The sequence below is a fragment of the Paracoccus shanxieyensis genome (assembly GCF_009711265.1).
Classification (GTDB): Bacteria; Pseudomonadota; Alphaproteobacteria; order Rhodobacterales; family Rhodobacteraceae; genus Paracoccus; species Paracoccus shanxieyensis.
Genome location: NZ_WMII01000003.1, coordinates 1 through 56,410 on the forward strand (window position 1 = coordinate 1; position 56,410 = coordinate 56,410).

Consider the following 56,410-nt stretch of genomic DNA (forward strand, 5'->3'; position numbering starts at 1 on the left):
GCCCGCTGGTCAGCGCGATACGCACCGCATCCCTGCGAAATTCATCCGTCCTGCCTGTGCCCATGGTTCATCTCCTTTGCTGCACATTACGTGATCAAAGGAGCGGCACCAAACCGCGACAGGTCCAACGGTGATGGAGGGTCCAATATATGTGTCGTAAACGGCCCCGCCTTGGGCGATCAGGAACTGTTCGATTTCTGCCACTTTGGCTTCGCGCCGGGGCCGACTGCCGAATTCCCAGAGTTCGATGTCGAGGACGTAGCGAACATCGTCTTGAAGATCCTCGGCTTCAGTGAAGCCCTCGGCCTTGATCTTCGGCCCGATCCGATCCCGCGGCGCGAGCCCGCCGATCCCATCGATCCGACCCACGAGGCCGGCGTAGTTCGGGTTCTTCTGACCAGGATTGGCGGGTGGAGCATCATACTTGCCGAGGCGGTCCACAAACTCGGTCAAATCACCCGTCGAGGAGAAGAGCAGGACAGTGCGATCCGCATCGCTGGAGACGACCGAGAGGCCGAGCCTCTCCCACTCGCTCTCGGCGATATGCCCATCCACTTGGACGCGAAGGAGTAGAGAGGGGTCAACGAAGGCGGCTGGCTTTGCGGCTTGCTGCTCCGCCACCGCAGCCTGGGTCTCCGCTTGGAGGGCGCCGCCGTGACCGCCGCCTCGTCCGGGTGGGGCGCCGCCACCTCCGGTCTTGCGCCGCGCGATCGGCACTCGAGCACGGATCAGTTGCAGGTGGTCGAGCTGGGCCATCCCGTCTTCCTATACTGAAGTGGCTCCCGCGCTACCTTTGTATGTCCTCGCACGCCGGCGCTCTGAATTGCGCAGAGCTGAGCGCAGATGGCCGTCGGTCACACCCGTGTTGCCATCAAGGATCGACAGCTTGATCGCGTGTTGGGTGATCCGGGCCAGTTCCGCATAGGAACTTCCTGTCAGACGCTCGACATAGGGCGTCGGATCGATGGATGCTTCCACGTTGCGGAAGGCGTGGCGCAGATAGGCTTTGATCATCCGCGCGTCGGGTAGGTCGAACCAGACCACCTCGTCAAATCTCCGCCAAATTGCTGGATCGAGCTGATCCGCGAGGTTCGTCGCCGCGATCAGAAACCCGCCAGGCTCGATCTGCTCGATGAACATCAGGAGACTGTTAACCACACGGCGTAACTCACCGGTTTCGGTCGCCTCCTCCCGCGAGCGCGCCAGCGCGTCGAACTCGTCAAAGAAGAGGACGCAAGGCTGACGACGGGCGAACTCGAAAGTTTTGCGAATGTTGGTCGCCGTCTCACCAAGATAGGACGACACGAGGCTATCGAGGCGCACGACGAAGAATGGCAGTCCCAACTCGCCGGCGAACACCTCGGCGCACATGGTTTTCCCCGTCCCTGGCGGGCCACAGAAGAGCAGCTTAGAGCGCACGTCGAGACCATGGCGGCGTAGGCGGTCTCCCTGTCGGAACTCGCGGATGATGCCGGCGAAGAGTTCGGTGTTCTCCTGCGAGAGGTGAAGCTCGGCCGGCGTGCGCTGCGGCTCCACCCGCTGGATGAAATCGCGGGCCTCATCTGGGAAGGGCAGGAGCTTAGCTGCGGGAGCCGTTTGAATCGCACCTTCACCGAGGCGATCAAGAGACTTGCGAAGGGAGCCTGCGAGCACACGATTGCCCTTGCGCTCTTCCTCGCCGATGATCTGCTCGAATACGGTGCGGAACTTATCATCCCGACCGTAGCTCGTTATGAGCTTCTTCATCAGTTCGCCGCGCGCCATCTCGCCTCCGTTGTCCCATCTATCCTACGCGTTCGATTAGGGCCGTGCCAACAATAATTGAAGTATTCAAGTCCCTGCGGCGAGATCGTGTGATCGAAACACACGCCGGCGCAGTACTTGCAGCATTCGGCAAGCTCGGCTGGGAGCTGTTACGCGGCGCCTTACGGGCCCTCGCGGCGACCGTCCGCTTTCCGCCCTCGACTGCCTGCGGGGCCTTGCGCCCCGACCGACCGCTCTCCGCCCAAACTGTCGGTCTCCTGAGGAAATCGCGCGGCCCCCCAATGTAAATCATCCTTTGCTTTCTGACGCTCAGAATGCAAACGATCCTTGACATGGACACTCTTCTGGCAGCCCGCCGCGCGCGGGGCATGACGCAGGGCAACGTCGCGCGGGCGACGGGGATCAGCGTGCCGACGTTGCGGGCGCTGGAACGGGGCGAGGGTGGGCTTGGCCCATTGGTTGCGATCATGGGGGTGCTGGGCCTGCGCTGGGGATGGGTTCCACATGGCGAGGATGCGGCGGCTGCCCTGGCGGGGCGGCGCAAGGTGCGGGGAATCAGCCAGGCGGAACTGGCACGGCGGATCGGCTGCAGTCGACCGACGCTGATCGCGCTGGAGCGCAGGCTCGCAGGCAGCGTCGCGACCCTGGCTCGGGCGCTGCAGATCCTGGGGCTGCGGCCGATGCTGCGCGGCGTGGCACCGGTCGGGCGCGGCCTGGTGCCGGCACGCAACGCGCCGGCTCGGGACCTGGTGATGACGCCGCCGGAGCTGGCAGCCGCGGTGATCGGGCATTTCGCCCCGGGCCTGAGCGGCAGCGTGCTCGATCCGGCGCGGGGGCAGGGGGCGTTCCACGATGGCTTATGCATGGCTCTGGCGGTGAAAGCGTCGGAGCGGCGCATGAGGAAATGAACATGCCTTCAAATCTTCAATCGAACATGCCGCACCAGGGGTGCGTGAGAAGGGCAGGACTGGACTGAGGTTCGCCTGCGGGGTCATGGCAATCGGCGCCCCCCTTCGCACGTCATGAAAGTTCCGCGCCGGGCGATGGCCGATGCCGCGATGGCGGGGCGTGCCGCGAGGGCCGAGGAGGATGGATATATGAAGACCTATTTAAACCTTCATATGTTCAGATATCAAAATGAGGGGGTTGCCGTTACGACCGGAGAAGCCCCTCGCCGAGATCTGCGGGCAGCAGGGCCTGGACCAGAGGTCTGTGCGATAGGCGGGCATCGGCTGGTCCGAGATCGGTTGTCGTTGAGGAAATGGACACCCCTTCAATGAAGACCGTTGCATTCTGCTGATGCGATGAGGGCAATGCCGGAGACGGGAATGCACCCGGGCCTGCAAAGGGGGAGCCGCGCAAAGGCCGGGCAGCACCTCGCGGGTCAGCGCCGCCCAGGGGTGGTCCGGCAGATTCTCCGATGCGGTGCCGAGGGCTGAATGGTCTTCCTCGGCGGTGTCCGTCTCGAATTCTGCGACGGCAGGACCCCATTTGGCCTCCGCCGCGGCACTGACGCTGGAATGGGATCCTCTCGTCCACGCGTCCGGATGCTGCGGGTACCGGCGGTGATGCGGGGGCGGACATTGGCAGTCGCCGCCTGTTTCTGCTCGCCGCTACCGGCGGATACCACTTCAAGGCCGGTCCAAGTCCCACTCGTCGTGATCGCCGTCATCCTCCGCAACCTGTCCATGTCGATCGAGCAACACCGTCAGACCCTTGGACTCCATGCGAAGCCACCCTTGATCCCCGTTCCGCATGAACGACAGGCGCAGCACCTCTATTTCGTTTTCTCGGGCGATCTGCCATGCCAGACAGATGAGCTGCGCGCGCGTCAGTGGCTCTGGCCGTCCAGGGGTTCGTCCAGCAGCAGGAGAATTCGCGACAGGTCGTGCTGTATCGTGGTGATGTCGCGTCGTTGCCCCATCAACTCCTGAGCTATCCACCTGGTCAGATCGCGTGTCTGTTTTTCGGCCTCCATCGCCAGGGCCGCCCGGTCCACCTGGTCCCCCACCCGGGTGATTTCGGCCACAAATCGGTCGATCCGTTCCGAGAGACCCGGCGTCTCCTCTTGCGCCAGCAATGCCCGAAGCGGTGCGATCAGCGCGGTCAGCTTGCGCAGTTCGATCAGCAGTTCGGGCCATTCCGAAGGGGGCGACGATTGGTTCATTCAGGGTCTCCAGCCTATTGCCAAGTTCATGCCATTGCCTTGTCGCCTGGGCGGCCAACCTCGTTGCAAGCAACAGACTGGCTTGTCGGCGACGCCAGGCGGAAAGGATCTGGGAAAGGTGCCGCCTTATCCCTGCGAAAAGGCCTGCGGCTTTTGCAGCATGGCCCAGCAGTCGAGCATGGTCGTCAGCGCCGCCCGTTCTGTTTCGAGCAGCCGGACGCGGGCTTCCAGCTCCTCGATCCGCGTTTCCTGACGCGCGAGGCTCTGTTCGAACTGCTGCGTGAGCCGCAGCTCCAGTGGGCTGAGCATATCTGACAAGGCGATCTCCTGTAGTAGCGGGGTGGCAGGGGGGCAACTCGAGGCCGGGTTGCGCCAGGGTTTCGAGGGGCTCCGGAACGGGGCACGTCTGAAAGCCGAAGCGTTCGGAGTTGCCCCGCGCACGTCGCCGCAGCGCCTCGAGGAGACGGGCCGGGGCAGTCTCCAGATCACGCCGCCGCAATCGCGCGAGTTCCTCGGCCGACATTGTCATTGCCGGGTTTGCCAACGAGAACTCGTTTGAGAAGAGCAAGCCGCCGAGTCTGAAATGTTCACCGGTCTTGATCGACTCAAAGCTGACCGACTTGTCATTGACCTTATGAACCCTGACTCCAAGCTCACCCAGTCCAAGTGCCATGAAGTTGATCAAAGCCTCGCGGTCGGGCACATTGCCCTTCGCCCAAAGCTCCTTCGCCAAGGCAGCAACCTGTTCCGGCCCGGTCGCCGGCAGCAAAAGTCCCTGCCGTTCGGCCTCGCGTCGCATCTTGGTCAGCCAGTCCGGCAGCTTGATGAGCTGGCGCCTGTCATGCGCCATCGGATCCGCCCAACCGAACCGGCCATTGATCGTATCCAGATAATGATGCCAGAGCTTTTGCTGGATCTGCATCGGTGGATGCGGGTTGTGCGACGCGATGGAGGCCGTTGCGCGCCAGACTGCCCGGGGCATCAGGATATTGACCTCCAGCCTACCGGTATGCGTGTGCGTGCCGACCAGCGGATGCAGCCGTGCGGCGGGTGGGATGCCGCAATAAGCGCTCTCGAAGAACAGGTTGAGGGTTTGGCCGATCTGGCGACGTGACACGGGATCGCCCGCATTGAACGCCTGGGCGTCGATATCGCCTGCGTCGAACGACAGGGTGGCGACCGAGTAGCGATGCTTCGTGCGCAGGGCGTTTAAAACCATCAGTGTCAGGGTGGGGTTGCCGATCAGCAGTTCGGGGGGCGGATCCCGCCGAAGTGTCTCGGGAGCACTGCCGATCCGCTTCTGCACCGCGGCGCCCAGCAGGTAGTCGACTGCGGCCTTGGGCGGCCCTTCGCCGGCGCCGGAATATGGCGACCACCCGAGGATCATCGTGACGCCTGTTTCATCACAGCTGCCAAGCGACGCTCGATGGCGACCAGGATCACGGACGAGGCGATCTGCTCGCCGTCCTCAGATTTGGCCAGGCCGTCCGCCACACGCGCGAGTTCCCGGGTTACGTCTTGCATCACCTCGGCCATCCAGATCAGATGGACAGGATTTGCAGGCTGCCGCGCGTTCTTTACGCTGCTGATCAGGAACTGTGAGATCGTGAGCCCCGCCTGCTTTGCAGCCCTTTTGATGGGCGCCCAGTCCTCGTCGTAGACGGAAATCTGGCGCGTTTTGGTTTGGTCTTCGGTCAGCTTTCTCAGGCGGGCCATCGGATTTATTCTCCGTTCCCGCACGCGTCGCAGATAGGATTTCTATGGGTTTGCGGAGTCTTGATATCAGTGTGAGGCAAAAGTGATTCCCGTGTATTTTGACGGTTCAAACGACCAGCTGAAGCGGTGCAGGATTTGACGCGTTGGTGCCGCAAAAGGGCAGCTGCCTGGCGCCCGGACCGTGCCCTGCCAGCAGCGAACAACGGCATGATCGAAGGAGGCCATCCTCGCATGAAAGAAGCCGCCGACGGTCCCATAGCGGGGTCAGAACAGCTTCCCGCTGACACCGTGGCCGCTGGATTGTGGATGCCGATCATCACCGCGTCTCTTTTATGGTGTCGAGGGGGCCGCGCGCCCCGCAAGAGCCGCAGCCACAGCGGTGGCTGTGCGGCCGCAGCGGACTCAAGGGCGATGTCAGCGACTGGGCAAACCTGGCGGTGACGCTGCCGGCTGAATGGCCCAGCAGGCCCGTAATGGTGAGTTCGCAATAGCCGAGCGTTGCAGCCGTCGCGGCAAAGGTATGGCCCAGGGTGTGGGGCCGAGACGCCGGTGATCCGCGCCTCGGCAGTGATCCGTGCGAGGCACTTTGGTAGGGCGCTCTCAAAGGCGCCGACGTTCTGCTCGTCCATTTTGATGCCTCTACGCTCGTTTCGTTAGGTATTGTGGTTCGGGTGGCCTGCTGCGGCAGTGGATCGAAAGCAGAGCGCACCTTGCATGGTTGGCGCTATCTCACTGTTATCTCATGCGTCTAGCTTGAAGTGATGGCGCGGCTGACGGTGAATTGCTCGGCGCGACACGGGTTTTTCATCTGAGGCAACAAAAATCGTGCCTGACGGCCTCTCGGCGCCGGCTGGAAAGATCACGTCCTTTTGATCACAATGGTGGACGTCTTTTGCTGTGATCCCACAACTTGCTGACACAGCGACCATGATCGGGTGAGCGTGCTGGCGCTGGGGTGCTTCAGCGGACGCCGTCGTCCGGCTTCAATTCAAGGATCCGCCGGGCACGGGGGCGGCAGCAGAGCGGGCAGAGCATGGCGCAGCAGGGGGACTTGGGCCGGGATCCCGTTCAGCAGGGTCAGCACGCCGCGACGCAGCGCGGCGATGACGATGGCCTGCTCGCCGAGGCTCGCGGCCAGGCGCAGCTATCAGCAGGGTGCGCGACGTCAGCGCCGAGGGGTCGCTGGGCAGGCTAGCATTACAGTTGCATTCTTTTCTCCGCTCTGAATCAATGCGCTACCATGACTAAGTTAGGGATCATGGATGGCGGGGTTGTCGGTCGAAGAGACGCTGGAGCTTTGGGCTTCCTCACTCCGTGAAGTAAAGGCTCGAATTCGGCCGCTGTTTACGCAGGAACGGGTTGCGGCATCGGCCGGTCAGTTTCTCGACGGCTTGTTGGGTGAGGAACGGCGCAAGACGGGTTGGATGCGGGCCGAAGCGGCTGGAGATCCGGGCCCCTGGCGTCAGCAGGCGATATTGGGTCGTGGCCATTGGGATGCCGACGCGCTGCGCTATATTGTGCGGGACTACGCCGTGGAAACGCTGGCTGATCCCGAGGCGGTGCGGGTGATCGATGAAACCGGTTTTTTGAAGCAGGGCCACGCCTCCTGTGGGGTCGCGCGCCAATATACGGGGTCGGCAGGAAAGATCACCAATTGCCAGATCGGCGTCTTCGCCAGCTACGTCTCGCAGCACGGACATGCTTTTATCGATCGGGCCCTCTATCTGCCGAAAGCATGGGCTGAAGCCCCGGTCAGACGAAGCCGGGCCCATGTGCCCGAGGCGGTGGAGTTCGCCACTAAACCTGCCATCGCCCGCAGCATGATCGAGCGCGTGCTCTCGACCAAGGTTCCATTTTCCTGGGTGGCCGCCGACAGCGTCTATGGCGTTGGCGATATCGAAATAGCACTGCGCCGCGCTGGAAAAGGCTATGTCCTGGGTGTCAGTTCCAAGCACGCCTTCAATTCCTGGGGGAAAGCCTATGCCGTCAGCGGGACGGCCGGGAGCATCGCGGAAGACTTGCCGCCCGAGGCTTGGCAGCGTCTTTCGGCCGGCGCGGGCACCAAGGGCGAGCGGCTTCACGACTGGGCCTACCTTGATCTCGCCGATCTCGATGCTGGCGAATTCAATGCTGATCTCAGCGGCGTATGGACCCGGGGCCTGCTGATCCGACGCAATATCTCCGATGGCGAGTTGGCGTTCTTCACCACATGGTGTCCGGAGGGCACGGGCATGGAAACACTGGTGCGTGTCGAAGGACATCGCTGGGCAATCGAGGACAGCTTCGAGACCGCAAAGAATGAACTCGGCCTCGATCACAACGAGACCCGTTCCTGGCACGGGTGGCACCGCCATGTATCGCTGGTCATGCTGGCCTTCGCCATGATGGCTACCATTCGCCATCACGCAAATGTCGAACCGCCCAAAAAAACGATGCGCAGGCTGCCAAGGAACCCAAGCTGATCCGCTGGTCAATTCAGGAGATCCGACGCATCGCCAATCGGCTGGCCCAACGTCAGATTGAACCGGCTTATATTATCGCTTGGTCGATGTGGCGAAGGGCTCATCAAGCCGCAGCAAGGCAGGCACACCTTCGAAGAAACGTGCAACTGTAATGCTAGGCGGAGAATGCTGTGATCATCATCAGGGTGATGGCGCAGAGAATGCGCATCATCGTCACGGTATAGGCTTGATTTGGCCATCGCGCGGTGCAATGCGGAAAAAGGCCATCGGTCTCGCGGCGGCGAGTTCTTTGCTGAGAATTCTACGGACCGCTTCCGATAGGCCTGGCTCCAGCTCGGTGCTGCGAGGAGCAACGAACAGCCGGGGATGCACTGTAGAGGCGACAGGTCCTCAACTCCGTCTGCTATTAGATTCACCAGGGGGCCGTCGCGCTGGATCCAAGGCCTGGTTGCGTGCGGACTGCGGATCCGAGGTGATCCGGCTCGATGGGTCCGGGCAGGTGATCCATGACTTGGACGAACCGGATGACCTCTCAGCCGCACCGCGCTGATGAGGCGAGGGCTGGCCGGCTTCAATACCTGGCCTTGATCTCGAAGCGGTTCGCAGTCAGTTCGGCCACCACCGCTTCGCAGTCAGGATAGGAATCCTGCATGGGGGGCAGCAGCAGCGCCAGCGGGGTGCCGGGGGTAATACGCTCGCCACCGACGATGCGGTCCCTCTGAGCATCAGGACATATTCACCCTCGCGCATCGAGCCGCTGCCGATTCGATACCGGACCTCTTCCACCTCGTCCGGGGTCAATTCGATGATCATGGCATCTCCATCACAAGGGCAGGCGCGGCAGGCGCTCCAGGGCGGCCAGCTTTGCGGCAAGAGGCGATGTTTCCGTATAGCGCTCCTCGGTGATCGAACTGCCGGCGTGGCCAAGGATGTCCTTGCGCACCTGGTCGGGCACATCGGTCAGACGGCCCAGTTGGGTGGCGACATAATGACGGAACGAGTGAAAGGTCTTCTTGGCCCGATTCGCCGTAACTTGCCGATCGACGAGCTTGTTGAAGCGGTAATTGATCTTGTCCCCGAACTTGCCGCCTTCGTCGTCATCCGCAGCGTCCTCCACCGACGGCAGCGTTTTGGGACGCATGTCGGGGAACAGGTCGGCGTCTCGCCCGCCCTTGGCCAGACGGCTTTCGGCATGGTCCACCAAGCCCAGCTCGAGCAGCTCTGGGTGCAGCGGCAGGACCCGCGCCGAGGTCAGGTTCTTGAGGCCGCGGTTGCGGTTGATATGAAGCGTCATGCAGGGGATGCCTTCGACCGTTCCGATCTCCGCGGCCTTCAGCCCGGCGATCTCGCCGCGGCGCGCACCGCTCAGCGCGGCGATCAGGGGCAGCCAATAAAACCCGTCCTTGGTCAGCATATTGCCCGGCTGTTGCCATCTTCCCGTGCTCTGAAAGCCGTGCCAGACGGGATGACGAAAGATCGCCTGCACATCCTCAGCGGTGAAGGGCGGACGGTCGTCCCGGTCGCGCTTGGTCTTGCGCTGCCTCAGGCTGTTCGGGTCAAGATCACCCAGGCCCCGGAAACCCTCGCTGCGTCCCTTGATCAGGAGCTGGCCGATGTAGTCGAGGTTGCGATTGATGGTGGTAGCCGACAGCCCGACTGGCTGGCCGCGCGCGTTTTCCAGGATGACGCGCAGGGGTTTGCCGCGATCCTTCGGCGATTTTCCGTAATGCACAGGAAGCAGCTGCAGTGTGTCGACGAATTTCGCGATATGCTCCTGGCGCAAGGCCCGCACGTCCTCGACCCCCGTCGCTTCGACGAACAGGGCAAAGACACGAGTCATTTGCAGGATCATGCCGCCGGACATGCCTTGCCGGCGTTTCTGGTCCATCAGCCGCGCGACCAGTGCGGTCAACTGCGGATCATAGGCGGGCTGCTCGCATGGCACAGCATGGGCCGCCCCTGTATTGAGCGAAGCCCGTGCAACGGGTGCCGTTGCGACGGAAGGAGCCGAGGGTGTCGCCTCGGCACGGGCCGCAGCCTCGATAGCGACAGGAGGATCGCTGCAAACCTGCGCTCGGGCAAGCTCCGCCGCCAGATCGCTGGCTTGCTCTGTCACGGCCTGCTCGGCGCTCATGTCGAGCAGCGCCGCCCCACGGCCCCGATAATAGATCTGGCGCCCGTGCAGCAGTTCCAGAGGCGAGAACTCCTGCCTCTTCAGCTCTTCGCGCATCAGCCGCAGCGAGCGCGTGTTGAGCCCCTGGCGCGGATCCTCGGCATAGGTCCGGGCTTCCTGCTCCAGCACCGTCTGCACGGCGGCAATCTCGGCCTCGGTGCGACCCTCGTCTCGCATCGAGTCGCGGTCCTGGTCGGTCAGCGGGCAGGCCGAGGCGCCACGCTCTGCAAGCAAGGTCAGGGCCTTGCCAACTGCCCAGTCATAAGACTTCGCCTGCTGCCAGCTTCGCTCATGCCCGGCTTCGGCCGCAGCCAGGCGACGGTTCTGGATCTTCTGGTGTTCGCGGGCGATGACCGCCCCCAGCAGCCGGCGGGCGTCTTCCTTGCTCAGCCCCTGATGGACCATGGCGTCAATCACCCCGCAGCTTTCTCCACCCAAGATTGCGGCAATCCGCCGGCCAATCAAGGGGTCCGAAGTGCGCAGGCTCAATTGCAGGACGCCGCCGCCCAGTTTTGCCGGCAGCCGTTTGCGCCAAGTATAAATGGCACCGCGCCGGAACGTGTGGATCTGAATCGTCATCGTCTTCCCCCGTTGGAGGAGCCGATTTCGCCAGCGTCAGGCATCACAAGTTTGGGTCAGATGTATGACCCACACATGCAACGCAGCACGCAGGGTGCTTTTATCCAAACAAAACCAATATGCTAGCTGAGTTTGGCTCCGGCGGTAGGGGCCGGAGAAAATGACCAAAGACAGCGAGAAATAGGCTTTTTAACGGGCAGCCGGTCGGTGAAAAACACGGTTGTCAGCGTTGTATGACACCCGAATCGGCTTGTAGCAAGCCGGACGATACGCACACGACAGAGCCCACATTCATAAGTTGCTCGTGGGATCTTTGACATCTCTGCCATCTCGTCATCGATAACGAGATCAAAGCCTTTTTACAGATTTCTTGTCCTCAAGTCCGCTGGTCCCAGCAACGGTCCGTCCCACCGAGTCCTGTTCGCATAGCGAAGCAAAAGGCCGGGCAAAGCCGGACCATGAGCGAGATTCAAAAATGCAGAGTGGTCACTCCGCAGCGATCGGCGCGGCGGTTCTCTCCTCGATTAGCTCGCGGATGGTGCGTCCGATGGCACGCCCCAGAAGCGGAGGCACCGCGTTCCCGACCTGCACATATTGGTCTGTCTTGGAGCCTTGAAATTCGAACCAGTCTGGGAAGGCCTGAAGGCGCGCAGCTTCACGCACCGAAACGGCCCGGTCTTGCTCAGGGTGGATATAGGCACCCCAATGGATGTCGCACTTGGTCAGCACCGTGCAGGACAGCCCATCCCAAGTCATCCGGCCATACCGTTTGGTATGATCGGACCGCTTCGCGCGCTTCATGCCTGCAGGAAGCAGGTCATGGGGGATGTCCCGCCAGCTGCCGCCCGGCGGGATATGCTGCAGGCGCTCGACATTGACCTTGCCCAGCCGGGGCGCGCCATGGTTCTCGACCGTCTTCTGGCCGCCACGGACAAACTCTTGGAACGCGCCTTTCGCGGCCTTGGTATATTTCGCGGTCCCGCCGTCCTCGCCGTTCTCCAGCGCAGGCAGGTCACCGATCGCCTCTTTGATCGTCGTGAAAGGTTGAAGGCCTGCGCCGTGGGTAGGTGCTGGATGGCGGATGGGGGAACCGATCCGATTGCCTATGAAGACCACCCGACGACGCTCTTGAGGCACGCCATACTCTTCGGCTTTGAGGACCTGTTCCTTGACCTCGTATCCGAGCGCGGCTAGCTCAGCCTTGATCGCCTTGACGGCTTCTCCACCGCCAATGGAGTAGATACCCATGACGTTTTCCATCACGATCCAATCGGGCTCCAAGCCCTTAACGATCCGGAGGTATTCCTTGAACAGTGTTGCACGTTTGTCATGCATGCCCCGCTGGTGGTTGTAGACCGAGTAGGCTTGGCACGGTGGTCCGCCAGCCAGAACGGTAAGCTCACCCCTCTTCAGACCGGTGTCCTTCATCAGACGTTCGATGGTCACGTCTTCGATAGGTTCTCCGATGAATTTCGCATGTTTGTGCGTCTTTTCGAAGGTTTTTCCAGCCGCCTCGAAGAGATCGACCCCGGCCAGAACCTTGAAGCCAGCCATCTCAAGTCCGGCAGACAGGCCGCCTGCGCCGCAGAAGAGATCTATCGCTGTCAAGGTCATCTTATCCGCCTATCCGCCATTTGTTCTTGTTTTGTTTTTAGTGAGGCTCTATCACCAAACCATGAATCATGCAACGATTTATGGCAAGATTTTTCCGCGTATCCGGGCCTCGAACTCTTCCAACGAGACCGCTTCCCCCCCGGTGAGACCCTCAATGGCGCTCTCTAGGGTGGTGCCAAATTCGTCCACGATCTCTAAACGATACAGGTCGTCGCCGGGTTGCCGGCGGAAGTCGGCAAGGAACCAAACGACATCGCAGTTTGACAGGTGTTCGACCCGCTTCATCTGGCCCATCGACATAAAAAACGCCATATCGACCAAGATTGCCATCTTTTTTCCCCAGCGCCGGAGCGTAGGGACCTTGATCTGCAGCTGAGGCATCAGCCGCTTCGGTCCACTGCTTCTATAGTCTGGGCGCCGACCTTCGACAGGCATAGCCGCGACTCCTTGATGTTCCTGGATGTCACGGAACTCAATTGCCATTTCACGGCCTGAAAAATAGACGGCTTGGATTTCGACGGCACACCATTTCATGTCGCCGCCCGGAGGGAGGTTATCGGCGACAAGAATCATGTCGATGCGACCGACATCCTCCCCAGCGACGCTGTCTAGGTTGCCTGTCGATTCCAAGAAGCCAACCTCGCCAGCCTGAGTCGGGGCGGGGTCACCCAGCAGGCGCTCACCGATATGCCTGAAGGCGGCGTTATCTTGATGAAATCGGTATGGGCACAGGGCGCGGATCATCCCGCGAGCGCCCTCTAAAGGTCGGAATGGCCCGTCATCGTCGGTATATAGCCGAAGGGAACAGACGCCACCAGGCTTCGTGCATGTCGGATGCATGACGTCCGTTCGGAACGGGCATGGCTGTTCGCCATCCTGTTGCCGGTCCATCAGGGCTGTCAGGATGTCGAGGCGGCTCATTTCTCGCTCAGACAGGACCCCGAGTGCGGCCTTCTCTTGGAGTGCGATGAGACGGTTCACATCGACCTTCTTCATCGTGTGAGACCCGACCTTGTGCTGGGCCAGGCGAACGCGATCCAGCGGCAAAATGTCCATAAAGGGCTTACCATACCACTCTGCAATATGAAATCGTTCCGCCATAGCCGCCCCGAGAATCTATTCCCTTTCAACTGAGACGCTAAGGTCGCTCAGGTCAATCGCATAGAACCTATTTCATCTTTTGCTCTTCGCGGCATTTCAGCTGCTCTGCATGACCCGCCCGCCGCGGATTTCCCTTTCTGTGATGTAGAGGTCTGGCAAGGCATTCATATCGCTCCCGCGGCAGGACCGGCTATCGTCGACATCGTGGCTAAGTTCCCGATAAGCCTGTTTAACTATGGCTTCCGAAACGCTACACGTGACGTCCACGCCACGCGAAGCCTTTACGGGCGTGCGTCGATGCTGCAGCTGTAAGTCGCCCGTCCAGTTCGGGTAGCGGCTTTGGGGCTTATCGCTTAAATGCCTTGAGTTGGAACGCGTCTAGTGAGCCTTCGCTTTACCCGAACGCGTTAACGGTAACCCGCATAAGATCATCGAGCACCTTCCTCTGGAACTCTTCTCTGATCTGGCCGTCGACGGAGAGGATTGTGATCTTGATCTGCAGCTCGGCGCAGCTGTTTGCCGGGGTCTCGGCGATTTGGGCTTCGATGGCGGCGATGCGGGTGGCGAGGTTGGTCATGGCGGCGAGGTGGGCTTGGCCGGTTGCCGTGGCGTAGCCTGCGGTGGCGGCGTGGCGGTCGTGACGGGCGTGGGTGGTCCAGGCGCGCTGCCAGTCGGCGAGGGCGGTGTTGAAGATCTGGCGCGGGGTTTGGGGCCGCGGTTTGGGCATGGGGCACCTCGCCGTTGCTGGAAGGGATGATGTGGAAGAAGAGAAGTGCTTTGGTGCTTTGATCGGTCCGGACTGGTTGTCGCGTGGCGCTTCTCAGCCTGTTTGGCAGGCCGGAGGCTGAGAAGCCGCGACTGGCGACGGCCCGCTCTCCGGCGCGTGCGTTGCGACCACTTCCTCACCCGTCCTGACCTTCTCGAGCCACTCTTCTGCCTCTTGTCCGGAGAGTTCGCGGCGGGTGGCGAGGGTTTGGGCCATGTCCTCGAGCAGGGTGCGGTGCGGGGTCAGGATCGCCAGCGCCTGCGCCTCGGCGGCCTCGATGCGGGCGCGCAGGCGGTGGCGTATGGCCTTGTCGTGCAGCCAGTCGGTGGTCTCGCCGAGCCAGAGCGGGCCCTCGGCGCCGAGGCCGAAGCGGGTCTCGATGGCCAGCGCGACACGGGTCGCCAGAGCCAGATCGGAGTCGTCGGGGCCGCCAGCGCCCGAGGTGACCGTGCCATAGACCAGCCGCTCGGCGGCGCGGCCGGCCATGAGTTCGGCCAGCAGATCGCTGTGATCGGCGATCAGGCCGGCGCGCGGGGCGCGGCGGATGCGGGTCTGGCCGCCGGTGCGCTTCAGCGCAATGTGCTGGATCTGGCCATGGCCGAGGGCGGCCGTCACCAGCGCGTGGCCGCATTCATGGATGGCGATGCGCCGCGTCATCGCGGGATCGTCGTCGGCGCCGAAAGCCGCGCGCAGGTCATCGGACGTCAGCGGGCGCCCGGCGCGGCGGGCCTCTCCACGCAGGCCCCGCAGCGCGGCGTCCAGATCGGCCATGCTGTGGCCGACGGCGCGCTGCGCCAGATCGCGGATCTCGGGCTCGGGCAGGTTCAGATGGCGGCGCAGCACGCCCGCCAGCGTGGCGGCATCGGGCAGCGGCACGGTCAGGCGCAGGTCAAAGCGGCCCGGGCGCAGCACCGCCGGATCGATCAGATCGGGGTGGTTGCAGGTCGCGACCACGACCACGCCCTCGTCGCGCGCGATGTCGTCCATCAGCGCCAGGAAGGCGTTCACCACCATGACGCGGTAATTCTGGTGCGGGCCGCGATCCGCGCGGGTGCCGACAGCGTCGAGCTCGTCGAGGATCAGCATGGCGGGGGCGCGGCGGCGGGCCTCGGCAAAGCTGGCGCGCATGGCCTTCAGCATATCGCCGAGATGACCTGCGGCCTGCCATTCGCCGAAACTGGCCGGGATGGCGGCAAAGCCCGCAGATCGCGCCATGGCCTGCGCCAGCCAGCTTTTGCCGGTGCCGGGCGGGCCGTGAAAGAGCACCGTCCGGGTCAGATCATGCCAGCCAAGCGTGCCCGCGCGCCAGAGCTGCAGATCGGCGACCATGGCGCGGGCGGCACTCAGCGCCGGGCTGTCGCCGCCAATGTCGTCAAGATGCGGCGGGTCATCGGGAGCCCGCTCGCGCGTCGCGCGCAGGGCGGCGAGATTGTGCGCGACCTCGGCCACCGTGGCGCCGCGCAGGGCGATCAGCAGATCGGCCATGCCGGGGTGAAAGCCGTTCATCGCCATCTGCAGCGCGGCGCTGTCGCCGGGCCTGGCCGGCGGATGGGTGCGGGCCAGCAGCGCCTGCAGGATCTGCGCGTCGACGGGGGCGAAGTCGATCACCTGCATGCGGTCCTGCAGCCGCGGCTCGGGCAGCGCGCCGCCGGCCAGCACGATCAGCAAAGGCGCGGCGCTGTCAAAGCCCACCATCAGCAGGCGCGCCAGATCGGTGGGGCGATCGCCGCTGCCGATGGGGATCAGGCGCAGGCAGCGCGGCGGCAGGCGCCGGATCGGAAAGCTGTCCAGGGGCTTTTGTTCGCGGATCTGCCAGATAGCGGGCAAGAGGCAGGGCAGGATGTAGTGCAGCGCGGGCCAGTCTTCAGCGGTGACCCCGCGCAGGAGCGTGATGGCGTTTGGCGTGATCGCGGCATTGACGGCGGCCTGGCTGCCGAAGCTGGCCGCAAGGCGCAGGCCCGTCAGCAAGGTGTGGCTGGTCAGCGCCGGTGGCCTCGGGTCTGACATGCGGGCGGGGTCATCGTCGGTGGCACCCGCGTCAGGGTCCGGCAGATCCTCGTGATCCTGCAGACGCTGCAGGAGTTTATGGGCGAGATAGCTCCAGCCGGGTTGGCCGGATTTGGCGGGTTTCTTCGGGGCGGGTTGATGCTGGGTCATGGGTGGTGCCTCGGCATGGAAGGATGGGCCGCGCCGCAAACGGGCGGTGCGGAGGATGGTTGGGGCACAATCGCAGGCGGGGAATTTGACGCGATCGACAGCTTGCGGGCTGTTGCGATGAAGACCGTGGCTACATGCAGCCTGACTTTGCGTCCAACTCTGCCGCAATGCGGTCGAGTTCGGCCTCGAGCACCGGAAGCAGGCCCGGGCGATAGATCTCGCGCACCACATTCATCGCGCCTGCGAGTTCGGCGGCGGGCACCACGGCCTCGGGATGGGCGCGGATCAGGCGGCGATGCGCGGCCTGTTCCGCCCTGCAGGCAAGATGGCCCGACGCCATGGCCAGCACGCGCAGCACCTCGACCTGCGCGTCACGCGGCAGGCCCAGCTGATGGCGGTGGCGCTTGACCGGATGCGCGCTGTAGCCGAGCTTGAGATATTGTCGGGCGGGACAATCCGTCGTCGCGGGCAGGAAGATGCGGAAGAGATAAAGGAAGCTCGGCTTCGCATTCCAGCCCCGCCCGCAGCCGGCGCAATCGCATTGGCCCCAGAGCATATTGGCCTGCGCAATCCGCTGCACATGTCCGCAATGATGGCGATAGAGCCGGTAGTTCGGCTGCCCTGAGGGGCAATGCCCGAGCCGTTCCCAGCCAAAGCGCCGCGCCTCGCTGGCCTCACGCTCTGCGTGGCAGGTCTCGCAGCGCAGCCCGGTCTGGCCCTTGGCGACGCGGTCGATCAGCTCGAACTGGCGCGTCAGGACATGCCCGCAGGGCGCGCGGAACCGGCCATAGCCGCGCCGGTCCGGATCCGGGCCGAGGAAGCTGACGCCCGCCGCTACGGCGACCGCACTGCGCCGCGCCGCCAAGCAATGCGGGCACAGCGGCTGGTGCCGCATCAGCGTGAACAGTTTGGTGGTGAAGGCGCCGCTGCAGTGTCGGCAGCGCAGCTGCAGATGAAAGCGGTCGTGGATGCGGGCGATGAGGTCAAAGCCCTTGGCCGCCGCCACGGCGCGCCAATGCGCATGGACCGGGCCGGGGAAAGCGGGTGTGTGGTTGAGCGTGGGCATGAAGGATCCTCCCGTGCAGCGGGATGCGTGGGCGCGCGGGGCTGCGGCGAGGCGCAGCCCGGGGCGGGAAACCTGGGAAGGGTTTGCGTGCTGAAGGGCTTGCGACGGTGCGACATGGCTGGGGTGGGAAAGCCCGTGCCGTCGTCCGCTGACCATAACCAGATGGACTGAGCCTTGGTTCGGACCGCGCGGATTCAGGCTGCCGAAGGTCGGACGCTACGCGCCGGGCGCAGCCTGCATCGCTTGCGGATACGTGTCGGAAGCCTCAGTGAAACCGGTCTCGGCGACCGGAACATCCCCAGGCATCATCTCGACGCACTCGCCCTCGATCACCACCGCGTGGTCGGGCAAGGCGGCCAGCTCTGCCAGCGCGCGCCGCGCCTCGGCCAGCATCAGGTTCACCCGCCGCGCCAGCGGATGCCGTCCCGGGCAGCGCAGCAGCGCCCCGGGCGCCGCCACGCGCGCGTAAAGCTGCGCGAATTCCGCGCCATCCTCGCTGAGGCTCAGCGCCCGGGTGATGCGCGCAATCCGCAACAGCGGCCGGTCCTCCAGCCGCTCGGCCGGCGTGTCGCAGAGCGCATCCAGCGCCGCCCCGACCGCCGCCCGCGCGGCCTCGGCATCGCGCAGCCAGTGATCGCAGGCCGGATCCCAGCTGCCGGAATGCTCCAGATCCCGCTCGGCCTCGATCCACGCCCCGAGCGCCCGCTGCATCACGCCAAAGCGCCGCGTCACCGATGTATGCGTGAAACCGGGAGCAAAGGCTTCCAGAACGCCAGCAGAATGAATAGATTGGTAAACAGTCATGGTCGATCTCCAACAAGGTTGACCTGATTAGGGCCGAGGAGAGGGCTGCAACCCTTGTCTCGGCTCGTCTAATATGGAATATTGCCATTACAATGTCAACATCATAATGGCAATATTGCTATGGCTCCGCCAAAAAAAGACACAGAAGCGCTTACACTTCGCCTCCCCCGCGAGCTGATCGAAGCCATCGACGATCGCCGCCGCATTGAGCCCGATCTGCCCACCCGGCCCGAGATGATCCGTCGCGCCCTCGTGCAATGGCTGGACCTGACCGCAGCCACGTAGTCCGCCCGCCCGCGCCAACCGCCCCGTCATCACTCCACCTCGATCAGCTCGTCATCCTCCAGCGGGCGCTGCAGGTGGCGGGCTTCGGACCAGTCGGCGCTCAGCCAGGTGTCGATCTCGGTCGCCGAGGTCAGGATCACCGGCATGGCCTTGGGATGGATCCGCCCGACCACGCTGTTCGGCGCACATGTCAGGAAGGCGAAGAGCTGGTGATCGCCGGTCCGGGGCGTCCTCGCTGAGCCCCGGGTGCCGTGCCAACCCGTCCAGATCCCGGCAAAGAAGAACAGCGGCCGCGTCCGGTCCAGCGCGAACCAGTGCAAGGGCTTGCGCCCGGTCACCGGGTCGGGCCGCTGGCCGTATTCCGAGAAGGCCGTCGCCGGCACCACGCAACGATGCGCGACCCCCAGCCAGCGCCGCCAATGCGGGCTGGCGGTGTTGCGGATGTTCGTCACGCCACTGTCCGGCGCATCCGGCGTCTTCAGAAATTGCGGCGGCGTCGGCATGCCCCAGGTGAGCCGCGCCAGCTCGCGACCGCGGCCGGTGTTGCGCAGAACCGGCGCCGGGCGGTCGGGATAGACATCGAGCGAGGGCTCAAGATTGCCGACACTGTCGGACATGGCCCCGGCAATGTCGCGGATCGCCTGCTGGTTCGTGGTCAGATTATACAGGTTGCACATCGGCTTGCCTCCTCCGGCCACGGCATTCCTGCCGATATGGGCCCGGATGGCACGGATCACAAATCCCCGGCGGCGATTGACTCACGGCTTAAACCGGAACAAATGGGGAACATACTGCCTTGAGTCCCATCCCGACAGGAGCCCGACACTGCCATGTCCGCGCCTCGTTCCGATCCGGCTCTCGTGGCGCTGCGGCAGCGGATCGCGGCGATCGAGGGCGATCACGGCCCGCCTTTGGCGGAGCTGCCCTTCGGCCTCTCTGAGCTTGACCGCCGCCTGCCCAAAGGCGGGCTGGCGCTTGGCTGCCTGCATGAGGTCGCGGGCGGCGGCAACGGCGCCACCGATGGCGCGGCGGCGGCCTGTTTTGCCGCCGGGATCGCCGCGCGCCTGCCGGGGCAGGTGCTCTGGTGCGTGACGCAGGCCGATCTGTTCGCGCCGGGGCTGGAACAGGCCGGCCTGCCCTCGGGCCGGGTGATCCATGTCGAGGCGGGCGACGACACCTCGGTGCTGGCCTGTATGGAGGAAGGGCTGCGCCATGGCAGTCTGGCCGCCGTGGTGGCGGATGTGGCGCGGCTGTCGATGACCGCCTCGCGCCGGCTGCATCTGGCGGCCAAGACCTCGGGCACCACCGGCATCGCCTTGCGCCGCTGGCGCAGGCAGGCGGACGCCAGCGATTTTGGCCAGCCGACCGCGGCAATGACGCGCTGGCGGGTCTCGGTGCTGCCGTCCTCGCCCTTGCCGGTGCCGGGGCTGGGCCGGGCGCGCTGGCTGGTGGAGCTGCTCCGCGCGCGCGCCGGAGAGTCGTTCGATCTGGAACTGGAGGCATGCGATGGCACGGGTCATCTCGGTCTTCCTGCCGATGTGGCCGGTGGACCGGCTGCGGCGGCAGGACGGCACGCCGTCGGATAGGCCGCCAGAAAGACCATTGGTGCTGGCGGGCCGCATCGGCAATCGCCGGCTGCTGACGGCGGTGGATGCGCTGGCGGCAGGGCTTGGCCTGCGGCCCGGCATGCCGGTCAGCAAGGCGCAGGCGCTGGTGCCCGATCTGCGGATCGCGCCCGCGAATGTGGCCGAGGATCTGGCGAGCCTCGAGCGGCTGGCCTTCTGGATCCTGCAGCGCATCGCGCCCATCGTCGCGGTCGATCCGCCGGACGGCATCGTCATCGACGTGGCCGGCGCCGCGCATCTGCATGGCGGCGAGGACGCGCTGTTGGAGGCGCTGACCGGGCGGCTTGCGCTCTCGGGCGTGACGGCGCGGGCGGCGGTGGCGGACACATGGGGCGCGGCGCATGCCATGGCGCGCTTTGGCGGCGATCTGGCCGAGATGCCGCCCGAGGCGCTGCGGCTGCCCGCGGCCACCGTGGCTGGTCTGCGCGACATGGGCTTTGGCCGCATCGGCGATCTGATGGCGCAGCCGCGCGCGCCGCTGACCCGCCGCTTTGGCCCCGAGCTGATGCGCCGCATCGACCAGATGTTCGGCGATGCGCCGGAACCGATCGACGCCCTGCGGCCCGCAGACCTGATCGAGACCCGCCGCGCTTTTGCCGAACCCATTGCCGCGCCCGAGACCATCGCGCGCTATGTCGGCAAGCTGGTGGCGGCACTTTGCGCGCAGCTGGAAACGCAGGGCCTTGGCGCTCGCCGCCTGGACCTGATCTGCCACCGCACCGATCGCGAGATGCAGACCGTGCGCGTGGGCCTGGCCGTGCCGCAACGCGATCCGGCCCGGCTGACCCGGCTGCTTTGCGACAAGATCCCCAGCATCGCCCCGGGCTTCGGCATCGAGATCATGACGCTGGCCGCGACCATCACCGAGCTACTGGCGGCGCGCCAGACCAGCACGCTTGCGCCCGAGGCGCCGGAACTGTCCGGTCTGATCGACATTCTGGCCAATCGCGTTGGCGCGCAGGCGATCTACCGCATTGCGCCCGTCGACAGCGATGTGCCGGAACGCTCCATCCGGCGCATTCCGGCACTGGCCGAGGATAGCGGTGCAGGTTGGCCGCATCACTGGCCGCGCCCGTCGCGCCTGCTGCCGCGCCCCGAACCCATCGACACCATGGCGCTGCTGCCCGACCAGCCGCCGGTCTGGATCGCCTGGCGCGGCGTGCGCCGCCGCATCGCCCGCGCCGATGGCCCGGAACGCATCTTCGGCGAATGGTGGACCCGCGAGGCCGAGCGCATCGCGGTGCGCGATTACTTCCGCGTCGAGGATGATGCGGGCGAACGGCTGTGGATCTTTCGCGCGGGCGACGGCGAGGATGCCGCCACCGGATCGCATCGCTGGTTCCTGCACGGGGTCTTCGGATGAGATATGCCGAGCTACAGGTCACCTCGGATTTTTCCTTCCTGCGCGGCGCATCGGACGCCGAGCACCTGTTTGCCACGGCGGCGGCCCTGGGCATCGAAGCGCTTGGCGTCGTGGACCGCAACTCCGTCGCGGGGATCGTCCGGGCATGGCTGGCAGCCAAGGCGACGGGGGTGCGGCTGGTCGCGGGCTGCCGGCTGGATCTGGCCTGCGGCATGTCGGTGCTGGTCTATCCGACCGGCAAACCGGCCTGGTCGCGCCTCTGCCGCCTGCTGACGCTTGGCAAATCGCGGGCGGGCAAGGCGGCCTGCCATCTGCACTGGTCGGATCTGGCCGAGCATGCCGAGGGGCTGATCGCCATCCTGATCCCCGATCAGGCCGATGACGCTTGCGCCTTGCGCCTGCGCCGGCTGCGCGAGGTGTTTGGCGACCGTGCCTATCTGGCGCTGACGCTGCGCCGCCGCCCGAACGACCAGCTGCGCCTGCACGATCTGGCGACGCTGGCCGCCCGCGCCCGCGTGCCCACGGTTGTCACCAATGACGTCCTGTTCCACATCCCCGCGCGCCGCATCCTGCAGGATGTGGTGACCGCCATCCGCCACAATTGCACCGTCGAGGCGCTTGGCCATCGCCGCGAACGTCACGCTGACCGCTACCTGAAGCCGCCCGCGGAAATGGCCCGCCTGTTTGCGCGCTATCCCGAAGCGCTGGCCCGCAGCATCGAGATCATGGACCGCTGCCGCTTCGATCTTGGCCAGCTGAGATACCAATATCCCGAGGAACGCGACGATCCCGCGCTCACGGCGCAGGACACGCTGGCGCGGCTGACCTGGGCCGGCGCGGCCACGCGTTACCCCGAAGGTATCCCGCCCGAGGTGACAAAGGCGCTGCACCATGAGCTGACCCTGATCGGTCGGCTGCACTATGCGCCCTATTTCCTGACCGTGCACAGCATCGTTCGCTATGCCCGGTCGCAGAACATCCTGTGCCAGGGGCGCGGCTCGGCGGCCAACTCGGCGGTCTGCTATGTTCTGGGCATCACCGCCATCGATCCGGGCCGTAACGACCTGCTGTTCGAACGCTTCGTCAGTGAGGAGCGCCGCGAGCCGCCCGATATCGACGTCGATTTTGAACACGAGCGCCGCGAAGAGGTGATCCAGTGGATTTACCAGACCTATGGCCGCGACCATGCCGCGCTGACCGCGACCGTCATTCGCTACCGCGCCAAGGGGGCGTTGCGCGATGTCGGCAAGGCCATGGGCCTGGCCGAGGATCTGATCTCGGCGCTTTCCTCGCTGATCTGGGCCTGGTCCGACGAGGGCGTCACCGATGCACAACTGGCCGAGCTGAACCTGAACCCCGCCGACCGTCGTCTGCGCCTGACGCTTGATCTGGCCCGGCAGCTGATGGGCGCGCCGCGGCATCTGTCGCAACATCCGGGCGGCTTTGTGCTGACCCATGACCGGCTGGATGATCTGGTGCCGATCGAGCCCGCCGCGATGCAGGATCGCCAGATCATCGAGTGGGACAAGGATGACATCGACGCGCTGAAGTTCATGAAGGTCGACATTCTGGCGCTTGGCATGCTGACCTGCATGGCCAAGGGGCTGGCGCTGGTGGCGGCGCACAAGGGCGCGCAATATGATCTCGCCAGCATCCCGGCCGAGGATCCGCGCACCTATGCGATGATCCGCCGGGCCGATACGCTGGGCACCTTCCAGATCGAGAGCCGGGCGCAGATGGCGATGCTGCCGCGCCTGAAGCCCCGGACCTATTACGATCTGGTCATTCAGGTCGCCATCGTGCGCCCCGGCCCGATCCAGGGTGACATGGTGCATCCCTATCTGCGTCGCCGCGCCGGGCTGGAGCCCGTGGAATATCCAAGGCCAGAGCTGCAAAAGGTGCTGGGCAAGACGCTGGGCGTGCCGCTGTTCCAGGAGCAGGCCATGCGTGTCGCCATCGAATGCGCGGGCTTCACCCCGGGCGAGGCGGACATGCTCAGGAAATCCATGGCCACCTTCAAGTTCACCGGCGGCGTCAGCGCCTTTCGCGACAAGCTGATCGACGGCATGGAAGCGCGCGGATATCCGCGCGACTTCGCCGAGCGGACGTTCCGGCAGCTCGAAGGCTTTGGCTCATATGGCTTCCCCGAAAGCCATGCCGCCAGCTTTGCGCTGGTCGCCTATGCCTCGGCCTGGCTCAAGTGCTGGCACCCGGATGCGTTTTGCGCGGCGCTGTTGAACAGCCAACCGATGGGCTTTTACGCCCCGGCCCAGATCGTGCGCGATGCCCAGGCGCATGGCGTCGAGGTGCGCGCGGTCTGCGTGAACGCCTCGGAGTGGGACTGCACGCTGGAGCCGACGGACGGGCGTTTCGCCGTGCGGCTGGGCCTGCGCAGGATCAAGGGGCTGGCCGAGGTCCATGCCCAAGCCATCGCCCGCGCCGCGCCCTTTGCCTCGGTCGAGGATCTCTGGCGCCGCGCCGAGGTGCCAAAACCCGCCCTGATCCGCATCGCCGAGGCGGACGGGTTCCACGCCTTCGGCCTGTCACGGCGGCAGGCGGTCTGGGCGGTCAAGGGCCTGCCCGACAGCGACCTGCCGCTCTTCGCGGCGATTGAGGGCAACGAGCCCGCCGTTCCGCTGCGCCCGATGAGTGCAGGCCGCGAGGTGGTCGAGGATTACAGCCGCACCGGCCTCTCGCTGCGCCGCCATCCGGTGGCCTTCCTGCGCGAGGATCTGACGCGGCGCCGCATCCTGACCTGCGCTGACGCCATGGCGCTGCCGAACCGCCGCTGGGCCGAACTCGCGGGCCTGGTGCTGGTGCGCCAGCGCCCGGGCTCGGCCAAGGGCACCATGTTCATCACGCTCGAGGACGAAACCGGCATCGCCAATCTCGTCGTCTGGCCCAGGGTCTTCGAGGCCAATCGCCGCATCATCCTCGCGGCCAGCATGATCGCTGCGCGCGGCATGATCCAGCGCGAGGGCGAGGTGGTGCATTTTGTCGTCCACCGCCTGACCGATCTCTCGGACGCCCTCGCCAGCGTCGGCCACCGCGGCGCCTTCCCCCTGCCGCATGGCCGCGGCGACGAGTTCCACAATGCCAGTCCAACCCCGGATGCTCGCCACCCGAAGCCCCGCGACATGTTCATCCCAGATCTGCATCTCGATACGATCCGGGTCAGGACAAGGGATTTCAGGTGAGGGGAAAGGGGCAGGTCAAACCCACCTGCACTCGGCCCACTGCCGCCGTTCACGAGAGCGCCGTGCTGCTATGCGGCATTCACCAGACCTGCCGTTCGATACTCATTGCAGCATTTCCACCACCTCAATAGCGGCAGAGCGGGGACGAAGCAGGTGTTCGCTGCGAGCGCTGAATGTTCGCCGCATCAGCGAGGAAAGGCGGATCAGCGAAGAAGGCTCATCTTCATCGCCTATGCGCCATAAAAGCGGGGGTGAACCGAAGCGTTTAGCGAGATTTGGACGACATTTCGGAAGGCTGAGGGACAGAAAGGCGAGTTGCTGACAGTACATGAAGCCGAACAGCAATGGGCGCGAAGCTGGACGCCAACGACCGTGCGGCACGTGATGTGAGCCTTCGACGCGCCGTCGGGAGCCAGTGTCGTTCCACTGATGTCCGTGTTGACGGGGGCGTGCGAGAGCGTTCAAGGCCAGACGGAGACAGAGGCGGAACTTGGCGAACTGGCTGCCCGTTATCACGCGAGGCTCGCGGCCCGTCCCCTGTATGAAAGCGCAGATCAGAAATGGATGATCCGGTTGTTCCCTTTGATCTGGTCAGGATGTTTCTGGGTTCCGATCCGGCGCTGTTCTACTTGGAGATCGTCTTTCGGACCTTCTTAATCTATGCCTATGCCTTGCTGCTGATCCGATGGGTTGGTGGGCGTGGCATCGCCCAGATCTCGGTGGTGGAGTTTCTACTGGTCATCGCGCTTGGATCGGCCGTTGGCGATGGCATGTTCTATGCCGATGTTCCCATCTTTTACTCGATGCTGGTCATCACTCTGGTCGTGGTCATCAACAGGTTGCTGGATGTCTTGATCTTCAGATTCCGACCAATCGAGAAGGCGTTGGATGGCACAACGGCTGAAGTCATTCGTGACGGGGTGATTGATACCCGCATTCTTCGCCGCCGCAAACTGGGCCAGAGCGAGTTGTTCGAAGAGTTGCGGGAAAACGGCTACAGAAACCTCGGCGAGGTCCGTATGGCCTATTTTGAGTCATCGGGCCGGTTCAGCACGTTCAGTCAGCCGCAGCCTCGGCTAGGCCTTCCGATTGAGCCGCCATGGGATATCAAGCCCCCGGTCACTGTCGGGCCGGGCGACAAGATCAGGGACAACCAACGCCTTGCATGCTGTATCTGCGGCTTCGTGCTGGCCGGCAATCTTGCCATGACCCCAGATCAATGTCCCCATTGTCAAGGGAAGTCATGGACTGCGGCCGGCGTTGCAGAAGCAGAATCCCCCTCTCCCTAATCATTGAGAAACTGAGATTTCTTGATCTCTTGGCCGGTAAGGTCAAGGAACGGGCCCTTAGCGCGTGTCATTGGCCGAACTGCGCAACAACACCGAGGGCTGGCGAAAAGCGCGAAGCTATTCGAGGTGCCGACGATCCTGACCACGGCGGCCGCCGACAGCTTTTCGGGGGCGATCTTCCCGGAAATCCACGCCGTCTTCCCCGACCAGCAAGATCGCACCACGATGAGCACCTGGGAAGATGACAGCGTCGTTGTCGGCGGCTACGGCCTGGGCGTGATCTATGCCGAGCAGATTTTCAACGCCAAGGAAGGCTGGTGAAGAAGCGCAGCATCTCGGCCGAGGCATCAGGCCCAAGCGGATCGGCATAGGAGCCTGACGGATCGCCGCCGAACCAGGCATGGCCGGCCCGCTCGACACGCCAAAGCTCCGAGCCATCGCTGCCCACCAGTCGCGACCAAGTACGACCGTTGCCCTCGTGCCGCGTCTCGATGCCGGAGCCGCTGATCAGCCGGTCGCCGTTGATCGGTGCGACAGTTGCGTCCGACATGCCGTGGAAGACGATCACCGGCGTCTTTCGCGACCGGGGCCGGGCATCGCCCTCGCCCCGCATGGCGGCAAAGGCCGAGACGACATCGCTGGCCGCACCGCTGGGAAGGCCGGAATGCACGCCGGCCGCTGCGAAGAGGTCGGGATAGGCATCGACCATGATTGCCGCCATCGCGCCGCCCGCCGACAGCCCGGCCACGAAGGCCCGACCATCGGCCAGGCCGAACTCCTCCAGCAGGTCTCGGGCAAGTCCGGCGAGAATCCCCGGCTCGCCCCGGTCCCGTGCCTGATCCTCCGGGCGGAACCAGTTCCAGCAGGACTGCATGTTGTGGGCGCGCGACTGCTCGGGATAGGCGATGAGGAAGCCGGCCTGCTCGGCCGCCTCGTTCATCCGAGTCCCCCGCGCGAAATCATCGGGGGACTGGGTGCAGCCATGCAGCATCAACACGACGCCCTGAAGCCCCTCGGGACGGTCCGTCGGAATGTAGAGCGTATAGTTGCGCGATCCGGCGGGGCCGGAATGCTGACGCCGCTCATAGCGGGCGCCTTCGGGCACTTCGATCGTAACGCCAGCGGGCAGGCCGGAGAGGCCGGGCAGGTTCAGCCCCTGCATCAAGCCGCCGCCGGCGCAGGGCTGGCAACCGTCGCGCAACAGGCTGGAGAAAGGGTTTTCAAGCGGTGCCCGGGTCGGCTGCCTGTCGAGGCCGCCGGGAAGCGCGATCCCGTTGGCGCCCAGAACCTCCTGGACCAGCGAGGTCGCAGCCGCGGGATCGAGGGCACGAGACCTCACAAGCGCCCGGCGCATGGCCGTCGTGAAATCATTGGTCATTGGTGTCTTCCTTGTGATGAGGCGGTCAGCCTCAGGTGGTGCGGTCCTTGAGCGCGGCCTTCACGGCCTTCGACGCCTGAAGCGACCCCAAGACGTTCAGCGAGCCGATCGTCGCTTCGGCCAGTTCCGGCGTGACATCCGCCGCAATTCTGGCCAGCCCGACGACCTTGAGGTGAAGTTTCTCACCAGCCGTCGCCATGGCCTCGAGATCGGCGCGCGTAATGTCGAACAATCCCAGTTCGAGCTGATAACGGTCGATAGATTGCGCGACCGAACGGCCCTCGCTGGTCAGCTGGTTGCGGATCGCGGTGCGGATGAAATCCGTCCGGTTGGCATAGAAGCCCTCGCGCACCAGCAGGTCGATCCGGCCCAGATCGACATGGCCGAGGTTGATGGTGATCTTTTCAGGTTCGGCCTGTCTTTCCGGCAGGCGGGTGATGTTCTCCATGGTATTCTCCATCTGTATGGATGGTATATGGAATGCTTGTGGCGTCCCTGCAAGCGCGTTTGGACCGGGACTTGCAAAAATCAACTCGTCCGCCCTAGCCGCTGTGGCGTCTTTCCGGGGATTGCGCGGAACGTTTCGTTTCACAGTGCATTGGCAGATGCCAATCGCCCCGTTCGGAGAGAGAGAGATGCCAGATCGCGACGCCGAGACCCGCAAGGATGACCTCAGGACAGGCACCCCGTTCTGGGTCAAGACTCCACATTCGACCGTGACGGCCGAGCGCGAGGCGGATGCCGGTCATGTGGATGTCATCGTCGTCGGTGCGGGGATCAGCGGCGCCCTGATGGCCGAGTCGCTGAGCAGGGCGGGGCGTTCGGTGCTGATTCTCGACCGCCGCCTGCCGGTGCGCGGCTCGACGCCGGCCTCGACGGCGATGATCCAGCACGAGATCGATGTGTCGCTGACACGGTTGCAAAAGCAGATCGGCCCGAAGAAGGCCGATGCGGCCTGGCTCCGCTCGGTCAAGGCGACGAATGATCTGGTGGATCTGGTCAACGAGCTGCGGATCGACTGCTCGATGGAACGCAAGCCGGCGCTGTATCTGGCGGGCAACCAGATGGGCAAGCGCGCCCTGCAGGCCGAGGCCGAGGCGCGGGCCAAGATCGGCATTGCCGCCGCATATCTCACCCGTGCCGATCTGATGGAGCGGTTCGGCATCGATCGCCAGGCGGCGATCCTGTCGCCGGATTCGGCCTCGGCCAATCCGGCGCAATTGACGGCGGGGCTGTTGGCCTGTGCGATGGGCCGCGGGGCGCGGGTGATCTCGCCGGTCGAGATCACCGATCTGGCCGAACTGCCCGGGGGGATCGCGCTGGCGACGCGGCAGGGCGAGGTGCTGACCGCGGATCACGCGGTCTTCTGCACCGGCTATGAACATCTGGCGCAGATGCGAAGCCCGTCCCACCGCGTCACCTCGACCTGGGCGCTGGCGTCGCGGCCGATGAAGACCCTTCCGGACTGGATGCGGGCCACCATCGTCTGGGAGGCTGCCGAGCCTTATCTCTACTTCAGGACCGATGCGTCGGGCCGGATCATCGCGGGCGGCGAGGACGAGGATGCGGCAAGCACCAACTCGGACCCCGCGAAGCTGGCGCGGAAGGCAAAGGTCATCGCCGAGAAACTGCGCGACGTGACGGGGGTGGACATCGGCAAGCCGGTCTACACCTGGTCGGCCCCGTTCAGCGTGACAAAGGACGGGCTGCCAATCATCGACACGGTGCCCGGATACAGCCGCATCCACACGATCATGGGCTTTGGTGGTAATGGCATCACCTTCTCGGTGATCGGCACCCAGATCATCGCCGCGAAGATCGCAGGGCGCACCGACCCAGACGAGGCGGTTTTCGGCTTCAGATAGGATAATCGGTGGAACCGCTTGTGACCTCGGCAGTTTTGCTGGCACGGTCCGCCATGGGCGCGCCGGCAAAGCTTAATCCACCTCTGAAAGGTAGGGTCGATGGCCGAGGACAAGGACTTTACAACCGACACCGGAAACGCGGGCGAGACGCATCAGATCGCAAGCGGCGATACGCCCGCAATGACGACGAATTTCGGCGTTCCGATCTCGGATAACGAGAACAGCCTCAAGGCCGGATCGCGCGGGCCGACCCTGCTGGAAGATTTCGTGCTGCGCGAGAAGATCTTCCACTTCGACCACGAGCGCATCCCCGAGCGGATCGTGCACGCGCGCGGCTCGGCCGCGCATGGCTATTTCGAATGCACCGATCCGATCCCGGAGCTCAGCCGCGCCAGCCTCTTCTCGAAGAAGGGCAAGAAAACGCAGGTCTTTACCCGCTTCTCGACGGTGGCGGGTGGCGCGGGTTCGGTCGACACGCCGCGCGACGTGCGCGGATTTGCGGTGAAATTCTATACCGATGAAGGAAACTGGGATCTGGTCGGCAACAATATCCCGGTCTTCTTCATTCAGGACGCGATCAAGTTTCCCGACCTCATCCATTCGGTCAAGATGGAGGCCGACCGCGCCTATCCGCAGGCGGCCTCGGCCCATGACACCTTCTGGGATTTCATCTCGCTGATGCCCGAAACCTTCCACACCCTGATGTGGGCGATGTCGGACCGCGGCATTCCCCGCAGCCTGCGGATGATGGAGGGCTTTGGCGTCCACACCTTCAAGCTGGTGAACGAGGCGGGTCAGGAGAGCTTCTGCAAGTTCCACTGGCGGCCCAAGCTGGGCACGCAATCGGTCATCTGGGATGAATCGGCCAAGACACAGGGGGCGGATAACGACTTCCACCGTCGCGACCTGTGGGAAGCGATCGACCGAGGCGACTACCCGGAATGGGAGTTCGCGGTGCAGGTCTTTGATCGGGAGCTGGCCGAATCGCTGCCTTATGACGTGCTGGATGCCACCAAGCTCATCCCTGAGGAGGTCGTTCCGCTGCGCGTGATCGGCCGCATGGTGCTGGACCGCAATCCCGACAATTTCTTTGCCGAGACCGAACAGGCCGCTTTCCTGCCCTCGAATGTGGTGCCGGGAATCGACTTCACCGATGATCCGCTGCTTCAGGGCCGGCTGTTTTCCTATCTCGACACGCAGAAATCGCGGCTGGGGACGACGAATTTCCACCAGATCCCGATCAACGCGCCGAAATGCCCCTTCGCCAATATGCAGCGCGACGGGCTGATGCAGACCCATGTGCCGAAAGGCCGCGCGAATTACGAACCGAACAGCCTGAACGAGGCGGGCGAGGATCCCGGTCCGCGCCCCGTGAGCACCGGTTTCAGCACCGCCGAGCAGCGGGTCGAGGGCGAGAAGCTGAGGATCCGCGCGGAAAGCTTCGGTGATTTCTACAGCCAGCCGCGGATGTACTGGAACTCGCTGACCGAGAACGAACAGGCGCATGTTGCCTCGGCCATCGTGTTCGAGCTGTCCAAGGTCTCTCTGGACCATATCCGCGAACGTATGCTGAGCCATCTTCAGGTGGTTCATCCCGATCTCGGCAAGCGTGTCGCCAAGGGTTTGGGGATGGATCTGCCGAAGCCGGTCAAGCCGTTCAAGGAACCGGTCGATCTTGACCCGTCCGACGCGCTGTCGATCCAGAAGAACTGGAACAGGTCGCTGGAAGGCCGTCAGGTCGCGATACTTTTCGACGAGGGGTCGAGCAAGTCCGACATCGAGGCGCTGAAAAAGGCGGTCGAGTCCGCCAAGGGCACCGTCTTCACCGTTGCGCCCAAGGTCGGCGGCCTGCCGCTGGATGGCGGCACGATGAAGGCGGACGGTCAATTGGCCGGCTCGCCCTCGGTGCTGTTCGACGCGGTGGCGCTGGTGCTGACGAACGAGGCGGCGGCCAAGCTGGCCAAGGATAGTGCGGCTGTGGCGTTCGTGTCGGATGCGTTCGCGCATCTAAAGGCCATCGGCGCGACCGAAGGGGCCAAGGCGCTGATGGACCGCGCCGGTGTCGAGCCGGATGAGGGCGTCACCGATCTGGCCGGCCTGCCTGAGGCGGCCAAGCTGCGCTACTGGGATCGCGAGCCGAAGGTCCGTGATCTGGCCTGATCGCGGAGGTGCCGTGAAAGTCCGGAAGGCGCCTGGATAACGTTCCAGGCGCCGGTTCAACAACGTCTACACAACCAAGGAGAATATCTGATGAAGACGCTGAACGACGCATTCGAACATACGCTGGAGGATATCTATTGGGCCGAGAACGCGCTGTCCAAGGCGCTGCCCAAGGTTTCCAAGGCGGTCAGCAGCGCCGAGCTGAAAAAGGCGATGGACGATCATCTCAAGGAGACGAAGGGGCACATCAAGACGCTCGAAGCCGTTTTCAAGTCGATCGGCAAGGAAGCCAAGGGCGAGAAATGTGATGCCATGGATGGCCTTCTGAAAGAGGCTGACGGCCTGATCGAGGACGCCAGCGGACACGCGCTGGATGTCGCGCTGATCGGTGCCGCGCAGGCGGTGGAGCATTACGAGATCGCCCGCTATGGCACGCTGCGCGAATGGGCCAAGGTTCTGGGGAATGAGGAAGCGCATACGCTTTTAACCTCGATCCTCGACGAGGAGAAGGCCGCCAACAACAAGCTCACTGCGCTTGCGGTGACGGCCATCAACGCCTCCGGCAAGGCTTCGAAGAAGTAACCGGTTGTCGGAAGCCACTTCCACAAGCCCGCCCCTGCAGGCGGGCTTCTTTTCATGTCGGGTGACCGAACTCGCCATATCGCCGCCCCCCTGACCAACACGACGAGAATGGTGATTGCGGGCCGTCGATCAGCATGCCGAAGAGCGGCATAAGCTTACTTCCGCAGACTCCGCTCTATCGTATGAAATTCGGCGGCAGCCGACCATATCAGCTTCCTCGCGCTAATCGTGGATCCTCGCTGGGCCAGGCACGAACGTCCGCTAACCCAGATTGCCGCGACTGCCCTGCCGCGCCGCCGCATGTCGGCTTCCCGCCCTTCTTGACGTTTTCCGTCTGGCGCCGATCCAATGATTTTGTGCAGATTGTGTCATAGATCTTTTCCTTTTTGGTTAATGAAAAGAAAGCAATTCTTGACATGGACGCCTTGCGCACAACGCGTCGCCAACTCGGCCTGACGCAGGCTTCAGTCGCGGCCTCGGCCGGGATCAGCCTGCCGACGCTGCGGGCGCTTGAGCGGGGCAGTGGCGGTGTGCGGGCGCTGGTTGCTTTGATGGCAGTGCTGGATCTGCGCTGGGGATGGGCGCCGGATCGCGTGCAGGCAGCGCGGGCTCTGGCGGACCGGCGGGTGGCGCGGGGGCTGAGCCAGGCCCAACTGGCCGCTCGGATCGGGGTCAGCCGACCGGTGATCATTGCGCTCGAGCGGGATCTGGGCGCGACGGTGGCGACAGTGGTCCGCGCAGCGGCGGCGCTTGGCATCAAGCGGGTGTTGCGGGCGAACCCTGCAGGACGTCGCGGTCTGGTTCCGGCGACCAATGCCCCGGCACAGGATCTGGTGATGACGCCGCTGGATCTTGCGGCAGCGGTGATCGCGCATTTCGCCGGCCGGATGACGGGCAAGGTGCTTGACCCGGCCAGAGGCCAAGGGGCGTTCCACAGGCACTTTCCTGCCCATCTGCACCAGGATTGGTGCGAAATCACCGAGGGCCGCGATTTCCTGGATTGGCAGGGGCCGGTCGATTGGGTGATGACCAATCCGCCTTGGTCGCGGCTGCGCGATTTCACGCGCCATGCCATGCGGATCGCGCCGAACATCGTCTGGCTGGCGCCGTTGACCAACCTGACGACCAAGGCGCGGTTGCGTGATCTGGACGAGGCCGGGTTCGGTATTGCCGAGCTGGTGCTGATCGACACGCCGAATGACTGGCCGCAGAGCGGCTTTCAGCTGGTCGCGGCCTGGTTGCGCAAAGGGCACAGCGGCGGCTGGTCGGTAACGCGGCTGGCAGAGGAGGCCAAGTAAACCGACGAAGCGGCGTATCGCGGCTGACACGCCCCGGCACCCCGCATGCGCGACCGCCCGCATCTCCCTCAGCAGATGCTCTCGCAGGGGATCCCGTCGCCATCTCGGTCGAGCTTGCCGCCCCATGGGCAGTTCTGAAGATACCAGCGCGCCTCCTCGCAGCTACCGATCCGGGTGCAGGTTCGGCGGGGGCTGCAGGACCAGGTTTGCCCGGCGAGTTCGTAAAGCCGCGACATCGGCGGTGTTGTATTCTGACCGCTGCGGCGTTCCGCCCGCCAGTCCCAGGGCATGTCGAAATGCCCTTGCCAGATCCCGCGCTGGTGCGTGCGGGCCTGGTCCTCGGCGGCGGCATAGGCGGTCGAATATTGGCGATAGGCCAAGGCCCAGCCCTCGCGCACCATCCAGCGGTTCAGGTTCGTCCGGCCCGCAAAGCAATCCGCGACGATGCGGCCATAGCGGTCGGTGTCGGTCTGCTGGCAGTTGACCACCCGCCGCCCGATCCGGTCCGACAGCGCCAGCGAGGCCTGCTGGCCACAGCGCCAGGCTTTGCCACGCGCGTCCTGGCAAAGTTGCCCGCTTTCCGGCGCGTCGATGCCGTTCAGCCGGATCCGGGCGCCGTGGATCTCTATGGTGTCGCCGTCGATCACCGAGGCCACACCGCGCAGATCGGGGCCGATCGTTTCGCTGGCAGAGGCGGGCAGCGCGCAGGCGAGAATGAGGGTCAGGGCGGCAAGGACGAGGTTCATCAGACGGTCTCGGAGGGTTCATTCCTGCCTAACCCGCAGGCGGGGCCGGGCAAAGCACCTACAGCGCCGAAGTGGCAACTGTTTGTTAAGGATTTTAGCGGATGATGGCTGGACGGCGAACCGCCGGTCCCGATCCCGCGCCGTCAGACGAGCCATGATCAAATGAGGCTTATCACCATATGATCATTCTGAACGCGGGTTGCAGCGCAGGGCCTGCATCTCGACGATTACTGACTGCGGTGGGCCGCCGCGCCATTGTCCGGAGGGTGCGGTCCGAGCCCTGCAGTGCAATCAAGGCCGCGAAAGATTGCCATCGCTTGGATCCCGGTTGATCCGGAATACTCCCAGCATGCCTTTGCGCCAAGCCAACCCTTCGCTTCACCGTCCCGCCAGCCCCTCGGCCTCTCGGATGAGATCCGAGAGCCGCGCGTTCAACCCTTTCGCCAGCTTCTGCATGGAGTTGATCGTCGGCTGATTGTGCAGGCCTTCGACCCTGCCAACGAAGACCGTCGAGATCCCGGCGCGGCGGGCCAGCGCCTCTTGCGACAGATCCAGCGCCTCGCGGCGCCGTCGCAGCACCGTGGCGAAGGCGGGAATGAGCGGATCTGCGGGCCGTGTTTTGATGCCGGAAATAATTGTCGCTGCCCCTCTTGCAAATATCACTGCATATTGCTCACATAGTGCAGTGAGTTTCAACCAGTGTTCAGGGGTGGCCGATGCAGGGACCGGAAATCGACAGCGGTGGTCTGGATGGTGTTTCGGCAGACGGGCTGGACGGCCTGTCGCAGCTTTTGCAGATCGCCGGGACGTGGAATGATGCTGACCCCGAGATTGATCGGGCGTTCCTGACAACCCGGTCGGCGCTGGCGCAGGCGTGGAGCGATCATGCCGCCTGCGATGCTCATGCAGCCGAAGCAGGGTTCGCGGCCAGCGAAGAGGGTCGCGCGGCGATGGCCGAGATGGACCGGATCCAGCACCGCATCCGCGATCTCGAGATCGGGCTTGCGGCGCGCCCCGCCGGGAATCTGGCCGAATTGCGTCTGAAAATCGCGCTGCTGTCGCTCGACGGCCAGCTGCGGCCCGAGTTCGAGGCGGGCGTTCTGGCAGATGCGCTGCGGCTGCTGGCGGCGCAGGAGAAGGGCTGATGCCGCCGCCGCGCTATTCCTTCGCGGGTTCCGCTTCGGCCTCGCGGACCAGATCCGACAGCGGCACACCCAGCCCCCGGGCGAGCTTTTGCATGGTGTTGATCGTCGGCATGTGGCGGCCAAGCTCCAGCAGAGAAACGAAGCGCATCGAGACATCGGCGCGCCGCGCCAGCGCCTCTTGCGACAGGTCCTGCGCCAGACGGCGGCGGCGCAGGACGGTGGCGAAGGCCTCCACAAGGGGTTCGACGGTGCGGGGCGCGGGTTTGATCGACAAGGGCTGTGCTCCGGATGGTTCGGGAAGAATGCTATACCGTAAATGCTGTGAATTCAAAGCGTGATCTGACGGAGGCCTGTGATGCCTGAGCAATCCCCCACCATCGACTGCGGCCACTGCGGCACGCCGGTCAAACGCAGCGCCCGCATCTGCCCGGCCTGCCACGCCGAGCGTGGCGCCGGCCGCATCGCCGGTGGCCGCGTCGTCGGCCCGGAAAAGATCCCGAAGCTGCGGCGGCAGCTGGCCGTGCTTCTGGCGGGCCTCGTGATCTTCGGGGCGGCGGGCATCTGGATCGGCGCCGTCGCTTGCGGTGCCGTCGCGCTGGGGATGGTCGTGCAATCCGGCGGCGTGATCTTCAGCCGCGGCCAGGAATACTGGTTCCGGTAGGGATATCCGCCCGCAATCCCCTTTGATCTCTCATGTCTTTCGCAGGAGGCCCGCATGAATCCCAAATCCCTTGTCCTCGCCCTGGCGCTGGCTGCCTTGGCCAGCCCGGTCGCGGCCGAGACCTATCTTGGCCGTTGCAAGATGGGCGAATGCCTGCATTACGACCAGAGCGGGCGCCGGGTTGAGGCCCAGGGCTCGGCGCGGGTGCCGGGCCAGCTGGTGCGGGTCGTGCTGCGCGAGGCGGTTTCCGACCGGCCCGATACGCCAAGAAAGCGCCTGCAATTCGAGGCGCCGTCCGAAGTGCGGTTCTTTTGCAGCACCGCCCGCCCGGCCTATGGGCTGCCGGGCGGCGGCTATCAGGGCCTGAACCTGGGCCAAATCTTTGGCGCGACCGAACTGGTCGCAAACATGTATCTGCGCGCCTGCCATCCGGGCGTGGCGCCCGGGCGCAGCATCGAGGCCAGGCTGCAGGGCCTCGGCTATCGAGTGATGCCCGAGCGCGTCTACTCCAGCTTCGCGGCGCTGATCCGCTAAGGGTTTCCCGCTTAGCCGGGCGGCGACGCGCGGGGCGCTCAGTTGACGAACGCAATCTGCGCACCGCACGCACGACACGCCACCCAACACTCTGATCCCCCAGCCATCCCCCGCCGCGTCGCCGCGCGGCGGCCAGCCCGCCTTTGCCTGCATCCGGAGGACGCCCCATGCTCAAGACCCTCGCCCTGACCACCTGCCTTGGCCTGATCCTGGCCACCCCGTCGCTGGCCGAAACCTACACCGACCCCGATGCCGCCTGGTGGGGCGCATTCCTGGAAACCCTCGACGGCACCGCGCCCGACCTCAAGGCCCTGGCGCTGAAGGACCCCGAATATCTCGCCGCCGATGAGTTCAGCCGCGATGAGGCGCTGGCCAAGGTCATGGCCCGCCTTGCCGCCAGCCGCGCCACGATCGACCCCGCCACCGCCGAGGTAGTGCTGTCGATCCGCGCCGATTTCGGCGATTACGACGCGGCGCGCGGCGGCTTTCCGGTCAGCATCTTCACCCCGACCTCGCGCCTGCCGCTGGACCCGAGGGGCCGCAGCCTGTTCTTTCGCAACTGGCAGGATGTCGCGCTGTTCCCGGCGACGCGCGATCAGGGCCGCGCCCTGCGCAAGAAGATCGGCCAGGACAGCCTGCTGGCCCTGGTGACGGTGCGTGACATCCGCAAATCGCAGACCCGCAGCGAGGGCTATGAGGGCCATGTCGCCAGCGTCACCTATTCCACCGCCCGGGGCAGCGAGATCGGCCAGATCACCCCGCCCGACGTGATCGCTGCTGACCCTGCCGCCATGGCCGCGCAGACCGAGGCGGCGCGGCAAAAGATCCTGACCGCCGCCGGCATCCCGCCGCTGGGCACCACCTGGGATGCGGCGAAACAGCAGCTGCAGCCGCTCTGGCCGGTGATGGCCAGCAGCGACCTCGTGCCCTGGGGCAATGTCCGGCGCGTGGCCTATCTGTGGAAAGACGGCGCCGTGCAGCAGAACGAGGCGCATGACCCTGCCAAGGGCTTCCGGCTCTATCTGCAGCAGCGCGAGGGGGCCTGGATGCCGCAGGACGGCGAGCATATCAATGTCGGCGTGACCGACCTGCTTTACGGCAGCGGCGCCGGTGCGGTCGATACCCGCGGCCTTGGCGCGGGCCTGGCCTGCTACACCCCCGAGGCACTGGACCGCTGCGCCGTGCTGATCTTTGAACCCAAGGACGGCAGCCATGTCCTGACCGGCGCTTACGGCGTCATCGAGCAGCGCCCCGCCGCCAGCGCCGAGGCGGCCTTCAAAACCTTCCTCGGCGATGCCGCCGGCGCCTTCGAGGGCCTCGCCACCATCGCCGATTACGACCGCGAGGACATCCGCCAGGCCCGCAAAGCCCCGGTCACCGGCGGCCGCGGCGTCCCGACCTATGCCGCCGGCGCAGGCCACCCCCTGACCGCCAACCCGCCCTATGATCCCCTGAAAAACACCACCGGCATCGAGCCCATCCGCCGGGAAATCGCGATCTATGCCGTCGAAGGCGCAGAGGGCAGGACACCGCTGGTCTATGTGGTGGGGCAGTGAGGGCGCTTAGTCACCACGGAATCAAAGATGTTGACACCCAGCCATCTGGCGGCCTACCGCCGCAAGGCACGGCGATCGTGCTTAGAGCTCCGGTGACTGGCTGTCGTTATCGGACCCGCGTCCAAATCGCATCGCATCAATGCCCTGTTGGACGCGGTTGATCACGTTGATGAACCGTCCCACGAGTTTCTGTATCGGGCTGTGCTGCTCAGGGGCAATGCCAAGCATGTTCCGCAAGAATGCGGGCATGCGCTGGAAATTCAGCTTTCCGCCCTCGACCGTGGTGTCACCGGATTCGACGGCGGTGAGCACCTCATCCATGGCTTCGACGGCGTCGTCGAACTCTTTACGCCGGTTCTTGAGGGCAATCGCTGTCTGAACCAGTTCATGTTCTTTTTTCTTCAAGGCAGCAGCTTGCCCCGCAAGCTGTTGCTCTTTCTCGCGCTGCGCCGCCGCTAATTCAGATCTTTCCCGTTCCAGATCCTGCCGTGCCACCTTTACCTTTTCCCGGATCATATCTTCCCTGCGGGCGAGTTCCGTCTGATCGGCGATCAGGCGCTCCTCTCGCGCCTGCAGGGATTCTTGCCTGATCTTCTGCTCGTGGTGGATCTGCGACAACTCGGCCTGATGTCTGTCCAAACCTTTACGTTGCTCCAACAACTGCTCCTTTGTCCGCTCGGACTCGGCAAGGGTCTCGGCGATCTGCTTTGCCTGGACCTTATCGGCGGCATAGGCCTTGGTCGATTTTCGCGCGAGGTGCGGACCCACGCGCAGCAGGCCGCAATATTTGCCGACGGCTTCATAATAGCGATCCTGAAAGGCCTTCATCTCGTCGTTGAATGCGCGCTGGACGCCGGATTTTCCCCGCAGCTGGCGAGCAGCTTTGAGGTGGGCCGTGTTTGCGGTCTCCCATTGCGACATGCGGTCGGTATTTTCAGCGTCGATCGGCACGCAGGATTCTTCCCAGGCGGCAACAGCTTCTGCATGGCGCGCATCGCGCTTGGCCTGGGTCTGGCGATTTTTGCTGGGGCGTTCTTTTTTCGGCTTCAGGGGACGCGCCATCAGTTCCGGTTTTGGCAGCGGGGCGATGACATCGCTGTCGTTGCAAATGCGCCACCGGGCGGCGGCGCATTTGCCGACATGCAGCTTGTTGGCGTCAAGCTTTGGATCGGGCGTGTTGATGGCGAGAATGTGGATATGCACATGGCTCTCGTCCGGATGCAGGACGGCCGTCCAGTCAATGCCGTCTGGCATACGGGCCGTGAAGTCCATGGCGATACGTGCGGCCCAATTGGCGATCTCACGTTTATTTTTCGGATCAGCCGTCATGTCCTGCGGCGTCATCGGATGCGAATGGATCTCGGTATAGAGGGTGGCTGCATCGGCACGCAGTCTGCGCTGATAGGTCCTTCCGTTCGCGCTTGTCACGGTTTCGCGGATCCCGGCGAGAAGCACTGAGCGCTTTTCCCGCAGCTCGGCCAGAGTGATCGAGCCGGGAAAACTCAGATGTATTGCTTCTTGCGGGTTCTCGACATGCTGTGAAAAGTGACCCTCCCGCGCGGCCTCACCCAACACCTGTTCGGCACTGTTGAACTGGTCCGGGGCGCCTTTAACGGCTTTGGGTTGCTCTGCGTAGGTCTCGATATGGACGAACTGAAAGGCCATGATTGGGTCCCTGGTTTGGATCATGGCTGTCCAAGTATCGCGCATTCGCGAAAAAACCTAAGGCGCTAATGGCCTCGAATTTCAGAAATATGTCGGCGCCATTGCGGCAGATGCCGAATTCCGGCGGCAGATCGCGGCGAACGATGCGCCGGACGAGTGCTGCGACCGGCGGGATCAGAGGGCCACATCGCGGCAGGAAGAAGAGGTCCGCACGCGGAAGATTGGAGGGGTGTTTTGGTGCCTTCGGCCTACCCATAGTGACAGACTATAGGTAGCTAAAGCTACCTCGATGGTCTGCCCCTTACGCCGGGGAGGCGCTCCGTCGCCCAAAGGGCGACTGCGCGGACGGGCAAGGCCCATCCTTGCGGGTTTTGCGGGCCACGGCCCGCACAGGTTCAACTGTCCGAACATCTGCCGCGAGATCACGCACGGGCAGCGGGGGCAGTTGACGAAGAGCGGCCAGCTTGGCGGCCAGCGGGGTCGTCTCGCTATAGCGCTCGGCGGTGATCGAGTCGCCCGCATGGCCAAGGATGTCCTTGCGCACCTGCTCACGCAAGCCCTCGATCCGGCCCAGCTGAGTCGCGACATAGTGCCGGAAGCTGTGCAGCACCTTGCCCTCGGGATTGCCCGAAAGCTGGCGCTGGATCAGCAGCCGGAAGCGGTAGTCGAGCGGATCGCCGAACTTGGTGCCTGAGGTCGGGCGCTGATCGGGGAACAGATCGCCCCGCGGACCCTTCAGCGCCAGGCGGGCATGCTCCATCAGCCCAAGCGCGACCAGCTGCGGATGCAGCGGCAGGGTGCGCTCCGACACCAGGTTCTTCAGGCCCCGGTTCGGGTTCGGCCGGAAATGCATCACCGGGATACCGTCGATGATTTCCAGATCCTCGGCCTTCAGGCCCGCGATCTCGGCCCGGCGCGCGCCGGTCAAGGCCGCAATCATTGGCACCCAGAACAGCCCGTCGCGGATCAGGTTCGGGCCCGGCTCTTGCCAATGGCGTTTGCTCTTCCAGCCGTGCCAGATCGGGTGGCTGAAGATCTTGCCGATATCCTCGAGGGTGAAGGCCGGACGCTCGTCCCGGTCGCGGCGGCTTTTGCGTTCGCGCAGGCTGCCGGCATCCAGCATCACCACCGAAGCAAAGCCCTCGCTGCGCGCCTTTTTCAGAAGCTGGCCGATGTAGTCGATGTTGCGGTTGATCGTCGTCGGCGACAGCCCGACCGGCTTGCCCTGCGCGGCATCAAGGATCTGGGCCAGCGACTTCAGTCGGTCCTTGGGCGACTTGCGATAGGACTTGGGCAGCTGGTTCAGCACGTCGATGAAGCGGGCCAGATGTTCCTGCCGCAACTGTCGGATGTCACTGACCCCGGTGGCCTCAATGAACAGGTCATAGACCTTGCGCATCTGGTCGATCATTTGCGCCGACATCTTCTGACGCTTCTTCTGCGCCATCAACCGGTCGGCCAGCGCCGCAATCGAAGGATCATAAAGCGGGGTCGGTTCTGCGGGGGATGGGTCTGGTGCTGTCGGCTCTGCCGGGGGCGGTTCAACCGGGGTAATCGGCATTGGCTGCTGCTGAACCGGCTGCGACACCGGTGCAGGTTCTGTAGCAGGCTTGCGGCCCTCGGCCAAGTCCATGGCCTCGGCGGCAGCGGTTTCGATCGCAGTCAGATGCCCTAGGCTGGCGATCTGATAGGCCGCGCCACGCCCGCGCTGCACGATCTGGCGCCCGTGATTCACCTCGCCTTGACTGAATTTGTCCCGGCCCAGTGCCCTGCACATCAGATCGAATCCCGGGCGGTTCGGACCGAGTCGCGGGTCGCGGTCAAAATTCTGCGCAAGCAGGTCGACATGGTGGCTGACCGCAGCAATTTCGACATCGCTGCGGCCCTCAGCGCGCATGGCGTCGCGGTCATCCTCGGGAACCGGCGCGGCTGCCGCACCGCGATGGCCCACCAGTTCGCAGGCCTTGCCCATCACCCAATCGGCGCTCAGCGCCTGCTGCCAAGCGTCCGGGGCGGGACGGTCGGGAATATTGGCGCGGGTCGCCTCGATCTGATCCAAAGCCCGCAGAATCGCCGCCTGCAACAGGCTGCGCGCTTCGTCCCGGCTCAGTTTGCTTTGCATCATCTGGTCGAACACCCGACACCCCTCTGCCCCCAGAAGTAAGGCAAGGCGCCGGGCAATCAAGGGATCGCGGGTGCGCAGGCTGACCTGCATCAGCGCACCGCCCAGCGAAAGGGGCAGCCGCCGGCGCCAGACATAGGTCGCGCCACGACGGAAAACATGCGTCTGCAAGCCCAAGGCAATACCCCCTTATCGGGCTGCCTCGCCGTGGCCTGCAGGTGTCATACGTATGACACCCTTGTCGCACACCACCCCGCAGGGATGATTTGCGCAACAATTCTCGTAGCTTGGTAAATTTTGGCTCCGGCGGTAGGGATCGAACCTACGACCAATTGATTAACAGTCAACTGCTCTACCGCTGAGCTACGCCGGAACACGAGGGGGTGTATAGCGATGCCGTTCGGGGGCGTCCAGAGGCGTTTGCAATTTTTTCACATAAAATCCGCCAGCCGTGAAAATTCCAGAAATCCGCTATAACGCCTTGAAAACAGATGCCGATGACAGGGCATCCAAGGGCTCGACGACGCCGATTTCCGTCATGGCGATCAGATGGGCCAGCACATTGCGGCGGGCGGCGGGGTGCAGTGCTTGGGGGATGTCATAGATTCGTCGCACCAGATCCGCGGCATCGGCAGGCCCGTCGCGCAATGCCGCCAGAATCTGCGCGGTGCGGGCGCGGCGATGGGCGGCAAGCTCGGACAGGCGGGCGGCGGGATCGGTGATGGGCGCACCATGGGCGGGCAGCAGCCGCTGCGCCCTGGCAAGCTGCAACCGCTCGACCGAACGGAAATAGTCCAGCAGATCCCCGTCGGGCGGCGAAATCAGCGTCGAGGACCAACCCATCACCACATCGCCGCAAAAGATGTCCCTGCCGGACTGAAAGCAAAGATGGCCCGCAAAATGGCCGGGCGTATGCAGGGCGGTCAGCGACCATTCGTCGCTTTCGATGGTTTGGCCGTCGATCAGCCGGGTATCGGGGCGAAAGTCGCGGTCCAGCCCCTCGCCGCCTTGCAGCGCCCCATCGGCGGCCAGACGGCGCATCATGGGGGAACGGCCTGCCTCGGGCGGGCCGAAGCCATAGATCTGTGCGCGGGTCTCCTGCGCCAGCGCGCGTGCGCCGCCGGAATGGTCCAGATGCGCATGGGTCACGAAGATATGCGTGATGCGGCCGGGACGCGCGGCCTCGATCAGGGCGGCGCGATGCGCGGGCAGGTCGGGTCCGGGGTCGATCACCGCGACGCTGCCGCGCCCCAGCAAAAAGGAATTGGTCCCCGGCCCGGTCAGGGGCGACGGATTGTCGGCGGTCACGACCCGCAGGGCTTCCGGGATGCTTGTCGGGATAGTTGTCATGGCGCTAACCTAACCCGCGCCGGGCGCGCTGCGAAAGTCCCGGTATGAGGCGCTGATGGATTTCGACTGGTTGAAAAAGCTGATGCCGCGCGGGCTTTATGGCCGCGCCGCGCTGATCCTGTTCCTGCCGGTGGTCGTGGTGACCATCGTCGTCACGGTGATGTTCCTGCAGCGCCATTTCGAGGATGTGACGCGGCAGATGACGGCGGGCATGACGCGCGAGATCGCGCTGATCGCTTCGCGTATCGATGAGGCGTCGGACATGCAGATGGCGCGGATCGAGGCGCAGCGCGTGGCGGTGCCGCTGGATCTGGAACTGTTCCTGCCCGCCCGGCAGCAGCCGCGCGATTACCGGGTGTTCTATGATCTGTCGGGCCGCGTGGTCATCGAGGAATTGCACAAAAGCGTCGCGCAGGTGGAAGGCGTGGATCTGAGTCAGCGGCGCGAGGTGCGCATCACGCTGAACGGCCGGTATGGCGCCTATGAGCTGGTGTTTCCGCGCGAACGGGTCAGCGCCTCGAACCCGCACCAGTTGCTGGTGCTGATGATCGGCACCTCGCTGCTGATGACGGCGATTGCCACGGTGTTTCTGCGCAACCAGTTGCGGCCGATCAAACGGTTGGCGCGCGCCGCCGAGGGATATGGCAAGGGGCGTATCATCCCCTATCGCGCCGGCGGCGCCAGCGAGATCCGCAGCGCCGGCACGGCATTTCTGGAAATGCGCGCCCGGATCGAGCGGCAGAATGAGCAGCGCAAGCAGATGCTGTCGGGGGTCAGCCACGACCTGCGCACGCCGCTGACGCGGTTGCGGCTGGGGCTGTCGATGCTGAGCCCGGATCTGCCGCCCGAACCCGAGGAGATCGCCGGGCTGGAAAGCGATGTCGCCGCCATGGGCAAGATGATCGACGCCTTTCTGGATCATGCGCGCGACGCGGCCCAGGATGCGCCGCCTCTGGCCGTCCCGGCGCTGGCGTTCGTGCAGGGCATCGTCGCGGATGCGCAGCGCGGCGGGCAGGCGGTGAAGCTGCGCAAGATGCAGGGGGAGATGAATGGCCGCGCCACGTTCCGCGCCGACAGCCTGCGCCGCGCGGTCGAGAACCTGATCGGCAATGCCGTGCGCTATGGCAACCGCGCCGAGGTCGAGGCGGCTTTGGGCCCCAGCTATTTCCGCGTCTCGGTCGAGGATGACGGGCCGGGCATCCCACGCGAGCAGCGCGACGAGGCGTTGAAGCCCTTTACCCGGCTGGATGCGGCACGCAATCAGAACCGGGGGCAGGGCGTGGGGCTGGGCCTTGCCATCGCCGCCGATATCGCCCGCGCGCATGGCGGGCAATTGCGGCTGGTCGATGCCGAGCGGCTGGGGGGATTGCGCGCCGAGATCGTCATTCCCCGCTGATCCCCCGGCGGTTGCCGTAGGGCGCGGCAAAGGCTAAGGCTGTGTGAAATATAGAAAGCAGAGGGAAACTGCAGAATGCGGGCATTCGTATTTCCGGGACAGGGCGCTCAGGTCATCGGCATGGGCCGTGATCTGGCCGAGGCCTATCCCGCCGCGCGTGAGGTCTTTGCCGAGGTCGATGCGGCCTTGGGTGAGGACCTGTCCGATCTGATCTGGAACGGCGATATCGACACGCTGACGCTGACGCAGAATGCGCAGCCGGCGCTGATGGCCACCTCGATCGCGGCGCTGCGGGCGCTGGAGGCCGAGGGGTTCGGCATCGGCGACGCAGCCTTTGTCGCGGGCCACAGCCTGGGCGAATATTCCGCGCTGTGTGCGGCGGGCGCGCTGAGCCTTGCCGATACGGCGCGGCTGTTGCGGCTGCGCGGGCAGGCCATGCAGGAAGCCGTGCCGGTGGGCGTGGGGGCCATGGCCGCGATCCTTGGGCTGGACTTTGCCGCCGTCGAGGATCTGGCCCGCGAGGCCGCGCAGGGCGAGGTCTGTCAGGCCGCCAATGACAACGACCCGGCGCAGGTCGTGGTTTCGGGCCACAAAGGCGCGGTCGAACGGGCTGCCGCGCTGGCCAAGGAGCGGGGCGCCAAGCGGGCGCTGATGCTGCCGGTCTCGGCCCCGTTCCATTCGGCGCTGATGCAGCCCGCCGCCGCCGTGATGGCCGAGGCTTTGGCCGCGGTCGAGATCGCCGCCCCTGCCGTGCCGCTGGTGGCCAATGTGCGCGCCAGCGCCGTCACCGACCCGGCCGAGATCCGGCAATTGCTGGTCGAGCAGGTCACGGGATCGGTGCGCTGGCGGGAATCGGTCGGCTATCTGGCCGATGCCGGGGTGACCGAGTTCTGGGAGATCGGCGCCGGCAAGGCGCTGTCGGGCATGATCAAGCGCATCGCGAAAGAGGCGGTGGTGAAGAATGTCGGCCTGCCCGCGGATATCGCGGCGCTGAAGGGCTGAGGTTGCCGGGGGCGCTGCCCCCGTCCCTGCGGGACTCCCCCGGGGTATTGGAAAAACAAGGAAGATGTCATGTTTGATCTGACGGGCAAGAATGCTTTGGTCACGGGTGCCTCGGGCGGGATCGGGGGCGCGATTGCCGAGGCGCTGCATGCGGCGGGCGCGAGTGTCGCGCTGTCGGGCACGCGCGAGGCGCCCTTGCGCGAACTGGCCGAGAAGCTGGGTAGCCGCGCCCATGTCGTGACCGCCAATCTGGGCGATGCCGAGGCCGTCGAGGCGCTGCCGAAGGCGGCTGCGGCGGCCATGGGGTCGGTCGACGTGCTGGTGAACAATGCGGGCATCACCCGCGACAACCTGTTCATGCGCATGTCGGATGAAGAATGGGCGCAGGTACTGGATGTGAACCTGACCTCGAGCTTTCGGCTGTGCCGGGGCGTGCTGCGCGGCATGATGAAGGCGCGCTGGGGCCGGATCGTCAACATCACCTCGGTCGTGGGGGCCACCGGCAATCCGGGGCAGGGCAATTATGCGGCGGCCAAGGCCGGGCTGGTCGGCATGTCGAAAAGTCTGGCCTATGAGGTCGCCAGTCGCGGCATCACCGTCAACTGCATCGCGCCGGGCTTCATCGAGACCGCGATGACCGACAAGCTGAACGACGAGCAGAAGGGCCGCATCCTGACGCAGATCCCCGCAGGCCGCATGGGTGCGGCGCAGGACATTGCCGCGGCAGCGCTGTATCTGTCCAGTTCCGAGGCAGGTTATGTCACCGGCGCCACGCTGCATGTGAATGGCGGGATGGCGATGCTGTGATCTTGGTTTTATCCGGGTTGCAAGATCACGTTCCCGTGCTATATCCCGCGAATAAGGCTTCAGGGCATCCGCCTTGGGCTGTCGTCGGCTACGGTCGGCACATCTGGGCGGATGCCCGCGAAAATGAGGAAGAGACATGAGCGATATCGCTGATCGCGTGAAGAAAATCGTCGTCGAGCATCTGGGCGTTGACGAGGACAAGGTGACGGAAAGCGCCTCGTTCATCGACGATCTGGGCGCCGACTCTCTGGACACTGTGGAGCTGGTCATGGCTTTCGAGGAAGAATTCGGCATCGAGATCCCGGATGACGCTGCGGAAACCATCCAGACCTTTGGCGATGCGGTGAAATTCATCCAGGGCGCGGTCTGATCCGAGCCTTCGCATTTCGCGAATTTGGGCGATGCTTTTCCGAGGAGAAGCGTCGCCTTTTTCTTTGTGTTCATCGGTCTTTGGTGCATGGAACCCGGCCCCTTCCGCCGGTGTTGGTGAGGCGAAACCAACCAAAGGAGACTGTCATGGCAGTCAATCTGATGGGTCTGACGGACAATGCCCGCAAGACCGCAATCGACGAATTGAACGCGCGTCTGGCCGATGCCGTGGCGCTGTCTGCCGCCATCAAGCAGGCGCATTGGAACGTGAAGGGCCGCAACTTCATCGCCGTTCACGAGCTTTTCGATCAGGTCTTTGCCAATCTTCAGGTCCATGTCGATGAGATCGCCGAGCGCGTGCAGCAGCTGGACGGCGTGGCCATCGGCACGGTCGAGAAAGCCGCCAAGGCCAGCTCGCTCAAGGAATACCCGACCGATCTGACCAAAGCCGAAGATCACATCAAGGCGATCTGCGAACGGATGCGCGACTATGGCGCCAAGGTCCGCGAGGCGATCGACACCACCGACGAGGCCGGTGATGCCGACACGGCCGATCTGCTGACGGGGGCCTCGCGCACCGCTGACAAGGATCTGTGGTTTCTGGAAAGCCATCTGGAATAAGCCGCACCAGATCGTGACGCCAGATCGAGACAGGGCCGGGACGTGATCCCGGCCTTTTGCGTTTCCGGCGATTGCGAAGCCCCGGCCAAGACGCCTAGATAAGGGCATGGCCGAGAACACTCCCCGATTCATCCACCTGCGCACCCATTCCGAGCATTCGCTGCTGGAGGGCGCGATCCCCGTCAAGAAACTGGCAGATTTGGCCGCGACGAATGGCATGCCCGCCGTGGCGCTGACCGACAGCAATGCGCTGTTTGCGGCACTGGAATTCTCGATCAAGGCGCAGGATGCGGGGGTGCAGCCGATCATCGGCTGTCAGGTCGTGCTGCAGGCGGCGGCCACCGGGCCTGTCGTGCTGCTGGCCCAGAACGAGGCGGGCTGGCTGAACCTGATGGCGCTGTCCACCTGCCTGTATCTGCGCGACGGCAGCGCGCTGCCCCATATCACCGTGGTGGAATTGCGCGATCATGCCGAGGGGCTGATCTGCCTGACCGGCGGGGCGGGCGGGCCCTTGGGGCAGTTGGTGGCGCAGGGGCGGCTGCCCGATGCCCGCAGTCTGGCCGAGGAACTGGCAGCAGCCTTCCCGACCCGGCTTTACGTCGAATTGCAGCGCCACCGCGACGGCAATGGCAAGCCGATGGCGGCCGAGGCTGCCAGCGAAGGCGGCATGATCGACATCGCCTATGCGCTGGATCTGCCGCTTGTCGCCACGAATGATGTCTATTTCCCCAAGGCCGATCTTTACGACGCGCATGACGCGCTGATCTGCATTGCCGACCGGTCCTATGTCGATCAGACCGCGCCGCGCCGCCGCCTGACACCGCAGCATTACTTCAAGACCGCCGCCGAGATGGCGACGCTGTTTGCCGACCTGCCCGAGGCGATCGACAATACCGTGGAAATCGCCCGGCGCTGCGCCTTTGCCGTCAAGAAGCACAAGCCGATCCTGCCGCGCTTTGCGGATGACGAGATCGAGGAATTGCGCCGCCAGTCATGGGACGGCCTCCGGGCGCGTCTGGCGATCATCCCCCATGCCGTGCCGGTCGCCGAATACGAAGACCGGCTGCGGTTCGAGCTGGGCATCATCGAACAGATGGGCTTTCCCGGCTATTTCCTGATCGTGGCGGATTTCATCAAATGGGCCAAGGATCATGGCATCCCGGTCGGGCCGGGGCGCGGCTCGGGGGCGGGCAGCCTTGTGGCCTATGCGCTGACCATCACCGACCTTGATCCGCTGCGCTACAGCCTGCTGTTTGAACGCTTCCTGAACCCGGAACGCGTCTCGATGCCCGACTTCGACATCGACTTCTGCATGGATCGCCGCGAGGAGGTGATCCAATACGTTCAGGAAAAATACGGCCGCGACAAGGTGGGCCAGATCATCACCTTCGGCGCGCTGCTGTCCAAGGCCGCCGTGCGCGATGTGGGCCGCGTGCTGCAACTGCCCTTTGGGCAGGTGGACCGCTTGTCCAAGATGATCCCGGTCGAGGGCGTGAAGCCTGTCAGCGTCACCAAGGCGCTGGCCGATGAGCCGCGCCTGCGCGAAGCCGCCAAGGAAGAGGTCGTGGGCCGCCTGCTGGATTACGCGGCCAAGCTGGAGGGGCTGTTGCGCAACGCCTCGACCCATGCCGCGGGCGTGGTGATCGGGGACCGTCCGCTGGACCGTCTGGTGCCGCTTTACCGCGATCCGGCATCCGACATGCCTGCCACGCAGTTCAACATGAAATGGGTCGAACAGGCCGGGCTGGTCAAATTCGACTTTCTGGGCCTGAAGACGCTGACCGTGATCCAGAACGCCGTCGATCTGGTGAATGGCGGCGGGCGTCCGCTGCATGTCGCCGCCGATGGGCGCCAGCTTTACCAGCCCGCGGACGGCGCGGAAAATCAGATCAACGCCATTCCGCTGGAGGACACGGCCAGCTATGAGCTGTTCGCCTCGGCCCGCACGGTCGCGGTGTTTCAGGTGGAATCCAGCGGCATGATGGATGCGCTGCGGCGCATGAAGCCCACCTGCATCGAGGATATCGTGGCGCTTGTCGCGCTTTATCGTCCCGGCCCGATGGAAAACATCCCGACCTATTGCGAGGTCAAGAACGGCCTGCGCGAACTGGAATCGCTGCATCCCAGCATCGACCCCATTCTGGCCGAAACGCAGGGCATCATCGTCTATCAGGAACAGGTGATGCAGATCGCGCAGGTCATGGCGGGCTACAGCCTTGGCGGCGCCGACCTGCTGCGCCGCGCCATGGGTAAGAAGATCGCCGAGGAAATGGCCAAGGAGCGGCCGAAATTCGTCGAAGGCTCGCTGGCCAATGGCGTCGACAAGAAGAAGGCGGGCGAGGTCTTCGACCTGCTGGAGAAATTTGCGAATTACGGCTTCAACAAATCCCACGCCGCCGCCTATGCCGTGGTCAGCTATCAGACGGCATGGCTGAAGGCCAACCATCCGGTCGAATTCATGGCCGCCGTGATGAACTGCGATATCCATCTGACCGACAAGCTGGCCGTCTATAAGCGCGAAGCCGACCGCATGGGGATCGAAACGGTGCCGCCCTGCGTCAACCGCTCGATTGCGACGTTCAGCGTGCGCGAGGGGCGCATCCACTATGCGCTTGGCGCGCTGAAAGGCGTGGGGGTCGAGGCGATGAACCTGATCGTGCAGGCGCGCGGCGACCAGCCGTTCCGCGATCTGCATGATTTCGCGCGCCGCGTCGACATGCGCCGCGTCGGCAAGCGCCCGCTTGAGATGCTGGCCCGGGCAGGCGCCTTCGATCTGCTGGAGGAAAACCGCGCGAAGGTGATGAAATCGCTGGACGGTCTGGTGGCGTGGTCCGCGGCGGTGCAGGCGCAGGCGGCCTCGTCGCAAAGTTCGCTGTTCGGGGGCGGAGAGGATCTGCCGCCGCCGCGCCCGGTCACCGCGCCGATCTGGATGCCCACGGAAAAGCTGGGCGAGGAACATGCCGCGGTCGGCTTTTACCTGTCGGGCCATCCGCTGGACGATTACCTGCCCGCGCTGCGGCGCAAGAATGTGCAGACGCTGGCCGAGGTGACGCAGGCCGCCATGGACGGCGCGCTGGTCGCCTCGCTTGCCGGAACGGTGGCCTTCCGGCAGGAAAAGAAATCCGCGCGCGGCACCCGCTTTGCCTTCGTCGGCCTGTCCGATCCGACCGGGCTTTATGAGGTGACGGTGTTTTCCGATACGCTGGACGCGCATCGCCAGCATCTGGAGCCGGGCGCGAATGTGGTCTTGCAGGTGCAGGTCGAACCTTCGGGCGATCAGGTCAAGCTGCTGGCGCGCTCGGTCACGCCGCTGGAACAGGCGGTGGCGGATGCCGGCGCGAACCGGCTGGCGGTGGAAATCACCGGCCTTGACGCCATCCCCGGCATCGCCGAGGCGCTGGCCCGCATTCAGGCCGAGGTGAACGCCCCCTCGCGCGCGCGCGGCCCGATTACGCTGCGGCTGAAGGACGGTGACGATCTGGTCGATATCGAGATCACCGAGGACGCGCCCCTGACCACCCCCGCCCGTCAGGCGCTGCGGGTGGTTCCGGGCGTGCTTGAGGTGTTGGAGGAATAAGGCGCTGTCGAAATGAGCCGTTAGCGGACGTTGGACTCCGTGTCTTAGTCTCTGAATATTGCAGGGAAGATGAGGTAAGGCTTGATGAAGGCTGTAAGCGCGGGCTGTCTTGAGATCCACTATCATGAGGTCGGACCGGAGCACGGCGATCCGGTTATCATGCTTCATGGCTTTCCCTATGACGCACACGCCTATGACGCCGTGTCTGCCGACCTTGCCGGGCGGGGTTTCCGTTGCCTCGTCCCCTATCTGCGCGGTTATGGGCCGACCCGCTTCCTCTCATCCGAAACAATGCGTTCCGGACAACAAGCCGCGCTCGGCGCTGATCTCTTGGCATTCATGGACGCGCTTGGCATCAAACGCGCCCTCCTGGGCGGATATGACTGGGGTGGACGTGCGGCCTGTATAGTCGCGGCGCTTTGGCCGGAGCGGGTGCGCGGCCTTGTGAGTTGTGGCCAAGGCTATAATATCCAAGACATTGCAAACGCTCGGCAACCGGCTCCGCCTGTAAAGGAAGCCCGTTACTGGTATATGTATTATTTCCATACTGAACGGGGGCGGTTTGGGTTGACCCAGAACAGGCATGACCTGTGCCGCTATATCTGGTCACTCTGGTCGCCAAGTTGGCGGTTCGACGATGCAACTTGGGCTGCCACAGCCCTCTCGTTCGAAAACCCGGACTTTGTGGAGATCGTGCTACATTCCTACCGGCACCGTTTCGGCGGTATTTCAGGTGATCCAAGCTATGACGAAATCGAAGAACGTCTGTCAGCCCAGCCTGATATTTCCGTGCCTTGTATCGTGCTCCAAGGGCGGGATGACGGGGTCGATCCACCTGTAGAGCAAGATTCTGACCGCGCGCATTACACCGGGTTCTATGAGCGCAGGATCATAGATGGAGCGGGCCACAACCTCCCGCAAGAAGCCCCTGAGGCATTCGCTGCTGCGATGGTTAAGTTGGCCGGGGCGCAGTAGGTGGAGCGTCCGCTCCGTCCGCAAACCCGTCTTCCCGTCCAATAAAAAAGCCCCGCATCTGCGGGGCTTTTCCATTCTTGCGATCTGAAAGGATCAGTTGCGCTCTTTGTCGACCATCTTGCCTTTGGAAATCCACGGCATCATGGCGCGCAGTTTCTCGCCGACTTTCTCGATCTCATGCTCATCGTTGATGCGGCGGGTCGCCTTGAAGAAGGGCTGGCCCACGGCGTTTTCCTGCATGAAGTCGCGCACGAATTTGCCGGTCTGGATGTCGGTCAGCACGGCTTTCATGCGGGCCTTGGTTTCGTCATAGGGCAGGATGCGCGGACCCGAGACATACTCGCCATATTCGGCGGTGTTCGAGATCGAGTAGTTCATGTTCGCGATGCCGCCTTCATAGATCAGGTCGACGATCAGCTTCACCTCGTGCAGGCACTCGAAATAGGCCATCTCGGGCTCATAGCCCGCCTCGACCAGCGTCTCGAAGCCCATGCGGATCAGTTCGACCAGACCGCCGCACAGGACCGCTTGCTCGCCGAACAGGTCGGTTTCGCATTCCTGACGGAAGTTGGTTTCGATGATGCCCGAGCGACCGCCGCCGATGGCCGAGCAATAGGACAGCGCGATGTCCTGCGCCTTGCCGGTCGCGTCATGATGCACCGCGAACAGGCAGGGCACGCCGCCGCCCTTGGTGTATTCGCCGCGCACGGTGTGGCCCGGACCCTTGGGCGCCATCATGATGACATCGACGCCGGGTTTCGGCTCGATCAGGCCGAAATGCACGTTCAGGCCATGGGCAAAGGCAATGGCCGCGCCTTCGCGGATGTTGTCATGCACGTATTTCTTGTAGGTCTCGGCCTGCAATTCGTCGGGCATGGTGAACATGATCAGGTCGGCCCAGGCCGCAGCTTCGGCGATCCCCATGACCTTCAGCCCCTCGGCTTCGGCTTTCTTGGCCGAGGCCGAACCTTCGCGCAGGGCGACGACCAGGTTCTTGGCGCCCGAGTCGCGCAGGTTCAGCGCATGGGCGTGGCCCTGGCTGCCATAGCCCAGCATGGCGACTTTCTTGTCCTTGATCAGGTTCACATCGCAATCGCGATCATAGTAAACGCGCATTTGTCTCTCCTCATTCGCTGCAGAGGTTTTAGCAGCGGGGCGAATTAGGATGCGTGCAATTTTTGCGCTTTCAGAAGTTTATGGGCGAAGATAATAAGTATGAACATACTTATGTGAAAAAATCATGCCTGACGCGACTGACCGACGCATACTTCGCCAGCTTCTGGCCGATCCCGGCATCGGCAATGCCGAACTGGCCCAGCGGGCAGGGGTGACGCCTGCCAGCCTGTGGCGCAGGCTGGAACGTCTGCGCGACAGCGGGGTGATCCAAGCCACCGAAACCCGCATCGACTGGCGCAAGCTGGGATATGAGGTGCAGGTCAGTCTGCGTTTCACGCTGGACAAGTCGCATCCCCGCGCCTTCGACGATTTCATCGCCGCCGCCCGCCTTGTCCCCGAGGTGACCGAGATCCAGACCTTTCTGGGCTCGGTCGATTTCCGGCTGTCGGTCATCGCGCGGGACATGGCGCATTGGCAGCAGATCTATCGCGACAGCATCCTGACCCTGCCGCATGTCTCGGACAGCGATGCGCTGATGCTGGTCTCGACCATCAAGGATGTGCAGGAGCTGCCGCTGTGACCTTGCCCGCGATCGCCCCCGATGCGACCGACCTTGCCATCCTGCGGCTGCTGGCTGCCGACGCGACGCTGAGCGCGGCCGAGATCGGGCGCGAGATCGGCCTGACCCAGCCCGCCGCGTGGCGCCGCATCAAGCGGCTGACCGATGCAGGGGTGATCGCCGGACGGCGCGTGGTGGTGGACACCGCGGCGCTTGGCTTTGGCGTCACGGTGTTTCTGGGCATCCGCCTTGCCGCCAAGGGCCGCACCAGCCTTGAGGAGTTCGAGCGCGCGGTGACCGCCATCCCCGAGGTACAGGTCGTCCAGCACGTCCTTGGCCAGTTCGATTACCGCCTGCGCATCCATGCCCGCGACATCGCCGATTTCGAACGCATCCTGCGCCGCCGCATCATGACCCTGCCGGGCGTGGGGCAGGTCGAGGCGAACGTCATGCTGTCGGAAGAACGCAGGCCGGGGCCGTTCTAAGGCCCGGCCTTATTCGGTCGGGCTGTAGCGCAGCATCCCGGCAATCCGCGAGCGACCATCGGAATCCGAAGGGTGCAAAATGCCGTCCGTCACGACGACTTCGGGAAAATCGAACGGGCTGATGCCTTCGATGCAGGCGACATTGATCCCGAACTGGTCTGGATCCGAGCGGCGCTTGTGATGGGTATAGATGCCGCAGGTCTTGCAGAAGTAATGCTTCGCGGTGCCGGTATTGAATTGATACAGCGTCAGATTGCCTTCGCCCGCCACGAACTCGATATCCTGAAGCCGCGCCGAAACGGCAATGGCGCCCCGCATCCGGCAATAGCTGCACGAACACCGTCGGATCGTGTTGAACCCATCCGTCAGACGCGCCTTGAACTGAACGGCGCCGCAATGGCACGCGACGTTGTGCTGCTGCCTTGTATCGTTCATCTGTGGTGATCTGTCCCTTGTTTCCCCAAGCGCATTGAACACGGTTCGCCGTCTGGCGCAAAGGGCGCATTTCCCCCTCACGGCCTTGTAGCCTTGCCTTCGCCGCCCATCCTTGCCAATCAGTCCCCCAGTCCAATCCCAAGGTGACCGATGGCCAGTCCGCGCGCTTTCTCTCGCTATGAATTCCTGATCGCATGGCGCTATCTGCGCGCCCGCCGGGCCGAGGGCGGGGTCAGCGTGATGACGTGGATCAGCCTGATCGGCATCACGCTGGGCGTCATGGCGCTGATTGCGACGCTGGCGGTGCGGGCCGGATTTCGGGCCGATTTCGTCGATACGATCCTTGGGGCGAATGCCCACAGCACGGTCTATTACGCGCCGACCAGCTTTTACAACGACCTGACCGACGAGACCTATATCCAGCCCGGCAAGGTGCAGGATTACGACGCGGTGACGGCGCGCATCGCGGCCATTCCCGGCGTCACCCATGCCTATCCGGCGGTGCGCGGCAAGGTCATGGCCAAGCAGGGCGATGCGGCGGGGCTGGGCGATGTGTACGGCATCACGCTGGACGCGCTGAAATCCATGCCGGGCATCGTGAACCCCGACACCTCGACCGGCGATCTGGAAAATTTCGACCATGGCATCGCCATGGGCGTGGGGCTTGCGCGCGAATTGGGCGTCGGCGTGGGCGACCGGGTGCAGCTTGTCGCGCCCGACGGGGCCAAGACCGCCTTCGGCACCAATCCCCGGATCGAGACCTATGAGGTCACCTATATCTTCTCGGCCGGGCGCTATGACATCGATCAGGCGCGCATCTTCATGCCCTTTGCCGAGGCGCAAAGCTATTTCAACCGCGACGGCGTGGCGGACGAAATTCAGGTCTATGTCGATGACCCGGAAAAGGTCGATCGCTGGACGCCCGATCTGCTGGCTGCGGCGGGCGAGGGCGGGCAGGTCTGGACATGGCGCGATGCCTCGGGGTCGTTCCTTGCCGCTTTGGATATGGAGGATGACGTGATGTTCATCATCCTGTCGATCCTTGTGCTGATCGCCTCGATGAACATCACCTCGGGGCTGATCATGCTGGTCAAGAACAAGGGCCGCGATATCGGCATCCTGCGCACCATGGGCCTGACCGAGGGCGCGATCCTGCGGATCTTCTTTCTGTGCGGTGCCTTTACCGGGGTGCTGGGCACGATTGCGGGCGTGGTGCTGGGCGTGCTTCTGTCGTTGAATGTCGATCACATCATGTCGGCGCTGAATGCGCTGACCGGCGGCAACGCCTGGCAGCCCGAGGTGCGCGGCATCTATCAGCTGACCGCCGATCTGCGGGCATGGGACATCTTCCGTGCCGTCGCGCTGTCGCTGGCGCTGTCCTTCATCGTCACGATCTTTCCCGCGCGGCGTGCCGCCCGCATGAACCCTGTCGAGGCGCTGCGCTATGAGTGATGTCCTGCTGCTGGAAAACATCTGCAAGACCTATGGCAAGGGCGGTCCGGCCCCGGTTCCGGTGCTGTCGGATCTGTCCCTGCGCGTCGGGCGGGGCGAGGTGGTGGCGCTGGTCGCGCCTTCGGGCGCGGGGAAATCCACGCTGCTGCATATCGCCGGGCTGCTGGACACGCCCGATACGGGCCGCGTGCTGTTGGATGGCAAGGATATGACCGGCCAGTCGGACAAGGCGCGGACCGGCGCGCGGCGCGAGGCGCTGGGATTCGTCTATCAGTTCCACCATCTGCTGCCGGAATTCTCGGCCACGGAAAACATCGTGCTGCCGCAGCTGGCCAATGGCGTCTCGGACAGCGGGGCACGGGCGCGGGCGGCCGATCTGCTGGCCCGTGTCGGGCTGAGCCATCGCGCCCAGCATCGCCCGGCCCA

Annotated in this window: 51 protein-coding genes and 1 tRNA gene (1 of these 52 cut by a window edge); 28 read left to right on the plus strand and 24 right to left on the minus strand. The window is 64.4% G+C overall.

Going from position 1 to position 56,410, the window contains the following annotated elements; translation table 11 throughout:
* Positions 1-9: 9 nt before the first annotated feature.
* Together GL284_RS03585 and GL284_RS03590 are read right to left on the minus strand one after the other, a co-directional pair.
* Positions 10-756 carry a hypothetical protein gene (locus tag GL284_RS03585; protein WP_155043294.1) on the minus strand — a complete coding sequence of 249 codons (747 nt, stop codon included), beginning with the start codon at positions 754-756 and terminating at the stop codon, positions 10-12.
* Between the two features lie 9 nt (positions 757-765).
* Positions 766-1,764 carry an AAA family ATPase gene (locus GL284_RS03590; RefSeq protein WP_150350678.1) on the minus strand — a complete coding sequence of 333 codons (999 nt, stop codon included), beginning with the start codon at positions 1,762-1,764 and terminating at the stop codon, positions 766-768.
* Between the two features lie 332 nt (positions 1,765-2,096).
* On the opposite strand from GL284_RS03590, the gene GL284_RS03595 reads away from it, so the two are divergent.
* Entirely contained in the window at positions 2,097-2,672 is a 576-nt protein-coding gene (locus GL284_RS03595; RefSeq protein WP_196216699.1) for a helix-turn-helix domain-containing protein, read from the plus strand.
* A 923-nt stretch (positions 2,673-3,595) separates the two neighbouring features.
* Here the strand turns inward: GL284_RS03595 and GL284_RS03600 are convergent.
* Complete coding sequence (locus tag GL284_RS03600) at positions 3,596-3,931, minus strand: hypothetical protein (protein ID WP_150350680.1); 336 nt, start codon at positions 3,929-3,931, stop codon at positions 3,596-3,598.
* Between the two features lie 126 nt (positions 3,932-4,057).
* On the minus strand, positions 4,058-4,249 hold the full coding sequence (locus tag GL284_RS03605) for a hypothetical protein (RefSeq protein ID WP_150350681.1): 192 nt from the start codon (positions 4,247-4,249) through the stop codon (positions 4,058-4,060).
* A 265-nt stretch (positions 4,250-4,514) separates the two neighbouring features.
* On the opposite strand from GL284_RS03605, the gene GL284_RS03610 reads away from it, so the two are divergent.
* Positions 4,515-5,045, plus strand: coding sequence for a hypothetical protein (locus tag GL284_RS03610; protein ID WP_155043296.1), 531 nt, complete (start codon positions 4,515-4,517; stop codon positions 5,043-5,045).
* A 269-nt stretch (positions 5,046-5,314) separates the two neighbouring features.
* Here the strand turns inward: GL284_RS03610 and GL284_RS03615 are convergent, their stop codons facing one another.
* Positions 5,315-5,647, minus strand: coding sequence for a hypothetical protein (locus GL284_RS03615; protein ID WP_099649323.1), 333 nt, complete (start codon positions 5,645-5,647; stop codon positions 5,315-5,317).
* A 1,262-nt stretch (positions 5,648-6,909) separates the two neighbouring features.
* Between GL284_RS03615 and GL284_RS03620 the strand changes: the two genes are divergently transcribed.
* On the plus strand, positions 6,910-8,109 hold the full coding sequence (locus GL284_RS03620; RefSeq protein WP_150350684.1) for an IS701 family transposase: 1,200 nt from the start codon (positions 6,910-6,912) through the stop codon (positions 8,107-8,109).
* 823 nt (positions 8,110-8,932) lie between these two features.
* On the opposite strand, the gene GL284_RS03625 is transcribed toward GL284_RS03620, so the two are convergent.
* The 7 genes from GL284_RS03625 to GL284_RS03655 form a co-directional block, all read right to left on the minus strand.
* Positions 8,933-10,861, minus strand: a complete 1,929-nt coding sequence (locus GL284_RS03625) for a DUF6538 domain-containing protein (protein WP_155043297.1) — start codon at positions 10,859-10,861, stop codon at positions 8,933-8,935.
* Positions 10,862-11,347: 486 nt separating this feature from the next.
* On the minus strand, positions 11,348-12,475 hold the full coding sequence (locus tag GL284_RS03630) for a DNA cytosine methyltransferase (protein ID WP_155043298.1): 1,128 nt from the start codon (positions 12,473-12,475) through the stop codon (positions 11,348-11,350).
* A gap of 78 nt (positions 12,476-12,553) precedes the next feature.
* Positions 12,554-13,576: a NotI family restriction endonuclease gene (locus GL284_RS03635; protein WP_155043299.1), complete on the minus strand. Its 1,023-nt coding sequence runs from the start codon at positions 13,574-13,576 to the stop codon at positions 12,554-12,556.
* Between the two features lie 394 nt (positions 13,577-13,970).
* Complete coding sequence (locus GL284_RS03640; RefSeq protein WP_155043300.1) at positions 13,971-14,303, minus strand: hypothetical protein; 333 nt, start codon at positions 14,301-14,303, stop codon at positions 13,971-13,973.
* Positions 14,304-14,396: 93 nt separating this feature from the next.
* On the minus strand, positions 14,397-16,499 hold the full coding sequence (locus tag GL284_RS03645) for an AAA family ATPase (protein WP_196216700.1): 2,103 nt from the start codon (positions 16,497-16,499) through the stop codon (positions 14,397-14,399).
* Positions 16,500-16,629: 130 nt separating this feature from the next.
* Complete coding sequence (locus GL284_RS21235; RefSeq protein WP_196216701.1) at positions 16,630-17,565, minus strand: hypothetical protein; 936 nt, start codon at positions 17,563-17,565, stop codon at positions 16,630-16,632.
* A 216-nt stretch (positions 17,566-17,781) separates the two neighbouring features.
* The gene (locus GL284_RS03655) at positions 17,782-18,369 is read right to left on the minus strand and encodes a hypothetical protein (RefSeq protein WP_155043302.1); all 588 of its coding nucleotides are present in this window, start codon (positions 18,367-18,369) and stop codon (positions 17,782-17,784) included.
* 120 nt (positions 18,370-18,489) lie between these two features.
* Here GL284_RS03655 and GL284_RS03660 point away from each other — a divergent pair, with 120 nt between their 5' ends.
* Positions 18,490-18,654, plus strand: coding sequence for a ribbon-helix-helix protein, CopG family (locus GL284_RS03660; protein ID WP_155043303.1), 165 nt, complete (start codon positions 18,490-18,492; stop codon positions 18,652-18,654).
* Positions 18,655-18,683: 29 nt separating this feature from the next.
* Here the strand turns inward: GL284_RS03660 and GL284_RS03665 are convergent, their stop codons facing one another.
* Positions 18,684-19,331, minus strand: coding sequence for an SOS response-associated peptidase (locus GL284_RS03665; RefSeq protein WP_155043304.1), 648 nt, complete (start codon positions 19,329-19,331; stop codon positions 18,684-18,686).
* A 153-nt stretch (positions 19,332-19,484) separates the two neighbouring features.
* On the opposite strand from GL284_RS03665, the gene GL284_RS03670 reads away from it, so the two are divergent.
* The 5 genes from GL284_RS03670 (at position 19,485) to GL284_RS21440 (ending at position 26,449) form a co-directional block, all read left to right on the plus strand.
* Positions 19,485-20,240: an ImuA family protein gene (locus GL284_RS03670; RefSeq protein WP_155043305.1), complete on the plus strand. Its 756-nt coding sequence runs from the start codon at positions 19,485-19,487 to the stop codon at positions 20,238-20,240.
* Positions 20,161-21,642, plus strand: coding sequence for a Y-family DNA polymerase (locus GL284_RS03675; protein WP_155043306.1), 1,482 nt, complete (start codon positions 20,161-20,163; stop codon positions 21,640-21,642). Before GL284_RS03670 ends, GL284_RS03675 begins: the two co-directional genes overlap by 80 nt.
* Complete coding sequence (locus GL284_RS03680; RefSeq protein WP_155043307.1) at positions 21,639-24,839, plus strand: error-prone DNA polymerase; 3,201 nt, start codon at positions 21,639-21,641, stop codon at positions 24,837-24,839. The genes GL284_RS03675 and GL284_RS03680 overlap by 4 nt, the downstream gene beginning before the upstream one ends.
* A gap of 560 nt (positions 24,840-25,399) precedes the next feature.
* The gene (locus tag GL284_RS03685; RefSeq protein ID WP_155043308.1) at positions 25,400-26,128 is read left to right on the plus strand and encodes a DUF421 domain-containing protein; all 729 of its coding nucleotides are present in this window, start codon (positions 25,400-25,402) and stop codon (positions 26,126-26,128) included.
* 126 nt (positions 26,129-26,254) lie between these two features.
* The gene (locus GL284_RS21440) at positions 26,255-26,449 is read left to right on the plus strand and encodes a cysteine hydrolase family protein (protein WP_211371244.1); all 195 of its coding nucleotides are present in this window, start codon (positions 26,255-26,257) and stop codon (positions 26,447-26,449) included.
* Here GL284_RS21440 and GL284_RS03695 read toward each other — a convergent pair.
* Positions 26,427-27,506: an extracellular catalytic domain type 1 short-chain-length polyhydroxyalkanoate depolymerase gene (locus GL284_RS03695; protein WP_155043309.1), complete on the minus strand. Its 1,080-nt coding sequence runs from the start codon at positions 27,504-27,506 to the stop codon at positions 26,427-26,429. The two genes, GL284_RS21440 and GL284_RS03695, sit on opposite strands and share 23 nt — an antisense overlap.
* A 31-nt stretch (positions 27,507-27,537) precedes the next feature.
* Positions 27,538-27,954 carry a CopG family transcriptional regulator gene (locus tag GL284_RS03700; RefSeq protein WP_155043310.1) on the minus strand — a complete coding sequence of 139 codons (417 nt, stop codon included), beginning with the start codon at positions 27,952-27,954 and terminating at the stop codon, positions 27,538-27,540.
* A 187-nt stretch (positions 27,955-28,141) separates the two neighbouring features.
* On the opposite strand from GL284_RS03700, the gene GL284_RS03705 reads away from it, so the two are divergent.
* From GL284_RS03705 to GL284_RS03720, 4 genes are all read left to right on the plus strand, one after another.
* The gene (locus GL284_RS03705) at positions 28,142-29,371 is read left to right on the plus strand and encodes an NAD(P)/FAD-dependent oxidoreductase (RefSeq protein ID WP_155043311.1); all 1,230 of its coding nucleotides are present in this window, start codon (positions 28,142-28,144) and stop codon (positions 29,369-29,371) included.
* Between the two features lie 99 nt (positions 29,372-29,470).
* Positions 29,471-31,531 (plus strand): catalase, encoded by a 2,061-nt coding sequence (locus tag GL284_RS03710; RefSeq protein ID WP_155043312.1) that lies wholly within the window; start codon positions 29,471-29,473, stop codon positions 31,529-31,531.
* 90 nt (positions 31,532-31,621) lie between these two features.
* A complete protein-coding gene (locus tag GL284_RS03715) occupies positions 31,622-32,113 on the plus strand; it encodes a YciE/YciF ferroxidase family protein (RefSeq protein WP_155043313.1) in 492 nt (163 codons plus the stop codon).
* Positions 32,114-32,529: 416 nt separating this feature from the next.
* On the plus strand, positions 32,530-33,411 hold the full coding sequence (locus GL284_RS03720) for a helix-turn-helix transcriptional regulator (protein WP_155043561.1): 882 nt from the start codon (positions 32,530-32,532) through the stop codon (positions 33,409-33,411).
* Between the two features lie 68 nt (positions 33,412-33,479).
* Here the strand turns inward: GL284_RS03720 and GL284_RS03725 are convergent, their stop codons facing one another.
* Together GL284_RS03725 and GL284_RS21240 are read right to left on the minus strand one after the other, a co-directional pair.
* Entirely contained in the window at positions 33,480-34,157 is a 678-nt protein-coding gene (locus tag GL284_RS03725; RefSeq protein WP_155043562.1) for a thermonuclease family protein, read from the minus strand.
* A 378-nt stretch (positions 34,158-34,535) separates the two neighbouring features.
* Positions 34,536-34,853 carry a helix-turn-helix domain-containing protein gene (locus GL284_RS21240; protein WP_170293909.1) on the minus strand — a complete coding sequence of 106 codons (318 nt, stop codon included), beginning with the start codon at positions 34,851-34,853 and terminating at the stop codon, positions 34,536-34,538.
* Between the two features lie 20 nt (positions 34,854-34,873).
* Here GL284_RS21240 and GL284_RS21245 point away from each other — a divergent pair, with 20 nt between their 5' ends.
* Positions 34,874-35,302: a hypothetical protein gene (locus tag GL284_RS21245; RefSeq protein ID WP_196216702.1), complete on the plus strand. Its 429-nt coding sequence runs from the start codon at positions 34,874-34,876 to the stop codon at positions 35,300-35,302.
* 13 nt (positions 35,303-35,315) lie between these two features.
* Here GL284_RS21245 and GL284_RS03735 read toward each other — a convergent pair whose 3' ends face one another.
* Entirely contained in the window at positions 35,316-35,576 is a 261-nt protein-coding gene (locus tag GL284_RS03735; protein ID WP_155043315.1) for a helix-turn-helix domain-containing protein, read from the minus strand.
* An 81-nt stretch (positions 35,577-35,657) separates the two neighbouring features.
* On the opposite strand from GL284_RS03735, the gene GL284_RS03740 reads away from it, so the two are divergent.
* The 3 genes from GL284_RS03740 to GL284_RS03750 all read left to right on the plus strand — a co-directional run bounded on the left by GL284_RS03740 (position 35,658) and on the right by GL284_RS03750 (position 38,053).
* The gene (locus tag GL284_RS03740; protein WP_155043316.1) at positions 35,658-35,963 is read left to right on the plus strand and encodes a hypothetical protein; all 306 of its coding nucleotides are present in this window, start codon (positions 35,658-35,660) and stop codon (positions 35,961-35,963) included.
* Positions 35,964-36,017: 54 nt separating this feature from the next.
* A complete protein-coding gene (locus GL284_RS03745; RefSeq protein ID WP_155043317.1) occupies positions 36,018-36,497 on the plus strand; it encodes a hypothetical protein in 480 nt (159 codons plus the stop codon).
* 167 nt (positions 36,498-36,664) lie between these two features.
* On the plus strand, positions 36,665-38,053 hold the full coding sequence (locus GL284_RS03750; RefSeq protein WP_155043318.1) for a hypothetical protein: 1,389 nt from the start codon (positions 36,665-36,667) through the stop codon (positions 38,051-38,053).
* 81 nt (positions 38,054-38,134) lie between these two features.
* Here GL284_RS03750 and GL284_RS03755 read toward each other — a convergent pair whose 3' ends face one another.
* From GL284_RS03755 to GL284_RS03770, 4 genes are all read right to left on the minus strand, one after another.
* On the minus strand, positions 38,135-39,718 hold the full coding sequence (locus tag GL284_RS03755; RefSeq protein WP_155043319.1) for a Mob protein: 1,584 nt from the start codon (positions 39,716-39,718) through the stop codon (positions 38,135-38,137).
* A gap of 301 nt (positions 39,719-40,019) precedes the next feature.
* Entirely contained in the window at positions 40,020-42,017 is a 1,998-nt protein-coding gene (locus GL284_RS03760; protein ID WP_155043320.1) for a site-specific integrase, read from the minus strand.
* 121 nt (positions 42,018-42,138) lie between these two features.
* Positions 42,139-42,213: transfer RNA gene (locus tag GL284_RS03765), tRNA-Asn, on the minus strand.
* 98 nt (positions 42,214-42,311) lie between these two features.
* Positions 42,312-43,190 carry an MBL fold metallo-hydrolase gene (locus tag GL284_RS03770; protein WP_155043321.1) on the minus strand — a complete coding sequence of 293 codons (879 nt, stop codon included), beginning with the start codon at positions 43,188-43,190 and terminating at the stop codon, positions 42,312-42,314.
* Between the two features lie 55 nt (positions 43,191-43,245).
* Here GL284_RS03770 and GL284_RS03775 point away from each other — a divergent pair, with 55 nt between their 5' ends.
* The 7 genes from GL284_RS03775 to GL284_RS03805 all read left to right on the plus strand — a co-directional run bounded on the left by GL284_RS03775 (position 43,246) and on the right by GL284_RS03805 (position 51,937).
* Positions 43,246-44,586: an ATP-binding protein gene (locus GL284_RS03775; RefSeq protein ID WP_155043322.1), complete on the plus strand. Its 1,341-nt coding sequence runs from the start codon at positions 43,246-43,248 to the stop codon at positions 44,584-44,586.
* Positions 44,587-44,661: 75 nt separating this feature from the next.
* On the plus strand, positions 44,662-45,588 hold the full coding sequence (gene fabD, locus GL284_RS03780; protein ID WP_155043323.1) for an ACP S-malonyltransferase: 927 nt from the start codon (positions 44,662-44,664) through the stop codon (positions 45,586-45,588).
* 69 nt (positions 45,589-45,657) lie between these two features.
* Complete coding sequence (fabG, locus tag GL284_RS03785; protein WP_155043324.1) at positions 45,658-46,395, plus strand: 3-oxoacyl-ACP reductase FabG; 738 nt, start codon at positions 45,658-45,660, stop codon at positions 46,393-46,395.
* A gap of 136 nt (positions 46,396-46,531) precedes the next feature.
* Positions 46,532-46,765, plus strand: coding sequence for an acyl carrier protein (locus GL284_RS03790; RefSeq protein ID WP_028720942.1), 234 nt, complete (start codon positions 46,532-46,534; stop codon positions 46,763-46,765).
* A gap of 146 nt (positions 46,766-46,911) precedes the next feature.
* The gene (dps, locus tag GL284_RS03795; RefSeq protein WP_155043325.1) at positions 46,912-47,385 is read left to right on the plus strand and encodes a DNA starvation/stationary phase protection protein Dps; all 474 of its coding nucleotides are present in this window, start codon (positions 46,912-46,914) and stop codon (positions 47,383-47,385) included.
* Positions 47,386-47,491: 106 nt separating this feature from the next.
* A complete protein-coding gene (gene dnaE, locus GL284_RS03800; protein WP_155043326.1) occupies positions 47,492-50,962 on the plus strand; it encodes a DNA polymerase III subunit alpha in 3,471 nt (1,156 codons plus the stop codon).
* Between the two features lie 84 nt (positions 50,963-51,046).
* The gene (locus GL284_RS03805) at positions 51,047-51,937 is read left to right on the plus strand and encodes an alpha/beta fold hydrolase (RefSeq protein ID WP_155043327.1); all 891 of its coding nucleotides are present in this window, start codon (positions 51,047-51,049) and stop codon (positions 51,935-51,937) included.
* A gap of 93 nt (positions 51,938-52,030) precedes the next feature.
* Here the strand turns inward: GL284_RS03805 and ilvC are convergent, their stop codons facing one another.
* Positions 52,031-53,053 carry a ketol-acid reductoisomerase gene (gene ilvC / locus GL284_RS03810; protein ID WP_155043328.1) on the minus strand — a complete coding sequence of 341 codons (1,023 nt, stop codon included), beginning with the start codon at positions 53,051-53,053 and terminating at the stop codon, positions 52,031-52,033.
* Positions 53,054-53,177: 124 nt separating this feature from the next.
* Between ilvC and GL284_RS03815 the strand changes: the two genes are divergently transcribed.
* Entirely contained in the window at positions 53,178-53,633 is a 456-nt protein-coding gene (locus GL284_RS03815) for an Lrp/AsnC family transcriptional regulator (protein ID WP_155043329.1), read from the plus strand.
* Positions 53,630-54,097 (plus strand): Lrp/AsnC family transcriptional regulator, encoded by a 468-nt coding sequence (locus tag GL284_RS03820; protein ID WP_341870270.1) that lies wholly within the window; start codon positions 53,630-53,632, stop codon positions 54,095-54,097. The genes GL284_RS03815 and GL284_RS03820 overlap by 4 nt, the downstream gene beginning before the upstream one ends.
* Positions 54,098-54,106: 9 nt before the next feature.
* Here GL284_RS03820 and GL284_RS03825 read toward each other — a convergent pair whose 3' ends face one another.
* Positions 54,107-54,532 carry a GFA family protein gene (locus GL284_RS03825; protein ID WP_155043330.1) on the minus strand — a complete coding sequence of 142 codons (426 nt, stop codon included), beginning with the start codon at positions 54,530-54,532 and terminating at the stop codon, positions 54,107-54,109.
* A 150-nt stretch (positions 54,533-54,682) separates the two neighbouring features.
* Here GL284_RS03825 and GL284_RS03830 point away from each other — a divergent pair, with 150 nt between their 5' ends.
* Both GL284_RS03830 and GL284_RS03835 read left to right on the plus strand, forming a co-directional pair.
* A complete protein-coding gene (locus GL284_RS03830) occupies positions 54,683-55,984 on the plus strand; it encodes an ABC transporter permease (RefSeq protein ID WP_155043331.1) in 1,302 nt (433 codons plus the stop codon).
* Positions 55,977-56,410, plus strand: the 5' portion of a protein-coding gene (locus tag GL284_RS03835) for an ABC transporter ATP-binding protein (protein WP_155043332.1). The gene runs 238 nt beyond the window's last position; the window shows 434 of its 672 coding nt (coding positions 1-434); it begins with the start codon at positions 55,977-55,979; its stop codon lies beyond the right edge, outside the window. Before GL284_RS03830 ends, GL284_RS03835 begins: the two co-directional genes overlap by 8 nt.

Bases quoted from the DNA above. Each gene is read 5' to 3' on its own strand.
- GL284_RS03625 (WP_155043297.1), bottom strand. From the start codon at position 10,861: ATGACGATTCAGATCCACACGTTCCGGCGCGGTGCCATTTATACTTGG.
- fabD (WP_155043323.1), top strand. From the start codon at position 44,662: ATGCGGGCATTCGTATTTCCGGGACAGGGCGCTCAGGTCATCGGCATG.
- GL284_RS03815 (WP_155043329.1), top strand. From the start codon at position 53,178: ATGCCTGACGCGACTGACCGACGCATACTTCGCCAGCTTCTGGCCGAT.
- GL284_RS03585 (WP_155043294.1), bottom strand. From the start codon at position 756: ATGGCCCAGCTCGACCACCTGCAACTGATCCGTGCTCGAGTGCCGATC.
- ilvC (WP_155043328.1), bottom strand. From the start codon at position 53,053: ATGCGCGTTTACTATGATCGCGATTGCGATGTGAACCTGATCAAGGAC.
- GL284_RS03655 (WP_155043302.1), bottom strand. From the start codon at position 18,369: ATGACTGTTTACCAATCTATTCATTCTGCTGGCGTTCTGGAAGCCTTT.
- GL284_RS21245 (WP_196216702.1), top strand. From the start codon at position 34,874: ATGCAGGGACCGGAAATCGACAGCGGTGGTCTGGATGGTGTTTCGGCA.
- GL284_RS03705 (WP_155043311.1), top strand. From the start codon at position 28,142: ATGCCAGATCGCGACGCCGAGACCCGCAAGGATGACCTCAGGACAGGC.
- GL284_RS03600 (WP_150350680.1), bottom strand. From the start codon at position 3,931: ATGAACCAATCGTCGCCCCCTTCGGAATGGCCCGAACTGCTGATCGAA.
- GL284_RS03680 (WP_155043307.1), top strand. From the start codon at position 21,639: ATGAGATATGCCGAGCTACAGGTCACCTCGGATTTTTCCTTCCTGCGC.
- GL284_RS03635 (WP_155043299.1), bottom strand. From the start codon at position 13,576: ATGGCGGAACGATTTCATATTGCAGAGTGGTATGGTAAGCCCTTTATG.
- fabG (WP_155043324.1), top strand. From the start codon at position 45,658: ATGTTTGATCTGACGGGCAAGAATGCTTTGGTCACGGGTGCCTCGGGC.
- dnaE (WP_155043326.1), top strand. From the start codon at position 47,492: ATGGCCGAGAACACTCCCCGATTCATCCACCTGCGCACCCATTCCGAG.
- GL284_RS03830 (WP_155043331.1), top strand. From the start codon at position 54,683: ATGGCCAGTCCGCGCGCTTTCTCTCGCTATGAATTCCTGATCGCATGG.
- GL284_RS03610 (WP_155043296.1), top strand. From the start codon at position 4,515: ATGTTCACCGGTCTTGATCGACTCAAAGCTGACCGACTTGTCATTGAC.
- GL284_RS03750 (WP_155043318.1), top strand. From the start codon at position 36,665: ATGCTCAAGACCCTCGCCCTGACCACCTGCCTTGGCCTGATCCTGGCC.
- GL284_RS03590 (WP_150350678.1), bottom strand. From the start codon at position 1,764: ATGGCGCGCGGCGAACTGATGAAGAAGCTCATAACGAGCTACGGTCGG.
- dps (WP_155043325.1), top strand. From the start codon at position 46,912: ATGGCAGTCAATCTGATGGGTCTGACGGACAATGCCCGCAAGACCGCA.
- GL284_RS03725 (WP_155043562.1), bottom strand. From the start codon at position 34,157: ATGAACCTCGTCCTTGCCGCCCTGACCCTCATTCTCGCCTGCGCGCTG.
- GL284_RS03825 (WP_155043330.1), bottom strand. From the start codon at position 54,532: ATGAACGATACAAGGCAGCAGCACAACGTCGCGTGCCATTGCGGCGCC.
- GL284_RS03745 (WP_155043317.1), top strand. From the start codon at position 36,018: ATGAATCCCAAATCCCTTGTCCTCGCCCTGGCGCTGGCTGCCTTGGCC.
- GL284_RS03695 (WP_155043309.1), bottom strand. From the start codon at position 27,506: ATGACCAATGATTTCACGACGGCCATGCGCCGGGCGCTTGTGAGGTCT.
- GL284_RS03805 (WP_155043327.1), top strand. From the start codon at position 51,047: ATGAAGGCTGTAAGCGCGGGCTGTCTTGAGATCCACTATCATGAGGTC.
- GL284_RS03755 (WP_155043319.1), bottom strand. From the start codon at position 39,718: ATGGCCTTTCAGTTCGTCCATATCGAGACCTACGCAGAGCAACCCAAA.
- GL284_RS03615 (WP_099649323.1), bottom strand. From the start codon at position 5,647: ATGGCCCGCCTGAGAAAGCTGACCGAAGACCAAACCAAAACGCGCCAG.
- GL284_RS03675 (WP_155043306.1), top strand. From the start codon at position 20,161: ATGGCACGGGTCATCTCGGTCTTCCTGCCGATGTGGCCGGTGGACCGG.
- GL284_RS03645 (WP_196216700.1), bottom strand. From the start codon at position 16,499: ATGACCCAGCATCAACCCGCCCCGAAGAAACCCGCCAAATCCGGCCAA.
- GL284_RS21235 (WP_196216701.1), bottom strand. From the start codon at position 17,565: ATGCCCACGCTCAACCACACACCCGCTTTCCCCGGCCCGGTCCATGCG.
- GL284_RS03660 (WP_155043303.1), top strand. From the start codon at position 18,490: ATGGCTCCGCCAAAAAAAGACACAGAAGCGCTTACACTTCGCCTCCCC.
- GL284_RS03710 (WP_155043312.1), top strand. From the start codon at position 29,471: ATGGCCGAGGACAAGGACTTTACAACCGACACCGGAAACGCGGGCGAG.
- GL284_RS03685 (WP_155043308.1), top strand. From the start codon at position 25,400: ATGGATGATCCGGTTGTTCCCTTTGATCTGGTCAGGATGTTTCTGGGT.
- GL284_RS03770 (WP_155043321.1), bottom strand. From the start codon at position 43,190: ATGACAACTATCCCGACAAGCATCCCGGAAGCCCTGCGGGTCGTGACC.
- GL284_RS03670 (WP_155043305.1), top strand. From the start codon at position 19,485: ATGTCCGCGCCTCGTTCCGATCCGGCTCTCGTGGCGCTGCGGCAGCGG.
- GL284_RS03620 (WP_150350684.1), top strand. From the start codon at position 6,910: ATGGCGGGGTTGTCGGTCGAAGAGACGCTGGAGCTTTGGGCTTCCTCA.
- GL284_RS03595 (WP_196216699.1), top strand. From the start codon at position 2,097: ATGGACACTCTTCTGGCAGCCCGCCGCGCGCGGGGCATGACGCAGGGC.
- GL284_RS03715 (WP_155043313.1), top strand. From the start codon at position 31,622: ATGAAGACGCTGAACGACGCATTCGAACATACGCTGGAGGATATCTAT.
- GL284_RS03790 (WP_028720942.1), top strand. From the start codon at position 46,532: ATGAGCGATATCGCTGATCGCGTGAAGAAAATCGTCGTCGAGCATCTG.
- GL284_RS03640 (WP_155043300.1), bottom strand. From the start codon at position 14,303: ATGCCCAAACCGCGGCCCCAAACCCCGCGCCAGATCTTCAACACCGCC.
- GL284_RS03700 (WP_155043310.1), bottom strand. From the start codon at position 27,954: ATGGAGAACATCACCCGCCTGCCGGAAAGACAGGCCGAACCTGAAAAG.
- GL284_RS03630 (WP_155043298.1), bottom strand. From the start codon at position 12,475: ATGACCTTGACAGCGATAGATCTCTTCTGCGGCGCAGGCGGCCTGTCT.
- GL284_RS03740 (WP_155043316.1), top strand. From the start codon at position 35,658: ATGCCTGAGCAATCCCCCACCATCGACTGCGGCCACTGCGGCACGCCG.
- GL284_RS03720 (WP_155043561.1), top strand. From the start codon at position 32,530: ATGGACGCCTTGCGCACAACGCGTCGCCAACTCGGCCTGACGCAGGCT.
- GL284_RS03775 (WP_155043322.1), top strand. From the start codon at position 43,246: ATGGATTTCGACTGGTTGAAAAAGCTGATGCCGCGCGGGCTTTATGGC.
- GL284_RS03665 (WP_155043304.1), bottom strand. From the start codon at position 19,331: ATGTGCAACCTGTATAATCTGACCACGAACCAGCAGGCGATCCGCGAC.